Below are 56,016 nucleotides of genomic sequence, written 5' to 3' on the forward strand. Positions count from 1 at the left end.
CCCCTGACGGGGCGCAGACGTCCGCGCCTTTTGCGGCGGGGCATGAGCGCCCCGATAGGGGCGCGGGGAACTGCGCGACCAGCCACGACGCACCCGCAGGCACACCTCGACGCCTACGCCCTTCGAAGGCCCACGCCCCTCGAAAGGCCCACGCCCCTCGAAGGGCCCGGTCCCTTGAAGGGCCCCCTACCTCCACTCCACCGAGACGTCCTGCGTCTCGACCCGCATGCCCAGCGGCACGCGCCACGCGTCCACGCACACCGGCCAGGTCTTCTCCTTCTTCCCGCCGGGAGCGATCGGCACGGGCAGCCGTACGGTCGACTCCACCGTGTCCCAGTCGACACCGAGCGCGCCGATGATGTGCGTACCGAAGGTGACCGTGCCCGAACGAACCGGTGAGCCACCGGCGTTGCGAAAGGTGACCGTCACTCTCTCGCACCAGCGCTTGTCCGCGGGCTCGCGCTCCGGAGCGCCGACGCTGAGCGCGGCGGGCCCGCCCGGTGGCCTGGCGGGGCCAGGCTTCTCCGTGCCCGGGGGCGATGGGGGCGATGGGTGCGATGGGTGCGATGGGCGTGACGGGGACGAGGGGGGCGGCGGACTGCCCGGGTTCCCCGCCGACGGCCCGGCGCCGGAGCCGCCCGGCCCCGCCGGGCCACCGGGCGGCGAACTCCCTTGTGCGGTGGGCGGCTTCCCCTCCCTGCCGCCCTCTCCGCTGCTCTCGGGGGCGCCCTCGTCCGATCCGGGCGGCGCTCCCGCCGAGTCGCCGCGACCGTCCTTGGCGCCGCCTTCGGAGTCCTTCGTACCGCCGTCGGCCCCGTCCAGCGGGATCAGCCTCACGTCGCCGGTCGGGCCCACGGCCTGGTCCGGCGATGAGCCGCCCGCGCCGCCCGCGCCGCCCGCGCCGACCGCCCCGGTCGCCACATAGCCATCACCGCTCTCGCCACCGCACGCGGCAAGGAGTCCGCCGAGGCACATCACGGCCGCCGACGCACCGAGCACGTTCCGAACACCACGTCGCATGGCGGCAGTGTGGCTGACGGGCTGTCAATTAGGAACCCCGTCAGCAACACCGGCCACGCGCCGCGCTGTTGAGGGGCAGTCGGGGCTCAGTCGGTGCGCCGGGGTCAGTCCGAGATGAGGCCGTCGCGCAGCTGCGCCAGCGTCCGCGTGAGCAGCCGCGAGACGTGCATCTGCGAGATGCCGACCTCCTCGCCGATCTGCGACTGCGTCATGTTGGCGAAGAAGCGCAGCATGATGATGCGGCGCTCGCGCGGCGGCAGCTTGGCGAGCAGCGGCTTGAGCGACTCGCGGTACTCGACGCCTTCGAGGGCCGAGTCCTCGTACCCGAGCCGATCCGCGAGGGAGCCCTCGCCGCCGTCGTCCTCGGGGGCCGGGGAGTCGAGCGAGGAGGCGGTATAGGCGTTGCCCACCGCGAGGCCGTCGACGACGTCCTCCTCGGACACCCCGAGTGCCGTGGCGAGTTCGGGCACGGTCGGCGAGCGGTCGAGCCGCTGGGCCAGCTCGTCGCTGGTCTTGGTCAGCGCGAGCCGCAGCTCCTGGAGGCGGCGCGGGACGCGCACCGACCAACTGGTGTCGCGGAAGAAGCGCTTGATCTCCCCGACGACCGTCGGCATGGCGAACGTCGGGAACTCCACACCCCGTTCGCAGTCGAAACGGTCGATCGCCTTGATCAGGCCGATCGTGCCGACCTGGACGATGTCCTCCATCGGTTCGTTGCGGCTGCGGAAGCGGGCCGCCGCGTACCGCACGAGCGGGAGGTTGAGCTCGATGAGCGTGTCGCGTACGTAGACGCGCTCGGGGCTGTCCTGGTCGAGTGCGGCGAGCCGCAGGAACAGGGAGCGGGACAGGGTCCTGGTGTCGATGGCTTCCGGGGCCGTTGAGCTCTGAAGCGCGTCGGGTGCGGAATCGCTCGGGCTCTTGGTGAGCGTGAGCGTGAGCACCTTCGAGCTGCCCTGGTCTGCGGACATGCCACCCCCTTGAGGTCGCGGACGGTCGCGGCGGGCGCTCCCGTCGGAGGAACGCAGCCTCCACCTGAATACCGGAGGTGGGGCTACGGCAAACGCGGTTCCAGCAGAATGTCACATGTCGGCAACACGCTGTAGTTACTTGTCGACAAACAAGGGTGACATCCGTGCAGGAAAGAGGGGGTCTGGGGCTTTTAAGCGAGCGGTCCCGTCGGGAACAGTCCCGACGGCACTCCACTCGATACGGTTACGCCTCGATCCGATTTGCGGACCGAAGTCGTGCGAAGCTCCTGGCCAGGAGTCTCGACACATGCATCTGGGAAACGCCCAATTCGGCGCTGATCTGTGATTGCGTCAGATTGCTGTAGTAGCGGAGCAGCAGGATGCGCTGTTCGCGCTCGGGCAGTTGGACGAGGAGATGGCGTACGAGATCACGGTGCTCGACGCCGTCGAGCGCGGGGTCCTCGTAGCCGAGCCGGTCGAGCAGACCGGGCAGCCCGTCGCCCTCCTGGGCCGCCTCCAGCGACGTCGCGTGGTAGGAGCGGCCGGCCTCGATGCAGGCGAGCACCTCCTCCTCGGTGATGCGCAGCCGCTCGGCGATCTCCGCGGTCGAGGGGGAGCGCCCGAAGGCGGTGGTGAGGTCCTCGGTCGCCCCGGTCACCTGCACCCACAGCTCGTGCAGACGGCGCGGCACGTGGACCGTGCGTACGTTGTCGCGGAAGTACCGCTTGATCTCGCCGACGACGGTCGGCATCGCGAAGGTCGGGAACTGCACCCCTCGGTCCGGGTCGAACCGGTCGATGGCGTTGATGAGCCCGATGGTCCCGACCTGGACGACGTCCTCCATCGGTTCGTTGCGGCTGCGGAAGCGGGCGGCGGCGTACCGCACGAGCGGCAGATTGGCCTCGATGAGGGCGCCGCGCACCCGGCCGTGCTCGAGGCTGCCCGGCTCCAGCTCCTTGAGCTGGCCGAAGAGGACCTGCGTGAGGGCCCGGGTGTCGGCACCGCGGGTGCTTCCGGTCCCGGTGCTCCCGGTGCTCGGCGCGGTCTTCGCGGGTGGAGCCTCAGGCGCAGTACTGGCCGGCACGGTCAACGCCACCCCTTCTCAGTCAAGCCCGGTCGAGCTCGGTCAACTCATCCATCAAAAGCGGTCATAGCATCACAAGACATGTGCACTGTGTGCAAGCACCCGATAACTACGTGTTGAGGGGCAAGTTGAGGCCGGGGACGCGGAACGGCCCCGCACCGTAGCGGTGCGGGGCCGTTGAGGAAGCTGCTCGATCGGGCGGCTCAGAACCCGTCGTCAGAACCCGTCGTCAGAACTCGTTGTCAGGACTCGACGTCAGAACTCGTAGTCGGCGATCACCCACGTGGCGAACTCCCGCCACAGCGCGACGCCCGCCTGATGGGCGGGGTGCTCGATGTACCGCTTCAGCGCATCGGTGTCCTCGACCGCCGAGTTGATGGCGAAGTCGTACGCGATGGGGCGGTCGGTGATGTTCCAGTCGCACTCCCAGAACCTCAGCTCCGGAATCTGTCCGCCGAGGGCGCGGAAGGCCTTGACGCCCTCGACCACGCGCGGCTCGTCGCGCCGCACACCGTCGTTGAGCTTGAAGAGGACCAGATGGCGGATCACGGGCACTCCTTGGAGAGGGCTGGGGCTCGGCGGCCTCGGCGGCTGCGGCGGCCGCTCAGTCCTTGCCTCCGTTGGCCACCCACGTCATGAAGTCGCCGATGCTCTGAGCGGCGCTCGAAACGCCTTCGAACCCTATCTGCACGTAGTCGGCGGCCTTGGCGGGGTCAGTGATGATCACGTAGAGCACGAAGACGACCACTACGAAGAGGCCGAGCTTCTTCCACTGCACTGCCACGATCTGGCCTCCCCTTACCCGCGCCCCGTGTGACCCCTGTGACGGCGGTGAGTCTATCCCGGAGCGCACCCACAGGCTTTAAGGACCAACGGCCCGACGACAGAGGCCCTTTGCCCGCCTCCCTCAGGAACTTCCCAGGCACTTCCAGGAACGACGAAGGGCCCGTCCAGATGGACGGGCCCTTCGTATGCAAGAGCGGTAGCGGTGGGATTTGAACCCACGGAAGGGGGTTACCCTTCACTCGCTTTCGAGGCGAGCTCCTTCGGCCGCTCGGACACGCTACCGAGAAGAACTCTAGCCCAAGATGGGCCGTGGTCAGAAATCCGTTTCGGACGCCACCACCGGAGGCTGCCGCGGAGGCCCGGTTCAGCGGCCCCGGCGGCCCTCGCGGAAGAAACGCGTGAGAAGCCCGGAGGCCTCCTCCGCGAGGACTCCGTGGATGACCTCGGGCCGGTGATTGAGCCGTCGGTCGCGTACGACGTCCCAGAGCGAGCCCACCGCCCCGGCCTTCTCGTCCCGCGCGCCGTAGACGACCCGGTCGACGCGGGACTGCACGATCGCGCCCGCACACATTGTGCAGGGCTCCAGCGTCACGACGAGCGTGCAGCCGGTGAGCCGCCACTGCCCGAGCCCGGCGGCGGCCTCGCGGATGGCGACCACCTCCGCGTGCGCGGTGGGGTCGCCGGTCAGCTCCCGCTCGTTGTGCCCGACCGCGAGCACCGTCGTGCCGTCCGGAGCCAGCACGACGGCACCGACGGGAACATCACCGCCCCTCCCTGCCAGCTCGGCCTCGGCCAGGGCGAGCCGCATGGGCGCCCGCCAGTGGTCGCGTACGGGATCGGGTCGGTGTTCGGGTTCGCGTTCGGGTCCGTTTGCGGTGAGGTGGTCCACACCGGGGAACCTAGCGGACGGTCTCCAGCACCTCCGCCGCGCCGAGGATCTCGGCGATCTCGTTGAGGGCGTCACCGGGCCGGAGGCCCAGCAGGTCCTTCTCCGGCACGCCGAGGTCGGTGAGGATCTCCGTGTCGCCGAGCGGGCCCGTGGGCACCGCGTCGCCGGTCTCGGCGGGCCTCTCGTCCCCGTCGTCGGCGGATTCCTCCGGTTCTGGTTCTCCGTCCTCCGTACCGTCGAGGTCGAGGGCCTCCAGGTCGGCGACCGTGTCGTCGGCGCCCGGATCGCGGCCGAGCATCTCGTCGGTGAGGAGGATCTCCCCGTACGAGCTGCGGGCGGCCGCGGCCGCGTCCGAGACATAGATGCGAGGGTCCTCCTCGCCGTCCACGCGGACGACGCCGAACCACGCTTCTTCCTGTTCGATGAAGACGAGCACTGTGTCGTCGTCGTAGTCGGCCGTGGCTTCACGGGCCAGTTCGGCCAGATCCGCCAGGGTCTCCACATCGTCGAGCTCCGTGTCGCTCGCTTCCCACCCGTCTTCGGTGCGCGCGAGCAGTGCGGCGAAGTACACCGTGACTCTCCCACTGGTCATAGGCAGTGCCGGTTGGCGGTTTGGGGTCCCCCCGGCGAGGTCGGGGAGCGGGGATCGCTGTGCCGAGTCCCGCCCATTCGGAATCGTGGCAGAAACGGGGCCGTCAGGAGAGGTCTTCGGGCCGCTGTGTCCGCGTCGGGTTCGTCCGGGGCCCTCGCGGGGCCCGCCGCACACCGGGCCGGTCACGGCCGGTCACCAGCGGAACGTACGCATGCGCATCTGCTGACGCATCCGTGCCGCCCGGGCGCGGCGCGGCTTGACGCGGTCGCGCAGCTCGATGGCCTCGGTGCGTTCCCGCAGGAACTGGGCGCGGCGCCGGCGGCGCTCGGCGCTGGTCTCGTCTTCCGGATCCGCTTTGCGCTCCGCCATGGGCCACACCACCTCGGTTCGTACGTCCCCACCTTCCCCCGGTCGGCCGTATTGATGCCAGCGCGGGGCGGGGGCCGGGCCCGGTTACTGTTGATGCCATGCGGATCCACGTCGTCGACCACCCGCTGGTGGCGCACAAACTCACCACGCTGCGCGACAAGCGCACCGACTCCCCGACCTTCCGGCGCCTCGCCGACGAGCTGGTCACCCTGCTCGCGTACGAGGCCACCCGGGACGTGCGCACGGAGCAGGTCGACATCAACACCCCGGTGACGAGGACGACGGGCGTCAAGCTGTCGTACCCGCGTCCGCTGGTCGTGCCGATCCTGCGCGCCGGCCTCGGCATGCTCGACGGCATGGTGCGGCTGCTGCCCACCGCCGAGGTGGGCTTCCTCGGCATGATCCGCAACGAGGAGACCCTGGAGGCCTCCACGTACGCGACACGCATGCCCGAGGACCTCTCCGGGCGCCAGGTGTACGTCCTGGACCCGATGCTCGCCACGGGCGGCACGCTCGTCGCGGCGATCCAGGAGCTCATCAAGCGCGGCGCCGACGACGTGACCGCCGTGGTGCTGCTCGCCGCCCCCGAGGGCGTCGAGGTCATGGAGCGCGAGCTCGCCGGCACGCCGGTGACGGTCGTGACGGCGTCGGTCGACGAGCGGCTCAACGAGCAGGGCTACATCGTGCCCGGGCTCGGCGACGCCGGTGACCGGATGTACGGCACGGCGGAGTAGCCGCGGTCAGCAGTTCTTTCCGTCGCCGCCGGAGCGCGTGGGCGTCGGCATGGGTTTGGTGAGTTCCGCCAAGGCCTTGTCGGCGTCCTCTTTTTTGGCCAGATCCTTGAACTGCGTGCCGATGATCAGGTCGACCTCGCCGCCCTCGCGGCCGTCGGTCTTGCGCTCGGCGCCCGCGAGCTGCGTGCCGAGTACGGGGAGCGCGGTGTCGGCGGCCTTCTTGGCGCCGAGCAGTATCCCGGCGCCCTTGACCTTCTTGTCGAACTGCTCCGCCGCGTTGCCGACCTCGCCGATGGCGAAGCCGCGCTTCTTCAGCTCGTCCGCGGTGCTCTTGGCGAGGCCGCTGCGGGGCGTGGCGTTGAAGACGTTGACGGTGATCTGGGCGGGCTTCGGCAGCGGCTTGGCCTTGGGGGCGGCGCTCGTTGTGGGGCCGGCCGTGGCGGCGGGGTCCGGCTTGCTGTCGCAGTCCGGGGTGACCGGTGCCGCGGCCGACGCCTTGTCGCCGCTTCCGGTGAATACGTGGATGAGCTGCAGCGTGCCCCAGGCGATCAGGCCCATGGCCGCGGCGGACGCGATGACCGCGAGCACGATCCTGCGGCGCCCGCCGGTGCGGCGCATCCGCGGATATTTGGCTCCCGTGATGCGGTATTTGCCGCCCATGCCGGGGGGAGTGAGCATGCTCATGGGCGCAGCGTAGTGCGGCGTGGCGGTGCTGCCTACTAGATGATCATCGACCGGGGGACAGTCCAACCCGAAAGGCCCAATGGAGCCGACGCGGTCAGCCCAGTTCGAGTACGCGGGCGTGGAGCACCTGGCGCTGCTGGAGAGCGGCGCGGACGGCGCGGTGCAGCCCGTCCTCCAGGTAGAGGTCGCCCTGCCACTTCACGACGTGCGCGAAGAGGTCGCCGTAGAACGTCGAGTCCTCGGCGAGCAGCGTCTCGAGGTCGAGCTGCCCCTTGGTCGTCACGAGCTGATCGAGGCGGACCGGGCGCGGCGCGACGTCCGCCCACTGCCGGGTGCTTTCCCGGCCGTGGTCGGGGTACGGCCGGCCGTTTCCGATGCGCTTGAAGATCACACGGAAAGCCTACCGGTCAAGACTCTCCGGGCGCAGCCATGGTGACGGAGTGCGGGTCCGGGAAAAGACACCGTAAATCGCGGCAAACCGGGAAGTCTCAAGGCGGGAACAGGCGCGGAAGTGAGCGAAAGCCGGCCGAAGTCGTCCACGCCGGGGAGCGGGAACCGCTCGAACGAGTCAGTGGCGGTGGTCGGGGTGACGGACGGGGCCAGGGCTGGGGCAGGGCTGGGGCAGGGCTGGGACCGGCTGGCCGGGGCCGGCGCTCGGTGGGCTCGGCCTTGGGCTTTGCGGCTTTGGCCGCGGCCTTCAGTTCTTGTGTGCGGGCGCGGACCTTGTGGAGGGACTCCGGGCCCGTGATGTCCGCGACGGATCGGTACGCCTTCGGCGGGCCGTGGTCACCGGCGGCCGCGCGCCAGGAGCGAGTGCTATGGAGTGGGCGTACCGCACGGCTCTGCGCGGTGCCGGCGAAAAGGCCGTGCGAGGGGTGGCGTGCCGCCAGTAGCCTCGCGGTATGTCTACGCCCCGCATTTCCTAGCCAGGACACCGCTCTCACGCCACCCGTGTGTCCATTCGCTATTGCGGAGCGTTACCCCATGATCACCGTACGAGGCATCGATGTACGCGTCGGCGCCGGACTTCTGCTGTCCGGCGCCGACTTCCACATCGCCCCTGGCGACCGCATCGGCCTGGTCGGCCGCAACGGCGCCGGCAAGACCACCCTGATGAAGATCCTCGCGGGCCGGACGGCCCCCGCGGCCGGCACCGTCGCCCGCACCGGCTCCGTCGGCCACCTCGCCCAGGACCCGGGCGCCGCCGACCCGGCCGTCACCGTCACCGACCGCGTCCTCTCCGCCCGCGGCCTGGGCGAGGCGGTCACCGCGCTGCGCACCGCCGAGGCCGCCATGGCGGACGCCGCGAGCCCGGCCGCGCAGGAGCGGGCCATGGCCGCCTACGTCCGCGCGGACGACCGGTTCCAGGCACGCGGCGGTTACGCCGCCGAGGCGGAGGCCGCCCGGGTCGCCGCCGGGCTCGGGCTGCCGGAGCGGACGCTGCGCCGGCCCGTCGGCGAGCTGTCGGGCGGTCAGCGGCGCCGCGTCGAGCTGGCCCGGATCCTCTTCTCGCAGCACGACACGCTGCTTCTCGACGAGCCGACCAACCACCTCGACGCCGACTCGGTCGGCTGGCTGCGCGGTTACCTGTCGTCGTATCCCGGCGGTCTCGTGCTCGTCAGCCACGACACCGGGCTCCTGGCCGACACCGTGAACCGCGTCTTCCACCTCGACCCACGGCGCGCCGCCATCGACGTACACAACACCGGCTGGCACACCTACCTCGCCCAGCGCGCGGCCGACGAGCGGCGGCGTACCCGCGAACGCGCCAACGCCGAGCGCAAGGCCGCCTCGCTGCGCGCCCAGGCCGACAAGATGCGCTCGCACGTCGCGACCGCCACCGCCGCGAAGAACATGGACCGGCGTGCCGGGCGCATGCTCGCCGGGACGGAGCCGGTGCGGCGCGGCGAGAAGGTCGCGCGGATCCGGCTGCCCGAGCCCGCGCCGTGCGGCCGGATGCCGCTCGGCGCGATCGGCCTCACCAAGTCGTACGGGTCCCATCGCGTCCTCACCGGTGTCGATCTGGCCGTCGACCGGGGGAGCAGGCTCGTCGTACTCGGGCTGAACGGGGCCGGGAAGACCACGCTGCTGCGGCTGCTCGCCGGGCGTGAACGGCCTGATGAGGGGCGGGTCGTCGAAGGGCCCGGGCTGCGGCTCGGGTACTTCGCGCAGGAGCACGACACCCTGGAGGGCGCGAAGAGCGTGCGGGAGAACCTCGCGGGCGCCGCCCCGCAGCTGACCGACGGGGAGGTGCGGCGCGTGCTGGGTTCCTTCCTCTTCGGCGGGGACGATGCCGACAAGCCCGCCGCCGTGCTCTCCGGCGGCGAGAAGACCCGGCTCGCGCTGGCCGGGCTCGTCCACTCGGGCGCGAACGTCCTGCTGCTCGACGAGCCCACCAACAACCTCGACCCGGCCTCCAGGGACGAGGTCCTCGGTGCCGTGGGGACGTATCCCGGGGCCATCGTGATGGTCACGCACGACGAGGGCGCGATCGACGCGCTGCGGCCGGACCGGGTGCTGTTGCTTCCGGACGGGGACGAGGATCTGTGGGGACCCGACTATCGGGAGCTGGTCGGGCTGGCCTGAGCGGTTCGTGCGGTTGGTTAGTGTGGCGAGGCATGGCGACCAGTGGTTCGGACGCGTATTCGGACGAGTACGTGGCGGATGCGTATGTGGCGGATGCGTATGTGTCGGACGTGTACGTGTCGGATGCGTACGTGCCGGACGCGTACGTGGATGACGCGTCGGCCCCGTCGGTCGGCCGCGCGGCGCGGGTGATCGCCGCGCGGTGCGAGCCCCGCGTGAACGAGCTCGCGCGGCGCATGACGCGGGACGCCTTCGCGCGGCTGCGTGGTTACGGCGAGCTGCCGTCGGACGTGCGGGACGTCGAGATCGCCGCCACCGCGCGGCACGGGCTGCGGCTCTTCCTCGACCGCGTCGCGGGCACCGGCGAGGCGCCGGGCGATCACGAGTACTTCCGGGTGCGTGCCGCCCAGCGCGCGGACGAGGGCATGCCGCTGCACCTGCTGCTCAGCACGCACTGCCTGGGCACGCAGGTGCTGTGGCGCGCGCTGCGGGACGCCACCCTGCCCGGCGAGGAGGCCGCGCTCGCCGAGCTGAGCGACTACCTCTTCGGCGTGCAGGAGCGTGTCGTGGCCGCCGTCACCGAGACCTATCTCGACGAGCAGGCCGCCATCGTGGCCGAACGCCGGGAGGAGCGGCGGTCGTTGGCGCGGGCGCTGCTGTCGGGGGCCCGGCCCAGGGACGGGGAGGCCGCGGCACCCTACGAAGAGGGTGCGCTCGTCCTGTTTCTGTGGGTGCCCTCGGGAGGGGGCGGGGTGGGGCGGCCCGTCGCCGTGCGGCGGCTCGTGCGGCGGCTGCAGGCCACGCTGGACCGGGCGTTCGGCGTCGCCGTGCTGACGCTCATGGAGGGCGGGGGTGGACACGCACTCGTCCCGGGTGTCGTCGACGTACCCGTGGAACTGATGGCGGGGCTCAGGGAATTCTGCGGTCCCGGGCTGCGTGTCTGTGCCGCGGTGGCCGGTTCCGTCGCGGAGATCCCGCGGGCCGCCCGCACCGGCGAGGAGGTCGTACGGGTCGCCCGTGCCTGCGGCCGCGCGCCCGGACTGCACCGGCTCGACGACGTACTGCTCGAATACCACCTGTCCCGGCCCAGCGCCGGCAGCGACCGGATAGCCGCGCTGCTCGAACCGGTCGCCGACCGGCCCGAACTGATCGAGACCCTCCGCGCCCATCTGGAGCTGCGGCAGGACCGCCGGGCGACCGCGCGCCGACTCAGCCTGCATCCGAACACGGTCGACAACCGGCTCGCCCGCGTCTCGTCCCTGACCGGCCTGGACCTCACCTCGGCACGCGGCGCCGCGCTCGCCCTCGCGGCCCTGCTGCTGCGAGACGTCACCGATGCGGTGCCGGGTGGTGGTCACGCCGGGGGACGCGGGTCATCTCCTCGGTGAGACGCGGGGCATCTCCTCGGTGAGGGGCTCCTCGTCCGCGCCGCTGTGCTTCCATGCTCCGATGAGACGAGACCGTGCCGCTGACGCGGCGGATGGCCACCCCGTTCTGCGGGTACGGGAGCGGGCCGGTGAGCGTGAGCTGGAGGCGTGCGTCGGTGTGCTCGCCCTGGTCCACAAGACCGACGGCTACCCCGTCAACTGGCCTGCCGAGCCCGCCGACTGGCTGGCCGATGCCGGTGCGCTCGGCGCCTGGGTGGCGGAGCTCGACGGGCGGGTCGTCGGGCACGTGGCGCTGTCCCGGAGCACGGCGGGGGACGCGGCTCCCGGGCTGTGGAGCGAGCGCGCGGGCGTGGACGCCGAGGCGACGGCCGTGATCAGCCGCCTCTTCGTGGCGCCGGACGCGCGCGGCCACGGCATCGGCGCGCTGCTGATGGGCCGGGCGGTGCGGGAGGCGCGGGCGCGCGGCCTGCACCCGGTCCTGGACGTGGTCTCCTCCGACGCCTCGGCGGCGGCGCTCTACGAACGTCTGGGCTGGCAGCTGCTGGCCGTCGTGGAGCAGGAGTGGGGGCCGGGGCAGCGGGTCTCCTTGCGGTGCTATGCGGCGCCGCCGGCCAGTGGGGGGATGCCGTGAGCGGTTCTTCGCTGGTGGTGTGATTGGACGTTTTCGGGAAGCACGGCCTCCGGCTCCGCACCGCTCCCGCCGGGCGCCGCTCCCACCCCCACCGCCACCGACGCCGCGGTCCGCAACGCCTCAAGCAGCCCCCGCAGCGCCGGTTGGACCGGTGACGCGGCCCGTACCGCGGCGTGGATCGCTCTGACCGGCTCGGGGCCCCTGACCTCTCGTACGACCACGTCGGGACGGTGCCCCGTGGCCAGGCCCAGTTCGGGGACGAGGCTGACGCCGAGGCCGGCGGCGACGAAACCCTGGGCCGTGGCGTAGTCACCGCTCTCCACCACGAAGTCCGGCGTGAAACCGGCCGCCGCGCAGGCGTCGAGCACCGGGTCCAGGCACGGACCCGGCGTCTCGCCCGCGACCCAGGGCTCCCCGGCGAGGTCCGACAGATCAAGGACCGGCCGCTCGGCCAGCCGATGGCCGCGCGGGAGCACCGCGCGGTACCGGTCGTCCAGCAGATGCACGAACCGGACCCCGTCCACCGCCGCCTGGCCCCGGGGCCTGACCACCAGCGCCAGATCGGCCCGCCGCGCTTTCACCTCCGAGACCGGGTCGTCCGGCTCGAAGAGCTTCAACTCGACCTGTACCCCGGGCTGTTCGCGCCGCAGCGCGGCGAGCGCCGGGGCGACGAGGGGAGCCCCTGCCGTGGCGAAGTACCGCATCGAGACGCGGCCCGTCCGCCCCGCCCGCAGCTCGGCGAGCGCGGTCTCCGCCTCGGCGGCGTGCCGGCCGATGACCGTCGCGTACTCGGTGAGCACGCGCCCCGCGTCCGTGGGGCGCACCCCGCGGCCGTTCCGCTCCAGGAGCGCGATGCCCGCCTCCTTCTCCAGGGCCGCCATCTGCTGGCTGACGGCCGAGGGCGTGTACCCGAGATTCCGGGCCGCCGCGGTGACCGAACCGCTGGTGACCACCGCCCGCAGGATCTGCATGCGCCGCATATCAAGCATGACTCCAGTGTGCAGCACTGTGCAGTGCTGCTTAATTCAGGCTCCAGATCTTTTCGCTTGTCTTACGAGTTGGCTCACTGGACCGTAAGGGGAGGGGCGTACGCCCGTACGCCTGTACGCCTGTACGCCTGTGTCCCGATCAACCCCAGCCAGGAGGCGAACCGTGCTCAGCGGCCCCCGCGCCACCCCCGTCCGCATGGCCGTCCTCGCCCTCCTCTGGGGCTCCGGCTTCCTCTGGATCAAGATGGCCCTCAACGGCGGGCTCGCGCCCCTGCACCTCACGATCATCCGGTGCGCGCTCGGCGCGGCCGTCCTGCTCGTCCTGGCCCGCGCGGCGGGGCAGCGGATGCCGCGCGACCGCAAGATCTGGGGACACCTCGCCGTGGCCGCCTTCTTCTGCAACGCCCTGCCGTTCTTCCTCTTCAGCCTCGGCGAGCAGACCGTCGACTCGGGCGTCGCCGGCGTACTGAACGCCACCACCCCCCTGTGGTCCCTCGCCATCGGCCTGACGCTGCGCACCGAACGCCGGTTCGGCCCGCTCCGCCTCGTCGGCCTGCTGCTCGGCTTCGCGGGTACGCTGCTGATCTTCGCGCCCTGGCAGCGGACGGGGCTCGCGAGCTGGGGGGCGCTCGTGCTGCTCGCCGCGGCGGTCAGTTACGCCGTCGCCTTCGCCTACATGGCCCGCCACCTCATCGCCCGCGACGCGGCGCCGCTCGCCCTCTCCGCCGCCCAGCTGCTCGCGGCGACCGGGCTGACCACGCTCGCCCTGCCCGCCGCACCGGCCGGTTCGTCGTCCCCGACGCTCACCGCGATCGTCGCGGTCGTCATCCTGGGCACGCTCGGCACGGGCATCACCTTCCACCTCAACTCCCGCCTCATCGCGGACGAGGGCCCGACCGCCGCCGCCAGTGTCGGCTATCTGCTGCCGGTGGTCTCGGTCGCGCTCGGCGCGCTCGTACTCGGCGAGGAGATCGGTCCGCGGGTCGTCGTCGGCATGGTGGTGGTGCTCGCGGGGGTGGGGCTGAGCAGGAGCCAAAAAGGGTGGCGGGCAACGGCCGGGGTGGGATCTCTCGGGGCATCCCCGACTTCCTCCGCGTCCTCCCTCTCGCCGGTACGCAGACGCCGTGAACTGTCTGGCCGGTAGGTCCCTGCCGCGTGCCCCCGGGGCAGCCGGGTCCTCCCGCCGCTGCGAGCGCCCCGGCGAGGACGGGCAGCCCCGGCACGGTGACGAGCAGCCCCGCTCCGAGTGCGAACGCGGCCACGGCGACGGCGAAGCTGGCCCGGCGATCTCGGCAGGCGGCGAGATCACCACGTGGCCGACCTCGCGAAAGGTGGCGGCGGCGAAGGGCGCGCGGTGTCAGTGAGGCGCGATGCGGGAGCCGTCGGAGAAGTCGCGAGACCGGTCCGAGAAGTCGCGGGAGCCGTCGGAGAAGTCGCGAGACCGGTCCGAGAAGTCGCGGGAGCCGTCCGAGAGGTCGCGTGAGCCGAAGGAGTAGAGCACCTGCGGCTCCCCCCACTCGACGAACCGCTCCACCACCCGCGCGCCGAGCGCTTCGAGCAGCTGCCGGGAGCGGGAGTTCGCCTCCTGGGTCACCGCGACGACATCGGTGCCGTCGCTCGCGGACGCCAGGACCCGGCCCGCCGCCGCGCCCGCCGCCGCGCCCACCGCCTCGCGTGCGTAACCACGCCCCCAGTGCTCAGGCAGCAGTTGGTACGAGATCTCCGCGCGCCCCTGCCGTGCCGCGGGCTCCACGGTCACCAGGCCGAGCACGACGTCATCCCGCGCGCGTACGACGGTGAAGGCCCCCGGGGCCCCCACGCACCGCCGCTCCCGCTCGCGCACCACGTCCTCGGCCACGGGCCCGCCGAGATGGCGCCGCACCTCGGGATCCGTCCAGAGCCGGGACAGCTGCGGCACGTCGGCGCGCTCGATGGGCCGCAGGACCAGCCGCACGGTCGTGAGGACGGGCGGGACGGGCGGGACGGTCGTGACGTTGGTGACGGTCGTGACGGTGGTGGGCGGTGTCACAGCTCCACCCCTCTCCTCGCGCCCCGCTCCCGCAGCCACGCCGCGACCTCGTCGGCGCCCGCCGCGACCGCGATGTCCAGCGGGGTCATGTCGTCGTACCCGACCCGGTCGAGCGCGGCACCCCGCTCCAGGAGACAGCGGGCGGTGAGCAGTTGGCCGCCGTGGCAGGCGCCCCAGAAGGCCGTGTCCAGGTCGTCACCGGTCGGCGGGCGTGCCGTCAGCCGGGCCCGGACGCGGTCGAGGAGGCCGAGCGTCGCCTCGTCCTGCAAGGTGGTCCGCGCCCCGTGCTCTAGCAGCCGCCGTGCCGCCCGCCACTGGCCGAACCCGCGTGCGTCGGCCAGCGGCGTGCCGCCCCCGATGACCGCGCCGCTCGCCTCGATGTCCGCGCCGGCGGCGATCAGGGCGTCCAGCGCCGCCACGTCGTCGCTGCTGGCCGCCCAGTGCAGGGGCGTCTCCGCGTGGGCGCCGACGAAGTGGGCGTCCGGGTCGGCGCCCGCCGCGACCAGGGCGGCGATGACCTCGGGCCCCGCGGGGAAGTGACCCGGCCAGTCCGTGGCGATGTGCAGCAGGCTGCGCGTCCCCGCGGCCTCGCCGTCCTGCCTGATCCCGGCGGAGGCGAGGCCGGGGTCGGCATCGAGCAGTTCCTGGAGCGCGGGGACGTCACCCGTGCGGATCGCCCCGGTCACCGCGACGGCCAGTGGATCCCGCGCGTCGAGAACTGTCATGCCCGACCTCCTGATCGACTGCCGCCGATTCTGTCAGCGGCCACTGACAACGGGGGTCGGTTACCCGGCCGGGGGAATCACTGTCCCAGGCATCGGCCGAACGGGTGTAAACACCCCCGAAGGCCCATGAAGGCGCCACTAGCATCCGCGGACATGACCTCTACCACTGCCGTAAAGCCAGAACAGCAGGGCTCCCTCCTGGGCACCCTCGTCATCACCCCGTGGGCCAATGGACCCGCGGCCGACTCGGACGGCCCCGTGACGCCATTCCTCCTGGTGTGTTCCCGGGGGGATGGCCGTGACGGGCCGGAAGCGGGCACGGAGGCGCTGCGGGCCGAGCTGGAGAAGGCCGGTCTCTCGACCGGCGGCACGGTGACCGACCTGACGCGTGAGACACGCGGTTCGGTCTCGCTGCTGGTGGAGGCCGGACAAGCGGTGCTCAGCCTGCCCTTCCTGCACGTCCAGTGCCCGGTCTCCCCGCAGTGGCAGCAGGCGGCCCACGAAAGCGGCACGGCCTTCCTGATCTGCGCGACGCGCCCGTGGCCGGAAGTCGTGCAGGGAAAGCCGGTCGGCGCGGAGCAGTTGCGGGCCTTCGTCTCGGACGAGCAAATGGTGAGGACCAGCACCCGGTGCCTCCTGCCGGTGCGCCGGGTGCGCGGCTGACGCGCGTACGCCCCAGTTGCCGGAGTGGCGGCCCGTTCTCGGGCACGCCGCTCCGGCATTGCTTTGACAGGCATTGGCTCTGGGAGTTTCTGGATTCGGGCGGTTCTGAATTCGGGGGGTTCTGGATTCGGGTGGTCCGGGATTCGGAAAAAACTGTGCCCCGGGTCGCGGAGGATATTCCTCCGCGACCCGGGGCGATCGCCGGATTCCACTGAGCCGATACCTGCCTCAGATCCACCAGGTAGTGGTCACCCTCACAGTGCCGCTGACGTACGCGTGGTACCTGGTTGTTCTGGTGCCCGGTGCCGGCCCGGCAGAGACTCAGACGCAGAACCTCAGTTGACGACCGTACCCAGAACCGGCAGCGCGGGAGCCGAGGAGTCGTCCTCGACGTGCGACTTCTGGCGAATCTCGTTGCACTGGAAGGCGCGGGCCTCGTCCAGCACCTCGACCGTGATGACGTCGATGTCCTGAACGGTCGGGCAGATGTCTCGGATGACCTCGATGTTCTGCGAGTAGTGACCGTGGGTCTCCTCATCGGCCATGGCCGGAGTAATAGCCATACCGGTCGCCGCCAGGGTCAGCATGGACCCGGCCAGCACCTTCTTGTTCTTAGAGTTCATTTTTCTGAGCTCTCCTTCCCGGGGGATATAGCACCCGGTCTGGGTGCCGACGCCGGACCCAACCGCCGAGCCGGGCCAGAAGTTGCGCGAGACGGGGGGCTTTCACCCATTTGCATCCTTGCGCTGTCCAAAAGTCTGATCACGCTATGGTCGATAGACGTATTGATGCGGTAACTGGGTGATTGTTGCCCGTCCGGAGAAACGTCACCACGGAACGCAGTGTTAGTGATTTCGCTGGCGCACTCACTGGGAGACGCCCACATATGCAGGAAGGTACACACCATGAGTGTGAAGAAGATTGTCGCCGGCTCGATGCTGACGCTGACCGCTACCGGCGTGGCCGTTACTCCGGCCATGGCCGACGAAGAGGTACACGGTCACTACTCGCAGAACATCCAGGTAATCCGAGACGTCTGCCCGACCGTTCAGGACATCGACGTCATCACGGTCGAGGTGCTGGACGAGGCCCGCGCCTTCCAGTGCAACGAGGTCCGTCAGGGTTCCAAGGTCGATGACAGCTCGTCCGCCCCCGCACTGCCGGTGCTCGGCAAGGTAATCAACAAGTAGTCATTTCTCGCATAGAGGCAGCTGGGCCCCGGGTCGCCGATACAACCGCGCGACTCGGGGCCCATCCATTTTCCGCATCACACTGCGCGGTCGGCTAATACGACACCGGTTCGCCCCGCGGCCGCTATATGTTGCTGCAAAAGGGTGAATGGGTTTTAAGCGTCGGAACCCCGGCATCTGCAAGGCAGTTAGAGGGACTGTCGGCGCTTACTGAAAGCGCCGCAGCTACCCGGACGCCAGGAAGGCACAGAAAAACCATGAACGCCAAGAAGATTCTCGCCGGCTCGATGCTGACGCTGACCGCCACCGGCATGGCCGCCACTCCGGCCATGGCCGACGAAGAGGTGCACGGTCACTACTCGCAGAACGTCGAGATCATCCGCGACGTCTGCCCGACCGTTCAGGACATCGACGTCATCACGGTCGAGGTGCTGGACGAGGCCCGCGCCTTCCAGTGCAACGAAATCCGCCAGAAGTCGCACGTCAAGGACGACTCGGGCTCCCCCGCGCTGCCCATCCTCGGCGCCGTCATCGACTGACGCCGACGCAGTCCGGCGGTAGGCGAGGCCCTGCTACGGACCCGGGGCCGCTGTTCCCACAGCGGCCCCGGCGTTTGGTCTCTCCGCACTGCTTAGTTGTTACGGCTCCTCCGCCGTGGGCGGGTGGGGCCGTCGCTGTTTTGTCGAGCGGCTCGGCACATAGATAACGGCTCTTCACGGACTGTTTTCCAACCGTCCGTGAAGAGCCGTAAAGACCGCGGTTACTCAGCGGTTGGAGCCGCGGAACCCGCCGTAGTGGCCTTCACCGCTGAAGATTCCGGCGCCGCTGGAGCTCTTGACGACGTCGAACTTGCCACCACCCCATACGGCGGCATACGGGCGCTTGTCATTCTCCATGCCGCGGTCGTCGGCAGAGGCCGAGCTCGTGCCGACTGTCATGGCGGCTGCGACGATGGCAGCGCACGTAATAGCCTTCTTGATCATCTTCACCCTCTGGTCGAATGTCCGTGCTGCCCCGGGTGTGGGGAAGCATTTGCGGCAATTCTTCCCAGTTCACCGGACTTTCGAGCCCCGAGACAGCCGGGCCCACACCTTCGAGAGTGGACATTGGGTCATTTGGACGCGGCACGGCCGGAATACGTCCGACCGAATGGTGCAACCACGGGTCACGAAACTCCAGAAATTACGACTCATCGCTCCTCGTACGTTTAGACGCGTCCTCTAGACGCGTCCTCCCGCCCTCTCCGCGGCCGGTGCGACATCAGGTCCCGCGTGCCACATGCCTCGTCCGTCCCCCCGATCGGGAGAGGGCACGCGCCCCGAGCGGCACCGGCGGGGAACTGGAGCAGCCGGGCGGGCGGGGACGCGGCCGCCTCGCCCTCGACGTACCGGTGCCCAGCATCGCGACGCGCGCCTCCGGACGGTCCCTCCGCTTCGTCAGTCGGCATCTCGTTCTGGACGCGACGCACAGAGGCCTGCGCACCGCCGTGCAAGCGCGGCTGCCCGCTTGGCTGCGCGGAGAGGGGAGCGGACGATGGCGGGAGCTGGGCGACCTGGCCCTCCTCCTGCAACGGGCCGACCAGACCGACGAAACCCTCTCCGAGCACGCGGGCGGCAGGTGACGCGACCAGGCTGAGCCCACACAACGACGAAGGTCCCGACCGCTGAGCGGTCGGGACCTTCGTCTGCCCTTGCGGGCGGGTGCGGAGGATACGAGATTCGAACTCGTGAGGGGTTGCCCCCAACGCGCTTTCCAAATGTTCGTCTGGGGGTTCAGGGTGATTCATCGGCGTCCTGACCTGCACCGGAAGGAGCGGTGGGATGCCCGGTGGACGGTGCTGAACAGGGATGAACGAGACCAGAACTGAGACCAATCAGGGCACGGCTGCCAAGGCCACTCCGTCGCACGGGCGCCTCTGGCCAGCCCCGCTGCAGCTTTGTGCGCCCCGAGTCGGCATTACACAGGACCGGCTGGCCGTTGCTGCGGGCTGCTGGATCACCCTTCCTGGAGCCGGATCGCCATCACGGTTCCGTCGGGGCGGATGGACACAGCGTTCCACTGTCCTGATGTGCTGCGGTCCGGCCACTGCCCTCGCATGGCGTGTACCTCGCTTCGGTATTCGTTGACGCGCCCGTGGCGGAGGTGCGTGTAGAGACTCTTTTTGAGTCCGGAAAACGCCTCTACTCGGATGCCATTGAGGCGGTAGATGTGATCGGTACCGACGAAGTCGATGCCGTGGATGCGGTGTTCCTCATCTCGCAGCTTGGCCGTTTTGGCGTGGACGTCGTGCTGGAAGTGGCGTCGTCCCTGGTCCTTCGTCAGGTACTGAGCGGTGGGTATGCCGCCCCCGGTGAAGGCCGTGAGGGTGGCTGCTTCCGTCCGCGCCAGCACGATGCTGAACCAGTCAAAGTCGTCGGGCAGTACCTGGTACCCGGGGACGGTTGTCTTCCCGCTGTCCGTGGGCCGCACGACATCGGACGGATAGTTCTCCTGTTCCAGGGCGAGGTTCAGGTCGGCTGCTGATGCTTCTCCGGAGGGGCGGAGGACGGTCGTACCCGGCCCCTCCAGGATGTGCAGGGCGAGGCTCTCCTTCTTGGGGATCTCTGTCCCGATGAGCAGGTACGGGACGGTGCCGTAGGGCCCGATATGCACGGACTCCACGTGAGCGCTGGCCGTGCTGAGTTGCTTGTGCACCTGCTGAACGCTGCTGTGGGTGCCCTTGGAGGAGACGAGGAGAACCTTGGACGGCTGCCCCGGTTGCCAGGCTTCGACGAAGAAGTGGGGCCGTCGCTGCAGCGGTTCGGGGCGCGTGCCGGTGCCGGAGTCGGTGCCGCGGAGAGCCCAGCCGGCCTTCAGCGCAACATCCGCCGGGATCACGGAGACCGAGTGATCGGGGTAGCGGGACCTGACCACGTTCTCGGCCAACAGTGAGGCGAAGCCGGTGCCGATTTCTCCGGACTGGGTCGCCTTGTAGAAGCGAAGAAGATCACGCCCTTCGGACGACAGCTGCAGGTAACGGCCGTGGTTGGCTTCCAGGGCCTGGCTGTAGCGCAGACTTCCCCAGTGTTCGGCCAGTCCTCGTCCCGCGCCTTGGCGGGCCGACGCGGCACCGAAGCCGATGGCGTGGATGACCTGCCAGGGCGTGAGTGTCAGTGTTCGCGGCGCTGTCCGGACGGCTCGGTAGTCGGTGCGCCGGCGAAGGGGGCCCCGCCCCTTTTCTGACCGCTTCTCGTCCTCGTCCTCAGCGGCCTCGGAGACCTGGGCGGCGAGTTCGGTGGATGAGCGGACCTGGACGTGGGAGGTGGTGCTCAGCTCGTGGAGGATCTCGGCGACGGCTTTGGAATGGTCCTCGTTCACTGGCAGCCCTTCCATCGATGTGATGTGGCGTGAGCCGGAGGACTGTAGGACGCATCAGGGGAGCACAATCAAGTGCGCACGAGGGGCGCAGGCCGGTATTCGGCCAGAGGCCCGTCGAGGAGCGCTCGGACAGCGCCATGTAGGGCCCCGTGTTGAGACCCCCGGGCCCTGGCACGCGGCAGTTCGAGGTTCCACTCTTCGGCACACCGCCGCGTGGGCTATGGGCACGGTGCGACAGCCCGTCCTTCCACGCGCCAACTGGCATCACGAGGGTGCTTGGGCGAACGCGACCCAGCGGGCGGGGCAGGCGTGGGCGGTCTGGACTCGCTGGGGAGAGGAGAGAACGGACCGGGAATGTCAGACTGGTCGTCTACTGTCACCCTCTGATCAGCCACCAACTAGCGTTCCAGGGCGGGGACGTGTCCGAGAGGTGCGACATGGGTGTTCAGTACGAGGCGCGGTTGCGCGACATGTTGGCTGACCGCTTGTCTCTCCTGGAGCCGAGCCTTCAGCTGATCGAAACGGAATTCCCGCTACCCAATGCTCACGGAACGCGCGGGCGGATAGACATCCTGGCCCGAGATGGCCACGGATCTTGGGTGGTGATCGAACTGAAGCGATCCGACTCGACCTCGGGTCGAGCCCTCCATGAGGTCACGAAGTACGCCGAGCTGTTGCAGCGAGAGATGGGGCTCCGCAAAGACCGCATTCGCGCGATGATTGTCTCCACCACGTGGCGCGAGCTTCGCGTACCGGTCAGCAACATGGCGCGCGACTGGGCTCACGATCTGCGCGGGTACCAACTCACGTTGGACGACGACGGTGTCCCGGTGTGTGCAGACCGCGTGGAGTTCCTCGAAGCAGCGATCCCCCCACAGGTGACCCCGCATCACTTCATCTACCTGTACAACTCCCCGGAGGATAGAGAGCGGGGCTGGTGCGAGGTTCTGGCTAGAGCTGCAGAGGCAGGAGCTGATGATCTTCTGGCAGCGGATTTCCAGCGCATCTCGAAGAGAGACAGCGTGGTCGCACCGTACGGCCTGTACTTTGCGATCGGGCGTCTGGATCCGGACCGAGCACCGGCATGGCTCGACGACGGCGAGGCAGATTCACCCGAGGAAACCGGGGGGTACCCCCTGGAGTATGCGGCTCTTTGTCACGTCACCAGCAACGTTTTCGCAGCTGGCTATGACACAGCCCGCCCGGGCTTGCTTCGGAAGCTGGCAGAGGACCCGCATTGGGAGATCGAGGGCTACCGGACGGCAGGTGAATTCGCCAAGCGCACTTCGCTGGACGAGAGGGATCTTCTCCGGGACCTGAACGGTGACGACGAGGGGATCGGTCAGGTCCTCTACACAGGATCCGCGCGAACCACGGACCGTGGAAGATGGCCTGCTTTCCGGGAGGAGAGCAGAACGTGCATGGCGAGGAATCCTGATTGGGCGAGGCTCGTGGAGCGGTGGCTGGACGACGTCTCGGCCGATGGCGTGGAACGCGATGTCATGCTTCATGTGTACAACCCGTGTGACCTGATCACATCGTTGGTGCACGGATGGCCCGACAAGCTCTCAACACTCGTTCCGATGACCTTTGGGACGGCATTGGCTACTCCGGACGGAGACCACCGCACGATCCGTGGCTCCCTCTACTGGGACGGTTTTGCCTACCCCGACATGGCCGACCGGGTGCGCCTGGTCTATCGCGATGCCATGCACTGGCAGACTCATCGCCTCATGGATGAGACCTGGGTCGCCGATCTTGATCTCCTGAGAATGCTCGGACTTCGCTACGTACTTATCGAGCAGATCGGAGGAAACCCGCTCCTTGTGTCAGAGGCGAGTGAACTTCGACTCCACTTCGTTCAGGACGAGGTCCTCCGTACTCTGCCGATTCCCTGTGAGGGGGCACAGCTCCGCGACGCGGGTTGGAACGGCGCCTACTCGCTCGATACGTTCCTGGAAACGTACGAGGACCAGATCGACACGTTGGTTGAGACCTATCGAACCGGGTTTCATTTCGGGGCCTGAGGCTCCTCGGCCATCGGGTTCTGCCTGCAGGAGGGTCAGGACACGGGCCGTACGACTGCTGGTCCTGTGAGGAGCCACGTGCGCGGAAACGGTCTGGTTCGGCAGTACGGACCACGGCGGGGCTGGCGAAAGGATGATGGTTGTCGAGGTCATGTCCCGGCCTTCCTGCTGCGCTCTACTTCTCGAAGAGGTGGGGGCGCCATCCTTGGATTTCCTCGTCGAAGTTTCCGTTGTGTACGCCTTGCAGAGCGGCCGTGTAGCCGATATCGATGGCCTCGTTGATCAGCTGCTGCAGTTCCGTCGGCAAGTGCAAGAGTTGATGTCCGGCTTCCGAGCAGAGGTTGGCCGCAGCATGGCCGGCGGCCTGGGCGTGCTCGCCGGGAACTGTTGCGGCATACATGTCCGAGATGGTTTGGGCAGCGTTGTTGATCTCTTCCTGCGGCGCCGAAGCCATGGCGGTCAGTCACCGCGTGGTGACGGCGATGGGGAACGTCGTCCTCGTACTCCGCTTTTACCGACTGCGCTTCGGAGGCGAGGTCGGGGTGATCCGTGATCCGTCGGCATCGGCCGCACCTTGGAGGACGTCCTCCCAGTCGGTGTGCCGGAGCCAGTCCTTGCCCATGAGGTGGGCGGTCCACCACACGAGGTCTGCCCAACTGCGGCAGCGGTGCACCTCGACGGCGTACGCGTTCGCGTGGGGCTTGGGGTCGCACGCCGTGTGGTGCACTCGCCATCTGGCCGCGTCGGGGTACGACATCAGGCTTGCTGCGTCGTAGGAGCGAACCCCCAGGCCCTCCTGCTTCGTTTCGAGGAGTTCCCAGGCCATGACGTTGGTGGAGCACTGGTCGACTTCGGCCATGTCGACCCAGAAGCTGCCCTCGCCGTCGGCTACGGCTTGTGTGCAGGCGTCGCAGATGGCGGCCAATTCATGTGCCACGGTGGGTCCTTGGGGAGAGTCGCTTCCTACGGGGCTGCCTCTGAGGATGGCTTCTCGCGCCGCTGGTGGCCAGAGGGCCTGCTGGCACGCGAGGTAGCTCGTGCGACCTCAGGGGTTGAGGAGGAGGGCCGCAGTGCGGAACGAGTTGCGTACGGCCGTCAGCGGCTCGCGGTCGCGTGTGTAGAAGAGCTTGTTGGTCAGGAGGACTGCCCAGCGGCCTTGGGCAGGGGAGATCCACATGCCGGTGCCGGTGAAGCCGTAGTGGACCCAGATGTCATCGACGGGAGTGGTGCCGGGGGCGGGGTGCCAGAAGAGGCCGCGGGCCGGTGAGAGCGTGCCGGTCTGGAGCGTCAACGATTCTGCCGTCCAGGCCGAGCCGAATGCTGCGAACCCGGGGCGCGACGAGGCACCCAGCATGTGACGCAGGAACGTGGCGAGGTCGTCGAGAACGGTGAAGACGCCGGCGATGCCGCACACGCCCTTCAGGAGGCGGGCGGAGAAGTCATGGGCGGTGCCCTTGAGGTGGGTGCCGGTGTCCTGGTCGAGTTCTGTCGGTGCGCAGCGGGCGGCGAGGTCGGTGGGGAGGGGGCCGAAGCGGGTGGAGGTCATGCCAAGGGGGCGCCAGGTTCGCTCGGTGGCGAGCTGGTCGAGGCGTTGGCCGGAGAGGTGTTCGGCGAGGTAGCCGAGGACGAGGGCGGCTCGGTCGGTGTACTCGACGGCTTCGCCGGGCTGGCGATGGAGGGGTTCGTGCAGGACGCCGTCGCGGATGTCCTGGGGGTCGGTGCCGTAGAGGTTCTTGAGCTGGGCTCGGAGGGGGAGGCCGGCGGTGTGGGTCAGGAGGTGGTGGGCGGTGGTGGTGCCCAGGGGGTGGCCCGCGACTTCTGGCCAGTAGGTGCCCAGAGGGGCGGTGAGGTCGAGTTTGCCGTCTTCCCACAGGGCGCCGATGGAAGACCACACGGCGAGGATCTTGGTGAGGCTGGCGGCGTCGAAGACGGTGTCCGGCTGCATGGAGGCGTGGGGCTCGTTGGGGTCGAGGGCCCCGGTGGCGCCCTGCGCCTGGATGCCGGCGGCGTCGCCCACGGCCCACACGGCGCCGGGGTAGACCTTGTTGCGGACGCCTTCGGCCAGGAGCTGTTCGATGTGGTCGGTGCTGCTGTGCTTCATGGTCTCCCTGTTCGCCGTGGGCATCCCGCCGGTCAGCGTAGTGACGCAGGCGGTGTGGATCGGGCAGTGGCGCGTGGATGTCGGCGGGCGGTGGGGGGGGGCTCGGTTCAGGTGAGCTGGTGGCCGAGATCGGTGAGGGATTGGGCTGTCGCCGAGAGCGGGTAGCGGGCGGCGTTCGCGTATCCCGCTTGTCGTAGGGCGGGGAGGAGGCCGGGGCTGGTGCGCAGGCGGTTCACATCGCGGGCTAGGGCGGTGGGGTGGGTGAAGTCGGTGGCTATGGCGGAGGCGGCGAGGGTTTCGTTGAGGCCCGGTACGGGTTGGTGGAGGACGGGGAGGCCGCAGGCTTGGGCCTCCAGGGCGACCAGGCCCATGGCTTCCAGGGTGGTGGAGGGCATGACGAGTGCGTCGTGTTCGGCGAATGCTCTCCACAGCTGGGGGCGACGGAGCCAGCCGAGGTAGCGGGCTCGTACGCCGGTTCGTTGCAGCAGGGGGGCCAAGGCCCGGAACTGAGCACTGGGCGCGGCGATGCTCAGCTCGACACCTTGTATCGGGGCCAGGCCCTGGAGCAGGGCCTCGACTCCCTTCTCCGCGGTCAGCCTTCCGGCGTACAGGAGCCGCAGGTGGCTGGTGACGGTCCGGGTAGGCCGGGGTGGCGGGGTCGTGAGCAGGTGGTCGGGGATGCCCCAGGGAATGTGAGTGATCTTGCGGCGGTCGGTCTGCGGGGCGAGATTCAGGAGGCGGTCGGCCATCGCGTTGGTGGGGACGACGATGGCGTCGGCGGCCCTCGCTGTTTCGCGCAGGACCTGGAGCTGGTCGCGGTGGGACTCGGCGAAGAGCAGGTCGGTGCCGTGGGCCAGGGCGATCCTCGGGTGGGCGGGGAGGGCTCGGAGCAGGGCGGCCGTGGCGCCGAAGGTGAGGTGCTGGAGGTGCAGGACGTCGACCTGGGACGGGTCTATCGCGGTGGCGAGGGACCTGCGGAGGGCGGTGACGTATCGGCCGAAGGCGGGGCCGTCCAGGCACTTTCCCTGTACGGACAGCAGGTTCAGGCCGGACGGGAGGTGGGGCCGGGGTCCTGGTGGCGCGAGCATGAAGGCTCGTGCGGGGATGAGCGGGGTGTCGCCGGTGTAGAGGTCGAGGAAGAGCTCGACGCTGCCGCCGGGGCTCCCGGCGGGCAGGTCCAGGGCGGTGGCGACGACCTGGCTCATGGTCGGCCTCCCGGCAGTTCCTCGTACAGGCGGGAGGTCTCGATCCCTTGGCTGGCCCGGTACTTGAGGCCGCACTGCTGGTAGCTCGCCGGAGTGCCGAAGGCGCGGAAGAAGGTCAGCTTCCCGAAGGTCATGAGGGGATAGACGCGGACGGGGCGTGCGGCCCGGATCTCCAGGGTCCAGCGGATGGCGTGGCCCTGGTGGCCGAGCGGTGCGGAGACGTGGACCCAGATGCCGAGGGCGCCGGTCGTGCGGTTGCCGTTGAGGAACTGTGCGTACGTCTCGGAGCCGGTTCTCTCGTGGGTGACGCCGAGGTACAGGGCGCCGGGGCGGAGCACGAGCCCCGTTTCGGGGATTGGGACTTCGGTGGTGGTCGTACGGGCCGCGGCGTCGAGGTGGCCTCCGCAGACGCGCAGGGTCTGGCCGAGTCGCCAGTCGTAGGCGTTGGGGGAGAACCGGGTGGGGTCGTACGGATCGATGGTGATCTCGCCTGCGGCGTGGGCGGCGGCGATGGCTGGGCCGGTGAGGATCACTGGGTCGCCACCTGGAGGGGAGGCGGAGTGAGGTCGCGCCAGTAGGCGGAGGGGCGTGGGCCTGCGGCGCCCTGGTATTTGCCTGTGTAGAGCGCGACGGGGCCGGCCGCGACGAAGAACATGATCTGGCCGATCTTCATGCCGGTGTAGATGCGCAGCGGACGGACCGGCGAGAGCATCAGCGTCCACTGCCCGTGGAAGCCCAGGTCGCCGATCGGCGCGGTGATTTCGACGAAGAGCCCGAGCCGCCCGACGGAGGAGCGGCCGAACAGTAAGGGGACGAAGGTGTCGGATCCGACCTCTTCGAGGGTGTGTCCGAGGTAGAGCTCGCTGGGCTGGAGGACGTGGCCGTGGGGGCCGATCTCGATCTCGTGGGTGGGATTCGGGGCGTGGGCGTCGATCACGGGCGCGGTGTACGTGAGGAGGGTCGGTCCGAGGCAGACGTTGTAGCTGTTGGGGTTCACCTGGGCCGGGGCGAAAGGAGTGATGCGCAGTCGGCCGTCCGCGACGGCTGAGGTGATCTCGGGGCCGGTCAGGATCATTGCCGTACTCCTCCGGTGAGGACGTGCTGGACGGCTTGGCCGAGAGGGAAGGCGGCCTGGTGGGTGTGTCCGCCGAGGAAGGTGATGGCCAGGTAGTCGGTGGTCAGGACAGTGCAGGGGTGGGTGGGGAAGGGAGCCGGCGCGGTCACCAAGGGACCCGTGGCGTAGGCCAGTTCAGCAAGATCGGGGCCGTCTCCCAGGTGGACGTGGACGAGGTGATTGCCGAAGGGTTCGATGGTCAGCAGGTCGCCTCGGGTGAGGGTTTCGCCGAGCGGGGTGGTGCGGAGGGCCGTCTCGTTCAGGACGATGGCTTCCGCGCCGAGGCCGGTGTGCAGGCGGGAGGCGATCTCCTGAAGCAGGGCTCGACGGTCGAGAAGACGGTTCGTGTACGGGGCGGAGAGGGTGCCCAGCGGTTCGGCGAGCTGCTGTCGGTAGGTCTCTATCTCCTCGTGGAGGGAACTCAGTTCGGCGGGCGGCCGGGGTGCCGTTGAGGGGAAGGTCTCCGTACGGGCGGCCCAGCCCGCGCCCACCGGTTCGGCGAAGGCGTGGCCGACGGCCAGTTCGGGGCCCTTGAGGACGAGGGTGTCGCCGACGTGCTCGGGGCCGTACCTCTCACTGTGGCAGTGGCCGGAGAAGATCACGTCGAGGAAGGGGCAGGCAGCGGCGATCTTCAGGTCCTCGTCGAAGCCCGTGTGGCTGAGCAGGACCCATGAGTCGGCTTCGTGGTGGTGGGCGAGCATGAGCTCGCGCAGGGCCTGGACGGGGTCGGTCACGCGGTGGCCGACGCGGTGCGCGTACGGGATGGCGTTGAAGGCTTGGACTCCGATGATCCCCGTGACGGCGACGCGCCGACCGCAGACTTCGGCGAGGTGGAGGCGGCGGAACAGGGCGTCGCCGGTCGTGTCGTCCACGGCGTTCGCGCACACCGTGAGGCGGTGCAGGTCGGGGTCGAAGTGGTGGGCCCAGCCGTGGTTTCCGGGGGCGATTACGTCGTACAGCGTGGTCAGGAGCTGGCGCTCGATGCTGCCGTTGCCCAGCTGGTAGTAGCCGCTGCCCTCGAAGAAATCGCCGCAGTCGACGACGAGCGAGGTGGGGCGGGCGGCGTGCAGGTGGGTGAGCAGGGGCAGTGCGTCGGCGAGGGAGGAGTGGACGTCGGTGGTGGCGACGATGCGCTGGAGTTCGCGGGTCATGGCGTGACCTCGCAGATGTCGGCGCCGAGCGCGCGCAGCTTGGTGGGGAGGTCGGCGTGGCCGCGGCGGAGCTGGTCGAGGCCGCCGAGGGTGGTGACGCCGCCCGCGGTGAGGCCGGCGACGAGGAGCGCGGAGCCGGTGCGGATGTCGGTTGCTTCCACGCCTGCGCCGGTCAGGCGTTGCGGGCCGGTGAGTCGGCATTGGGTGGGGGAGAGCTCGTGGATGTCGGCGCCGAGGCGGGCGAGCTGGGGGAGCAGGTTGTTGTGGCGGCCGGGGTTGATGCTGTCGGCGAAGAGGTGGGTGCCCGGCATGTTCAGGGCCAGGGCCATAAGCGGGGGTTCGAAGTCGGCGTCCAGGCCGCCGGGGGAGAGAGACGCGACGGCGCGGAGCGGGCGCTGGGTGGGGTGGTAGTTCTCGGCGTGGACGGTGAGGGTGGTGCCGTGGGCGGTGACAGGGATGCCGAGCCAGCGGAGGGCGGCGGTCATCGGTGCGATGTCCGTGCTCCGTACGCCTTCGATGAGGGCGTTTCCGCCGGTGGAGGCGACGGCGCAGGCCAGGGTGGCCGCTTCGACCTTGTCGCCGGGCACGGTCCAGGAGTGGGTGTCCTGGGAGGGGTACGAGGGCGGGGTCAGCGTGAGGAGGCGTTCGGCGGCGCGGGTCTCCCAGCAGGCTTCCCGGAGGGCGTCCAGGACGCTGAGGACCTCCGGGGAGAGGTTCGGCCGACCCAGGCGCAGGGGGCGGTGTGCGACGACCGCGCGGAGGAGGGCGGCGATGGTGGTGCCGCGGGAGCGGAACGGGAGCGTCAGCGACACCGTGCCCGCAGGAGTGCGTCCGGCCGTGACGGTGTAACCGTGGTCGTCGACCGTGGTCCGGTCGCCGAACGCCTCGTACACCTTGAAGTGCTGTTCCATGCCGCGCCCGCCGATCTGGCAGCCGCCGGGCCAGGGAAGAGCCGCCCGGCCGTGAGCTGCGAGCAGGGCGGGGACGAGGTAGTACGAGGCGCGGATACGGGCGGCGGTCGCGTGCATGTCGGGAGAGGGGCGGGTGCTCTCACCCGGTGTGGCCACGACCGTGCTCGGCTCGGCCACCGGATGTGCGACCCGGTGGCCGGTGTGCTGTAGGAGCGTGAGCATCGTCCGGACGTCCGCGTTGGCGGGGACGTTGGACAGTTGGACGGGCTGGCGCAGGGCGGCTGCCGCTGCCAGCAGCGGTAGGGCTGCGTTCTTGGAGCCGTCGACGGTCACGGTGCCGGTGAGCGGCGGGCCGGGGCGGACGGCGATCACGTCAGAGGCTTCGGAGGTGAGGGCGGGGAGTTGGGCGGTGGTCACGGTCAGCTCCTTGGGAGGGGAACGCGTAAGGACGTGGAGGCGGTCGGCCGTACGGGCAGGGAGATCTCGGCCCAGCAGCACTTGCCGGATGCGGTCGCCTCGACGTCGTGCCGGGCCGCGAGGGTGGCCACGAGGAACAGACCCCGGCCGTGCTCGCTGTCGGAGTCGGGCAGCTCCATGTGGGGCAGGGCCGAGCTGGTGTCGGTGACCTCGATTCGTACGGTGTCGTTGCTGGTCACGCGAGCGGTCACCGAGATGGGGCCGGGGCCGGCGTGCTGGACGGAGTTCGCGAGCAGCTCGGTCGCGACGAGGCCGACGGTGCCGAGGAGATCGCCCTCGTCCTTGCCGGACGTGTCGGCCTGAAGCCCCCAGCCGCGTATCCCGGCGAGAAGCCGGTGCCGTGCGTCGGTGACGGCGCGAGCCGTGCTGGGTACGGAGAAGCTGAGGTGTCGCTGTTCCACGGGGTTGCCTCCCGGACGGGTACGGCTTCCACGTAACCCGTGGCAGGAGCGGCCGGACCAGGGCCGGTGCCCGTGCGGCATCACTTATGCACGACCTGCATGCGCACCAAGTGCGGCTCAATTAGCCTCGGTTGAGCAGGCAGGATCGGCGACGGCGGAAGGGGCCGTGGCACAGATGGCCGATGCGTACGACGTACAAGGCGAAGCGAGACGGATCGGCGAAGAGATCCGTCGGGCCCGCGTGCTCGCGAAACGTACTCAGGCGGGCGTCGCCGCCGCGCTGGGCTACCACCAGTCGAAGCTGAGCCGCCTCGAACAGGGCCGCGGAACCGCCGACTCCCAGGTGGTGCGCGCGGTCGCCCAGGAGCTGGGCATCCCGCTCGCCGCCCTCGGCCTCGCCGCCTTACCGGACGCCACCGCCACCACCAGCGACCCCGAATCCGAGGACATGCACCGCCGTACCTTCCTGGCCGCGAGCGTCGCCGCTCTTGCGACCCCCACCCCGCCGATGCTCGGCCACCACACGCTCGTACAGGCACTTCTGCCCGGCCCAACGCCCTCTCCAGGGAAGGGTGGTGACGCTCTCGACGTACTCGCCGCCCGAATCTCCGCAGTCCGCCGCCTCTTCTCCACCTGCGACTACGCCGAGCTGCAACAGGTCCTCCCCGACCTGATCCTCGACCTCCGGCAAGCGGCCCCCGCCTCCACCGAGGCCACCGCCCTGCTCGCCACCGCGTACCAGACCGCCGTCAGCCTGCTCCTCAAACTCGGCGACCACGGCCACGCCTGGCTCGCCGTGGGCCGCGCCATGGCCGAGGCCGAACGCTGCGGCGACCCGATCATCCTGGCCTCCAGCGTCCGCGTACACGCCCACCTCCTGGCCCGCGAACGGCACACCAGCCAGGCCGTCACCCTCGTCCGCCACACCGCCGACCAGCTCACCGGCGCGTACGACCAACGCTCCCCGCGCTACCTGGCGGCCCTTGGCCTGCTCCTCCTGCGCGGCGTCACCGCGGCCAGCAGCGGCGGCGACCGCTCCGCCACCAAGGACTTCCTGACCGAGGCCCACGACGTCGCCCGCTACGTCTCCCTCGACCGCCCCGACGCCTGGGCCAACTTCAGCCCCACCAACGTCTCCCTCCACGCAGTCAGCGCCGCCAACGCCCTCGGCGACGCGGGCATCGCCCTGGAAACCGCAGGCCCCCTCATGCGCCGCCACATCCCCGCCCCCGAGCGCCGCACAGCCCTGTGGATCGAAACCGCCCGCGCCTACAGTCAGCAGGGCCGCCTCGCCGACGGTTACCAGGCCCTCCGCATCGCCGAAAGCTGCGCGGCACAAGACATCCGCCGCCCGGCCGTACGCGAACTCGTCGCCGACATGGCCGCCCGCGACCGCCACCGCACCCTGCCCGAACTCCACCACTTCAGCCGCCAACTGGGAGTCCCCGCGTGACCGACCACCACCCCACCGATGAGCCGAAGAAGCCCTTCCTGTACGTCGTGGTCTGCGCCGCCGGAGTCGCCCCCGACGTCCACCGCCTGATCACCGCCGCACACCAGCAGGGCTGGGACGTCGGCGTGGTCGCCACACCCCAAGGGCTCGGCTTTCTCGACACCGACGCGATCGAGGCCCAGACCGGCTACCCGATCCGGTCCGCCTGGCGCTCGCCCAGCGACCCGCGCCCGCTGCCGCCCGCCGATGCCATCGCCGTCGCGCCAGCCACCTTCAACACCATCAACAAGTGGGCCGCAGGAATTTCCGACACGCTCGCCGTCGGCATCCTCTGCGAGGCGTACGGCTTCGGCATCCCGACCGCGGTCCTCCCGTACCTGAACTCGGCGCAGGCTGCCCATCCCGCGTACGGGGAAAACCTGAAGCGGCTGCGAGAGATGGGCGTGCTGATCGGGTCGTACGAGCCTCATAAGCCGAAGGCGGGCGGAGGCGCGGAGAACTACCGGTGGGAGGAAGCGCTGGAGCTGCTCACGCCCAGGCTGTCCGCGAGGGGCTGACTACCGATATCCAACTTGTGGGAACCCAGCTTCCGCGCGTCTCAGCGGACTGAATTCGCACATGCCGAAGCCGGGCCTCCCATCGGGAGGCCCGGCTTCGTGCTGTTCCTGGCACCACCTGGCCCGTTACTGACTGATAGTGAGCCGGGGCTTCGTGCTGCCCTGTTCTTGGGCCCTATCCCGGTGCGGGCGGAAGCTGGCGTGGGACTGCTTGTTCGCCGTTTTCAGTGGGGTGATGTGGCGTCCAAGCTCGGAACGTGATGCTGGAGGACGCCGTGCCGTGCGCTCAGTCTTCGCGCGGGGCGTACTTGTCGGAGTTCGCGCCGATCGTGAAGCCCAATCGGTCGTACTCCATCAGGTCCTCGTGGGTCATGAAGGGGACGAGAGCTTCGTGGTGAGAGGCGGCGTACTTCATCAGGAGTTCGAGCATCTCGCGCACGGCTGCTTCCACGTTGACTTCGGGGTCGTGAACGTGGATGCCGGCGGCTTGAAACCCTTCGGTGGTGGCGTCACGGAGCAGGGCGTGTTCCTCCTCGGTGAAGAGACGTCCGTCGAGGTGGCGATAGACGAGGGAATCAGCGGGCCGGTTGAAATCCGTGTCGAACAGCAGGGCCATGACGTGGGGACGGGGGGAGGGTGTGGGCATGCGTGTGCGTTGCTCCTTGTAGGGGTGCGGGTACGTATCAATGGTCTTGAGAATTCCTGCTTTCCGAAATCAGGGACCGTCGGCTATATTCCGCCGTTTCCCCAGGTCAACGGCGTCGGCTGGAGCGGTTTGAGGGTTGGGTGCCCGGCGGCGTGACCGAGGTGTACAGGCCGCCTGCAGGCGGTGTGGCCTGGGGTTTTGCGGGTGTGGTGGGCGGGTGGGCGTGGTGGCGTATCCGCCAGACGAGGACCTCGCTGATCGAGGTGGCGGTGTCGAGTTCTCGCCGTCGGGTGGCTTCGGTGAGCAGGGCGGCCGGGTCGTGGCCCGCCTTCTGGGCGTCGGCGAGGGTGGCGGCCAGGGCGTGCCAGCCGGGCTCGGTGAGGATCTGCTCGGCCAGATCCGGCAGCGCGCGGCGGACGAGAGCGGTCTGCCGCTGCTGCACCGTGACGGCCAGGCGGAGGCCGCGCTGGTGGATCACCGCCAGGGGCTGGACGGCAGCGGCTTGGTAGGCGGCGCGCAGGTGCTTGGCTGCCTGGTGGGCGGCTTCGGCCTGCTGGGTGTGGTGGCGGGTGCGGTGCCAGTGCTGGGCGGCGATGACGGCCAGGAGGAGGGCGTCGAGGAGGATCGCGAAGAGGGCTCCGTCCTGGGGCGGGGGTTCGCGCAGGATCGCTTTGATGGCCCTGCGGGTGGCCTGGGCCTGCTGATGCTGGGCGCGGATGCGGGAGCGGCTGGTTCGCTCGAAGGCCGTTGCTGCGTGGGTCAGTTGGTACCTGTAGTGGGTGGGGGCGATGAGGGGGAGGGCGTCGAGGGCTTCGGCGAGCACGGTGACGTGGGCCTGCCCCACAGCGTCGTTGGCCTCGTCGAGGACGTCGGGGAGTTGGCCGGCCGCGTCGGTGACCTGCTGCCACGCTGAACGCCGGCGGCCGGAAGGGCGGCTCACAGGGGCGGTGGCTGTGAGGCGTTCGCTGATCTTGGGGTAGGACAGGTCGGGGGCGAGGGTGGAGCCGGAGAACCACACCGGCTCTCCGGCGGCGTTGGTGTCGTCGGAGAGGGCGACCTTGTATCCGCGGATGTCGCCGGAGGGGAAGCGCTGGATGTCCACCAGCACCCCCGCCCCTTCGAGGACGGCGAAGAACTCCTCGGTGCTGGTGGCCGCCGTCACCGCCGTACGCACGGTGGTCCGCAGACGCTCGCGTGCGGTCTTGGCGTGCCCGGTGCGGTGGGCCTTCTCCTGCTCGGCACGGGTGGGCTTCTTGGCGGCGGTCCGGTCGCCGCGCGGGACCTGGCGCAGCCCGTATTCCTTCTCGATGGCGGTGAGTTCGTCGGCGGCGTGCAGGTAGTCGTCCCAGTTGGGGGGTGGGCGGAGGTCTCCTCGGACTTTGGTGGCGACGATGTGGATGTGGTCGGTGGCGTGGCGGACGGCGACCCAGCGGCAGGCGTCGGGGTCACCGGTGGGGGCGATGCCGGTGGCGTTGAGTACGCGGCGGGCGATGGTGGCCCACTGGTCGTCGGTGAGGGTCGGGTCTTGGGGTGCGGTCCGGATCGAGCAGTGCCACACGTGGTTCCTGGGGGCCTTGTCGCCGGCCTGCTTCACGCGGAGGTCGAGGGCGGTGGCGAGCTGGGCGAGTGTGGCGTCGGGGTCGCGGCCGGGGTCGGGGGCGAAGCCGTCCCAGGACGCGGCGAGGTGCGGGTCGGTGTGCTTGGTGTGGCGGCCGGGGCCGTACAGGTAGTTCAGGACGCCGCGCGTCTTGCTGCCGGGCTTGACGATCTTGGCTATCAATCAGGCCGCCCGGTGCTGTGTGGCGGCCACATCGGCGGCGGTGTCGACCGCGGCGACAGTCTGCTTCACCAGGGCCAGGGTCCGTCCTGTCTCGGCGAGCACGGCGGTGTCCACAGGGTGTGTGGTGCCGTCGGCGTTGAGGCGGTGGGCGATTTGGTTCACGTTCGTTCCGATGCGCGCCAACTGGGTGCGCAGGGATGCGAGTTCGTCGATCAGGTCGTCCGTGGCGGAGCGCTGGTCGGGGAGCGTGAAGTCGCCGTCCAAGTGGGCCATGACGATCGCGCCGACGAGGTGGGCGCCGGCCAGGCCCAGCCGACGGGCCTCGGCGAGGATCGCGGCTTTCTCGTCGGGGCTGTAGCGGACGTCGACACGCTCTTTGCGCTGTACGTCCTGGCGGGCGCGACGGCGGGCGACGCGGTACAGCGCGGCCTCGTCGGCAGCACGCACGACCGCAGGTTCTTCCCCTGGTGCGCCCTCGCTCCAGGGGACCTCCGCCACCCCCGGGGCGGAGGCTGCGTTGGACCGGCCCTTGGACGGTCCAACGTCATACCTTGCTCCGCCTGGGGCGAGGACGGAGGCCATCTCCGACTGGGCGGTGATGAGTTCGGGGTCCGGATCGTGCATGTATCGGGTCTCCGTGAGGTGCTGGGTGTTTGTCTGTACGTGTCTCCGAGACCTCGGTGCCCGGCTGCACGGCAGCCGCAGGACGAGGGCGGAGTGGTGTCTTGCAGAGTCAGGCGGCGCTGGCGTGGGACGCGGCTTCGTCACGTCCGTCGGGCAGCCCGCCCTCCAGGCCGTCGTTCGCGGTGGGCTCGGCCTGGCCCTTCCGCTCGGCTTGCAGCCGGTCGCGCAGGTTGCGGGCTCGGAGCTGGCCGATTCGTAGTTCGCTGCGCAGACGCTCGGCGGACAGCTGGTCATCGCTCCAGTCGGCGGTCAGGAGTCGGGCTTCGGCGAGGACTTGGTCATCCGTACGGGCTCGGCTGGCGGTCGACTTGGCAGCGGCGGGGACCCGACCGGTTGCCCGGCGCGGGGCGGCTCCGGTCGACTTCGCCACAGCGGCCGACCGGTGCGGTCGGGGAGAGGTAGCAGATTCGGCCTCCTCGGTCGGCCTCGGCACGGGTGCCTTGGCGATCCCCGCAGGGGCCGACTCGGAGGTCCGTGCGGGAGTTGATGTGGGCCGGTCAGGCATCGACTGCGGGACTTGCTCGTCGGCCGACTGGTCAACTTGTTGGCTGACCGACTGGCCAGAGCCCCCTTCGAGGGAGCCAGTCGACCGAGGGGTGTGGTGCAGAACCTTCGCCACGAGGTCCGACCCGAAGTAGATCGACCCGACTGGGAGCGAGGTCGCCAGCAGCACCAGGGCCCAGTTCGCGGGGTCCCAGTCGGCCAGTCGACCCCACCGGATCGACTCGGTATGCAGAGCCGGTACGAGGCCGTGCACGTAGTTCAGCAGGAGGCTGGCGATCGTGTAGGTCGCCAGGACCCGCAGCGCGAACTTCCGATCGGTGCCGGTCAGCACGAGGGTGGCGACCAGTGCGAGGGCCATCAGCCCGTCGACCACGATCGGGTAGAGCAGGGCGGCGGTGGAGTCGGCGCCGATGGCGCGGGCCACGTCGGACAGCGCGTTCCACGAGACCCGGAAGGCCATGAGGACGACGGCCACCAAGCCGAGGACGAGGGCGATGCGCCCCCGGCGGTTCATACGACGGCTCCCCACGGGTATGGGGGCTCGGCGAGCATCGCCAGGACCGCTACTTGGTTCAGGGGCTTCGTCCGCGACGGCCGAGACGAGCGGTGCGACGCCTGCACGGATGTCGTGTGTGGCTGCCGGGTCGCTTGGGGCAGGGGACTGCAAGGGGGCGGCCTCCAGGGCGGGGAGATGATCTCTTACGACGAGAGCGGGCGGCGATCACGGAGGGGGCGTACACGCAGGCCCCCTTCTAGAGAGGGGCCTGCGCGTGATCGCCTGGGCGCGTGTACGGCGTGCACGCCTACGTGATCGCTCTACCTGCGGTTTTGCGATGAGCGTGTGCGCTACGAGCGCTTCGCGGCGGCGCGCGGGCGCAGAGCCCGCGTGTACGGTCGCGTGATCGCGCCATGCGGTCCGGTGAAGCTCAGCCGATGGCGGCGAGGTGTCGGGCGGTGGCGTAATAGCGCGCCTGCTGCCCGCCTCCTGCTCCACCCGCGATCCCGTCCGCCTTGGTCGCCAGGCCGCGCTCGACGAGGCGGGCCAGGTGACGGCGGGCCTTCTCCACGTCGGCGCGTTCGGGGTCGCCTCCGCCGATGAGGACGGCGGCCAGGTCGCGGGCGGTCAGCCCGTTCGGGGCGTTACGGATGAGGACGGCGGGGTCCCTGGCGGGGTCGACCGTGGTGGTGCCACGTACATGGTCGTGCGTGACGTCCAAGGGGCCGACTTCGCCGGTGGGGGTCTTGAGATGGTGCAGGGTGACCGCAGGGTCACCGGCCCGGCCGCTGATGAACAGCACGCTGCCCGCACCGGCGGTGATCCAGGTGGAGCCGTAGACCTGATCCAGACTCGGGCGCTGGCCGCGCGGAGCGTCGGCAGCGGTCTTGCGCTGGTGGTGCAGCTCCAGGACCTCCACGCCGCTGCGCAGGGCGCGATTGCGGGCGTTGTTGAAGGAGACGGCGAGGCTGTCGTCGACCATTGTGCTGACCGCGTCCTTGAGGCTGTCGATCACGATGGTGTCGGCCTGGTGAGCGGCGGCGAGATCGGCGAGGAGATCGGGTTCCTTGTCGAGGGTGGCGGGCAGAGGCCCCTGCCAGACGACGAGCTGGTCGCGCAGGATCGCCTCGTCGGCGGCGAAGACCCGGCGGGCCATCGCCTTGGCGATCTGCTTGGGCCGGTCCATGGCCAGGTACAGCACCCTCCTGCTCGGTGCGACCGGCATCTCAAGGACGGTCTCCTGGAGGCCGAGACGGGCGAAGATCACCTGGTGGGCCAGGGTGGTCTTGCCGACGCCCGGTGCGCCGACGATCATCAGGCTCTCGCCGGGGGCCCACAGTGTCTTCTCTCGGGTTCCCCACAGGGGTTCGGCGTCCGCTCCCGACTCTTTGACGAAGCGCCACCCGTCCACGGCGAAGCGGGACAGACGGCCCTGGCCCGACGCGAGTGCTCGCTCGCGTTCGGCACGTACCTCGGTCTCCACCTCGCTCCGAATGGCCTCGGGGTCTGCACCCGGCTCCTGGGCCCGCTGGAGGGTGTGGACGGCCGATGCGATCAAGCGCCGCAGGTCGGCCTTCTTGCGGATGATCTCCGCGTGGTGATCCGCGCTGCCGGTGCCGTAGAGCACGTCGGCGAGCTGGAACACGTACGCGCGGCCACCGACACGCTCCAGGTCGCCCTGCGCTTGGAGCACCTCGGTGAGGGCGATCGGGTCCGTCGGCTTGTCCTCGCGGTGCTGGTCGAGCAGCGCCCGCCAGACCGTTTCGTGCGCGGGCCGGTAGAAGGCTTCATCCCCGAGGATCGGGCGGACCGCGTCGATGACGTCGGCCTTGTGCATGCAGGCGCCGAGCACGGCGCGTTCGGCCTCCACATTGAAAGGGGGCTCTGCTGCCCCGGGGGCGTCTTCGTCGTGGAATGGCATACGGGCAGGCGGGGTCGTACGCTGGGACATAGAACTCCTCACCCGGCAGGCCACATGGGGCGGCAACCCCGGCCGGGCCGGTCGAATCGTTAGGTATGGCGGTTGTGGGGCTTCTGCTTGGTCCCCGGCGTTCGCAGCGCCGGGGGCTTCTTCATGTCCACCCCCGTCCGGGAGCAGTACAAGCCTACCAGCAATAATTCAAAGGGGAATGCCTTGCAATGCAGATCGGGTTGGTGTTAGCTGTTCATCATCGGCCGCGGCTGTGCAGCCGTGGCCCAGAGTGAGAGGAGGTGGAAACGATGAGCGGCGAAGACGGTGCGGCCCGCGCCGGAACCGACCGGCCGGAGCCGGAGAACCACGTGGCCGAACGCATCCGCATGGAGCGTGAGGCGCGTGACTGGAGCACGGCGAGACTCGCCGAGGAGATGACCAAGGCCGGCCACCCGATCAACCAGTCCGCGATCTGGCGCATCGAGAGCGGCAAGCCCCGCCGCAGGGTCAACCTCGACGAGGCGCTCGGCTTCTGCAAGGTCTTCGACCTGCCCCTCGACGACCTGACCAGCCCTCCCGGCCAGCTGATGAACCCGCTGGTGAGACGGCTTGTCGCCGAGTACGTCGAGAACTGGAAGGAGTGGCGCGCCCTGGCCAAGAGAAAAGACCGGATCATGGCCGAGCTCGACGATTACTCCAAGGCCCACCCCGAGCATGAGGACATGGTCAAGGTCATGCTCATACACGAGCTTGAGGTCGCCTCCGGAGACGACTTCCGACGCCACCGCGGCTCGACCCACCGGCTTCAGAGCTGGCTCGGTCCCGACCGGATGGCCATCTCGGATGAGACCGACGAGCCCCCTGCCTCGTAACCGCTCCGCACGGTCATCTCGGCGCTGCGAACGCCGACGACCCCTGTTCAGCTGCTTGTAGTCCCACAACCGCCATACCCAAATCGATCGACCGGCACCGCTGCCCGGGTTGCCGCCCGCGCCCGCCGGTCAAGGAGCTTCCTTGCCCCAGAGCACGTCCCTGCCCCTTGCCCAGATTGCCCAGCTCCTCGACGTCTCCGAGGACTCCCTCCGCGCGCTCATAGCCGCGCGGGGTGGCCGCCAGGGTGACGGCACCCTCGTCGGCCTCACGGTCGCCGAGGCCGCCCGCCGCATGGGCGTCGGCCGCACCACGCTGTACAAGTTCATCTTCTCCGGCGAGATCCCCTCTGCGAAGGTCGGACGGTTGCGCCGTGTCCCGGTCGAGGCGGTGAACGAGTTCCTCCAACGCCGCCTCAGCCGGGAAGACTTCGGCACTGCGGCTTGAGGGGGGCGTACATGACCATTCCCAAGAACTCCCGCCAGCCCAACGGTGCTTCGACCGTCTACCTCGGCAAGGACGGCCGCTGGCACGGCCGCGTCACCGTAGGCGTCAAGGACGACGGCAGCCCGGACCGCCGCCACGTCAGCCGTAAAACGCGCGCCGAAGTCACCAAGGTCGTACGTGATCTGGAACGGCAGCGCGACACCACCGGCGTCCGCAAGGTTGGCCAGACCTGGACGGTCGAGACCTGGCTGACCCACTGGGTCGAGAACATCGCCGCACCCAGCGTGGGTGAGAACACCATCGACGGCTACCGCGTCGCGGTCTACCACCACCTCATACCCGGACTCGGCGCACACCGCCTGGCGAAGCTGGAGCCGGAGCACTTGGAGCGCCTGTACCAGAGGATGCAGGCGAACGGCAGCGCGGCCGGCACGGTCCACCAAGCGCACCGCACGCTCAAGACGGCGCTCAATCAGGCTGTCCGCCGCCGCCACCTCGTCACCAACCCGGCTTCGATCGCCAAGGCACCCAAGCTCGAAGAGGAGGAAGTCGAGCCGTACACCCTGGAGGAGGTCCAGAGCCTCCTTGCCGAAGCGAACAAGCAGCGGAACACCGCGCGCTGGGTTATCGCGCTTGCACTGGGTCTGCGCCAGGGCGAGGTCTTGGGCCTCAAGTGGGAGGACGTCGACTTCGCGACAGGCGTCATGCTCGTCCGCCGGGGTCGACTGCGGCCCCGCTACAAGCACGGCTGCGGAGACAAGTGCGGACGCAAGCCTGGGTACTGCCCGCAGAAGATCAACACTCGGCGCGAAACTAAGGACACCAAGACTCGCGCGGGCAAGCGCTCGATCGGGGTGCCGGAAGAGCTGCTGCGGCTACTGACTCAGCACAAGGAGGAACAGAGCCGAGAGCGCGTGCTCGCCCGAGACCTGTGGGAGGAGAAGGGCTACGTCTTCACGTCGCCGATCGGTGAACCCCTTAACTCCAACACGGACTTCCACCGGTGGAAGGGCCTGTTGAAGGCAGCGGGTGTCCGTGACGGGCGTCTCCACGATGCCCGCCACACTGCCGCGACCGCTCTGCTTGTCCTCGGCGTCCCGGACACGGTGGTCGACCGCATCATGGGCTGGGAGCCCGGTAAGTCCGCGCGCATGAGGCGCCGGTATCAGCACGTTACGGGGCAGGTGCTGCAGCGGACGGCGGCGCAGGTCGGAGGGCTGCTCTGGGGGCCGGTGCCGACACCGCAGGTGGTCAGTCTGGCCCCTCGGGGCTCTGCCACACCCATCAGTGGCGATGCCCAGCCAGAGTCGACGGTGTACGTCGCGCGCCTCGGGGAACGCCTTGTCCCGTTCCGGCACCATGAGCACGCGGAAGCGGTGGCTGACCAGTGGGGCGCCGACCACCGAGACCAGCAGGCGGGAGTCGAGGAGTGGGATCGGGAGAAGTGGGAGCACAAGGGCCCTGGCGGTCTTCGAGCTATTCGCGATGCCATGCCGGACCGACGGATCGTCCACCATGCCCATGCTGTGTTCCTGCCGGGCGGCGAATCCCTCAACATCGGCCGTGATGGCCAATGGTCGGTAATGGCCTGGGAGTTCGAGCCTGACCTCTACACCGACCTGCCGGTGCGCTGGCACACCACTCGTCGCCCCGGCCAGGAGGTCGAGGCTCAGGTCCGTGGCACGGACCAGGACGCTGTCACCGCTGCGTTCGGCGAGGCTCGTGCACAGGCTGTGGACCGTGCGAGGAACCCGGGAAGGTACGGAGACCTCGGCGCCCGCTAGACCCCCGCCGTATGCGGGCCATGGAATGGATCGTAGTTCGATCGGCGCAACGAGGCCCGGCAACCACCACAGGTTGCCGGGCCTCGTTGCATTCGTCAGTCGACGAGGTAGTGGGCCTCGATGTAGGCGACGGTCGAGCCGTACGGCTCTCCCACCGGCTTCAACGTGTACCGGCGGAAGACCGCAGCGGTGGCACGGCGGACGCCTCGGTTGCGCGCGTCGGCGTTGTCCCATGATTGGGCGAGGGTGCGGGTGACTACCTGGTCAATCTCCTCGGCCAGATTCCGTTCCGTGACCGTCAGTCCGGATGGTGCGTGGTCCTGAATGATCCGCGACAGGATGCCCACGTGGTCGTCGTCGAGCACGACGGCTTCGTCCGGGTGCTTCTCGGCGTGCACGATGGCGCGGGCGACACGGAGCGCTTCAGCCAGGAAGTCCAGGGCATCCTGGGCGTTCTGAATGATCCGGTCCCGTAGCTGCCTGATCCGCTCCGCGAGAGCAGTGAACTTCGCGGATCCCGGTTCGACGCCCTTCTCCAGTGCGGCCTTGATCGCGTCCAAGATCTCCGCCGCAGATGGCGGCTTCTTGTCCTCGCCCTTGTCGGGCTTAGGACGGACGAGAGCCAGCAGCTCCTTCAGGATGGTGATGCCCTGGGAATCGAGGACGAGAGCCTCCTCCTGGGAGGCGGCCACGGAGAAGGAGTGAACGTGGGCGTTGATTATCTCCAGAACCATTGGCCCCAGCTCGTTCAGCCGCTCCTTCCTCTCCTCGTCGGAGGACTTTTTGAACAAGGTGGTGTAGGCGGATCCGAACAGACCAAAGCCTTGCTGGTACTTGACGATCCGCTTGTCGGTGTTGATGAGCGGGAACAGGCGGGCCAGGAGGCGGTAGTCCTTGCTGAAGCCCTTTGCGGCGTCAGGGGCGGCGTCCAGGAAGCGGTTGATGAGTCGTACGGACTCATATCCGTGGACCGTGAGGTCCAGACCGTCCACGTCTGTCAGGAGATCTTCGATGCGGGCGAAGGTGGTGCGGAACTCGGCGACCAAGTCCGTCAGGTCGGTGACGAATCCTCCGCCCTTGCCGACACCTTTCGCGGTCGGATCGACGACTGCCCGCTGGACTTCCTCGGCCAGGCCGACGTAGTCCACGACCACGCCGGTGGTCTTCACGAACCCGGTCGGAGACACCCAGGTGCGGTTCGGCCGGGTGATCGTCTGGAACAAGTTGTGAGCCTTAAGCGGCTTGTCCAGATAGAGAACGCCCTCATTGGGTGCGTCGAACCCGGTCATCAGCTTGGCTGTGACGACCAGGAAGCACAGCGGGTCGTCCGGGGAGAGGAACCGTCGCTTCTGGTCCTCCTCGTCGGTCTCCGAGAGCCGGTACGGCCGCATGGCGGGATCTTCGTCCTTGGCGTCCGAGACGGAGATGTTCACCTCCGCGGTGATCCGGTCGTGCTTCCCAACCTCGGCGAGTACCTGTGACGCCTCGAAGCCGGCCAGCAGCTCATTGATCTTGTTCGTGTACGCCACGGCCAGATCACGGTTGTAGGCGACGACCTGGGCCTTGAGACCGTTGCGGTACGTGCCGGCCAGGTAGTGATCCACGATGTCTTGGCAGACCGTGTGTATGCGGTGAGGGTTAGCGAAGACCGAGGTGAGGCGCCCGAATTTGCGAGACAGCGTTTCGCGGTCAGGGTCGTCGAGGTCGAATTCGTCGGCGAACTGGTCGAACTCTGCCTGCAGCGACTCGTCGTTCATTTCGAACGTGACCATGTGCGGGTCAAGCATGACCGGGACGGTCGCCTCGTCGAGCAGGGAACGGGATACCGAGTACCGGTGCAGCACCCTGTCCGGGTCGTTCTCCTCGCCGAAGAGGGCGAAGGTGTCGGTGGAGAGGTTCTTGACGGGGGTGCCGGTCATGCCGAAGAACTTCGCGTTCGGCAGCGCTGCGCGCATCTGCCCGGCCAGGGACTTCGAATCGGAGGACTGGGTACGGTGCGCCTCGTCAACCAGCACGATGATGTTGCGGCGGGCTGACAGGCTCTTGCCGGCGTCGGCGAACTTATGGACGGTGGTGGAAATGACACCGCGCACGTCGTCAGCCAGCAAGGCACGCAACTCGGCGCTGGTGGTGGGCTGATGGAAGTAGGCGTCCCCCATCGCTGACGTATAAACCCTGGAGGTCTGCCGGACGAGTTGGGTGCGGTCCGAGAGCAGAATGATCGTGGGGGACTCGGTACGAGTGTCAGCCAACAACAGGGAGGCGGCGAACACCATCAGTAGGGTCTTCCCGCTGCCTTGGTGGTGCCAGACGAGCCCCTTCTGCCCGTCGGCTACGACTCGTTGGTAGATCAGATGGGCAGCTTCCATCTGCGGGTACCGAGGCAGGTACTTCTTGTCTGCCCCGCCCCCAGAGGTATCGAAGAGGGCGAAATTGGCGAGCATGTCGAGGATTGTGGCGGGGTTAAGCAGCAGCTCGACGGAGCGATGCACGTCAGCTTGCCCGGACAGGTGCTCGTCGTCGTCCGTGGATCGGAACGGCTGCCACAGATTCAGGGGCGCGCCGGCGGCGCCGAACCGCATCTTCAGTCCGTCGGAGGCGACAGCGAAGACGTTGGGGGTGAAGAACCACGGGTACTCGGTGGCGTACACGTCGTTGATCTCGCGGGCGGCGTCAGTCCACCCGGACTTCGAGGTCGGTGACTTCACCTCCACAACAACGAGCGGTAGGCCATTGACCCAGTAGACGAGGTCAAACCGGCGAGGGGTTCTGCCGGGGACGGTAATGGTCACCTCGTCTGACACGACCAACGTGTTGGTGGTCGGCTGCTCGAAGTCGATTACCTTCAGGGTGTGCCACACGCCGCTGGAGTCTCGGAACTCCTTGTGTCCGCGCAGTAGGTGGAGCACCTGTTCGTTGGCCCGTACCAGTCCACCGTCGACGGCGTTGACCGTAGCGACAATCTCCTCGACCACCGCATCCACGTCATACCCATCGATCACACCAGGGTTGAGCCGGACGACGGCATCCCGCAGATGGTCGGCTACCACCGTCTGTGTCGTCTCACGCGGCAGCGATCTGCCCGCTGTGAAGCCCCAGCCCATCGGGAGAGACCATTGGATCATCAAGTTTTGGAACTCACGCTCCCGAATGCCCTTTGCCACGGCTTAGACCTCCAACTCGACGGACTCGATGTTGATCGTGCCATCTAGCAGACTGCTAAGCAGCGACGGACGAACCTCGCGCAGACGGCTAGCTTCGGTACGGGTTGCGGCCTGGGTTGCCCGTACACAGTCGATAGCAACCAGTGCCTGCTCCTGATCGGCGAGCGAGTCGGGCATCGGGATGGTCTGGGTCAGTACCAGCCCCTTGCTTAGATTTGGCTGTGACGAACCGACCGCACGATGGCGAAGTTCGTCAGTCTTTGATCTGACTGCGTGGAGCAGGAACCGCGGCAGGACCACACTCTCGTTCGGGACAAGGGCGAGTACCGCCTGGTTCGTGGAGATGGACGCTTCCACGAATCCTGCTCGGCCCTTGGTATCGCCTTGGCCGTACATCGCTACGACGGTGGCGCCTGGTGGCACCATCTTCGCGCTGCTGCCTTGCAGTCCCGCCTCAGTGATGAACTCTGATGCCGTGACGATACTGTCGCTCTCGACCTCGCCCGACTTAAGCCACGGGATGGTGCCTCCGTAGAACTCGGGCTTGCTTCGCAGGGGGGTTCCTCCAGCGAAAGCCCGGGATACCACTTCGCTGATTTTGACTTCACCGAAGCGCACGCCGAGTGAGAGGAGGAATCCTTGATACACGCCCTCCATTGCCTCGGCCTCGGTGTCGAGTGCGGTGATCTGGTCGTCCACCGCATCGATGATCTCGACGATCCGTTCCTGCGCTGACAGCGGCGGGAGGACAATCGGGATTGCACTGAACGCCTTGAAAGGCAAACTGCGCCTACGGTTTACGCTGCCCTGCGCATTGTTGACGTATTCGGCCAACATTCGAGGGCTACGGACCAACAGTTCTGCGTACTCCGGCAGTGCCACACCTTCCCCCCGCCACCTGAGTGTGGTGTACATGGGGCTAATGACTCCGGCCTCGCCCAGGTTATTCCGAGCGATAGACCCTTCGTCGATGTGGATGGTGGAGTATGCCCACTCCCCTGGATCGACGGTCTTGTAGCCATCGAGCTTCTCCGACGCGATTCGCTTGTCGAAGTAGTCAATGGCACGGATGAACCCATGGTGTTTGGATAGACTCATCACAGTTGGCTCGTCTGTGTGTACCCCGAGCTTGGAATTATCCGCCGAGAAGAGTCGCCCGAGGGTGACCTGTTGCCAACTATTCGTCGCAGTAGACTCTTCTGCAGCTGTCTCCGGCTTGGAGTTGTCCACCGGGGAGAGCGGTTCGAATGTGATCTGCTGCCAATCACTCATCGAATCCGCCGATTCCGGCGGCAGCAAGCACCGTCACCATCTTCTCTTCGGCGCGGCGTCGTTCGGCGCGGGCGACATTGTAGGTGTCGATGAGGGTTCCGAGGTCTTCGGCCTCGCCAGCAACTCGCTTGATGTAACGGCCGATGTTCAGGTCGTATCCGTTCTCAACGATCTCCGTCAAGGAAACGAAACGCGCGGTCAAGCGGCCGTCTCCGTCGGGTTCGGCTAGGCTGCCGTCGGCGTCAAAGCTTGAGTGGTACGCCGTAACTACGTCGGCAATGTCTGCCTCGCCGAGCACATTGCGCTTCTTGGCATGAGAAAACCGCTTGGAGGCGTCGATGAAGAGCACGCCACCCTGCCGTTCAGGAATCTTGGTGCCGGGGGAGCGGAAGATCAAGACGCAGGTTGGGATGCCGGTGTTGTAGAAGAGGTTGGCCGGAAGTCCGATCACGGCCTCGAGGAGGTCCTCGTTCAGGACGCGCTGACGGATGGCTGCTTCCTGGCCTCCACGGAAGAGGACACCATGAGGCAAGACGATGCCTGCACGGCCCTTCTTTGGGGCCATGCTGGCCACCATGTGCTGGACGAACGCCCAGTCTGCCGATGACTGTGGGGCAACCCCTCCGATGGCACGCGGATCGTTGGTCCAGGGCTTCCACTTCAGGCTGTAGGGCGGATTGGCGACGATCATGTCGAATTGCTTGACAGACCCGTCTGACTTCTTGAAGCGCGGATCCCTCAGGGTGTCGCCGACCTCTACCTTGAACTCGGTCAGATTGTGCATGAAGAGATTCATGCGGGCCACACCCGCAGTGTCTGTTACGGCCTCTTGCCCATTCAGGCTGAGCGTGTAACCACGACCGCCGCGGGCTTTCAGCAGGTTAGCGGAGGCGATGAGCATGCCGCCTGATCCGCAGGTTGGGTCGTACACCGACTCGTGATTGCTGGGGTCGAGTAGCTCGACGATCAGCTCGACGACCTCGCGCGGCGTGAAGAACTGGCCAGCACGGGTACCGGACCCGTCCGAGAACCGCTTGAGCAGGTACTCGTACGCTCCCCCGAGCACGTCGTGGGACATATTGCCCTCGTGCATCTTGGGGGCGCGGTCCATCGTCCGCATGACCGACGCCAGAACCTCCCCCGGCAGCGCCGCTTCGGACGTCCAGGTCATGGAGCCGAACAGACGGGAGAACTTGTCAGGGTTGGCCGACTCGATGGCCTGGAGGGAAGCGCGAACCCGCTGGCCGAGTCCGTGCTGGGCGACGGTGGCGAGGATGGATGACCAAGAGGCACGACTCTCGGCGACGGTCCCAGGGAAGATGAAGGGGATCTTGAACGTCTGGTAGTTGCTGTACTCGACCTCGTCGGCTTCCTCGGCTGTGAGGCCGAGAGTCTCGTTCTCCTTGAGGAAGATCTGGTGCGTGTGCTCCCAGGTATCTGACAGGTACTTCCAGAACATCAGAGGGAAGATCACCGAGGAGTACTGCGCTTCGGGCATCGCCACGCGCAGCTCGTCGGCGGCGTTCCACAACCGGCTCTCGATCTCCTGCTGGGTCACTGCCATCAGTTGGGGGTGTCCTTGCTCGTGTCCGGGTGTCGATCTCAGGGCCGTGGAGCCTTCGCGCGGCATCCTATTTCGTCCCTCTGACAGTGAGGCTGTGGTCGAGCTCTTCTGCTGGCCGGATTCAGGGAGCCGGCTGGGGCTGGAGGCCGTGCGCGTTCACTTGGTGTCCTACGCGGACGTCTAGGAACCGGTGCGGCAGAGCTCGGATGGAGCCTGTCCGTAGCCGGTCACGACTGTCCGCCCAGTTCAACTGAGACCAGAACTGAGACCACGCAACGACGAAGGCCCCGACCGGAAACCGGTCGGGGCCTTCGTCTGCCCTGATGGGCGAGTGCGGAGGATACGAGATTCGAACTCGTGAGGGGTTGCCCCCAACACGCTTTCCAAGCGTGCGCCCTAGGCCACTAGGCGAATCCTCCGCCGCAAACAATACAAGACGTTGGGGAGTGCTCGCGAACACGATCCCGGTGGTGGCTCTCCGGGGGCGGGAGGGTGGCTCCCGGCGTCGCTCGCGGCCCCGGGGATCCGCTAGGGTGGGGCTCAGCCCCTCACGTGGCGCTATCTGACTGAACTCCCCCAGGGCCGGAAGGCAGCAAGGGTAGGTCGGCTCTGGCGGGTGCGTGGGGGGCGCTTTGCGTTGGGGCGGTCCGGGTTGTCAGTGGTCGCCTATAACCTCGTATGCGTGTCGTCTCTCGCGTTGTACCGCCGTTATCGCCCGGAGTCGTTCGCCGAGGTCATCGGGCAGGAGCATGTGACAGACCCGCTGCAGCAGGCGCTGCGGAACAACCGGGTCAATCACGCGTACCTGTTCAGTGGCCCGCGCGGCTGCGGCAAGACGACGAGCGCGCGCATCCTGGCTCGCTGTCTCAACTGTGAGCAGGGTCCCACTCCCACGCCCTGCGGCGAGTGCCAGTCCTGCCGCGACCTGGCGAGGAACGGCCCGGGATCGATCGACGTCATCGAGATCGACGCCGCGTCGCACGGTGGCGTGGACGACGCCCGTGACCTGCGCGAGAAGGCCTTCTTCGGCCCCGCGTCGAGCCGGTACAAGATCTACATCATCGACGAGGCCCACATGGTCACATCGGCGGGGTTCAACGCCCTGCTGAAGGTGGTCGAGGAGCCCCCGGAGCACCTCAAGTTCATCTTCGCGACGACCGAGCCCGAGAAGGTCATCGGCACGATCCGGTCGCGTACGCACCACTATCCGTTCCGCCTCGTGCCCCCCGGCACCCTTCGTGAGTACCTGGCGGAGGTCTGCGGCCGCGAGGAGATGGCCGTCGAGGAAGGCGTGCTGCCGCTGGTCGTGCGCGCCGGCGCCGGATCGGTGCGTGACTCGATGTCCGTCATGGACCAGCTGCTCGCCAGTGCGGCCGAGGCGGGTGTGACGTACGCCATGGCGACGTCCCTGCTCGGGTACACGGACGGTTCGCTGCTGGACTCCGTGATCGAGGCCTTCGCCTCCGGGGACGGGGCGGCGGCGTTCGAGGTCGTGGACCGCGTCATCGAGGGCGGCAACGACCCGCGGCGCTTCGTCGCCGACCTCCTGGAGCGGCTGCGCGACTTGGTGATCCTCGCGGCCGTGCCGGACGCCGCCGAGAAGGGGCTCATCGACGCCCCAGCCGACGTCGTCGAGCGGATGCAGGCGCAGGCCGGCGTCTTCGGAGGCGCCGAGCTCAGCCGCGCCGCCGACATCGTCAACGAGGGCCTGACCGAAATGCGCGGCGCCACCTCGCCGCGGCTCCAGCTGGAACTGATCTGCGCGCGCGTGCTGCTCCCCGCGGCGTACGACGACGAGCGCTCCGTCATGGCCCGCCTCGACCGCCTGGAGCGCGGCGGGAACTTCGTCCCGGGCGGCCAGGGCCCCGGCCCCGCGATGGCCTACGCCCCCGGGCCGGAGGCCCATGCGGGCGGCACCGCGCCGGTCCCGCAGATGCCTCCGGCCTCTCTCTCTCAGGTGTCTGCGGTGCCTCCGGGGGGCGGGCCCGCCGCCGTGCGTGCGGCTGTACGGGGGGCGGGGGCGCCGCAGGGTGGCCCCGGCCCGGTGCCGGAAGGGGCCGCACCGGCCGCAGCTGCGGCGCCGACCCCTCAGGCAGCGCCCCCCGCCGCTTCGCCTGCCGCTCCTGCGGATGAGCGGCGGCCCGGTGGCTGGCCGACGACTTCGGCCCCCGGCAGCGGCCCGGCGGCCCCACCCGCGACTCCCCCTCCCGCTTCCACTCCTGCTCCTGCCTCTGAGGCAGCGTCGCGTCCGGGCGGCTGGCCCACCGCGGCGCCCACGGGCAGCGGAGCCCCCGCCTCGGCCCCGGCCGCGCAGACTTCCGCCCCGGCGGCTGCACCGGCCCCGGCGCCCATGGCCCCCCAGGCGGCCCCCGTCGGCGGGCCCGACCCGCGCAGCCTCTGGCCGAACATCCTCGAGGCGGTGAAGAACCGCCGCCGCTTCACCTGGATCCTGCTCAGCCAGAACGCCCAGGTGGCGGGCTTCGACGGCACGACGCTCCAGATCGGCTTCGTCAACGCGGGGGCGAGGGACAACTTCGCCAGCAGCGGCAGCGAGGACGTGCTGCGGCAGGCGCTGTCCGAGCAGTTCGGCGTGCAGTGGAAGGTCGAGGCGATCGTCGACCCGTCCGGCGGCTCCGCGCCCCCGCCGGCCGCGGCCAACTTCGGCGGCACCGCCCCGCGCCCCCCGACCCCGCCGCAGCAGCCCACCCCGCCCCCGGCCGCCCCGACCCCGCCCCCACCGGACCCGACCCCGCCCCGCCGCTCGGCCCCCGCCCCGGAACACGTCTCCCCCGAGGACGACGTCCCCGAGGACGACGACCCGGACCTGGTCGAATCGGCCCTCTCCGGCCACGACCTGATCGTCAGAGAACTGGGCGCGACGGTGGTCGACGAGTACCCGAACGATTAACTGGGCTGGTCCCGCCCGGGGATTGCCGGGCGCACGGGCCTCGGCGGGCGCGCCCTGATCGTCCGAGAACTGGGCGGGAAGGCAGCGGCTGGCGAGTACCCGATCGACTAGCCCGGGGCGGCAGCCCGGGACGGCCCCTTGAATCGCCGGGCAAACGGGTGGGTGGGAGATGTCCGCCGCGGAGCTGCGGTTCGGGGCGGGGGCGGCGCACCGGGGCAGGCGGCTCAGCCCAGGCCGACTGGAGAAACGTACAAGAGGCTCCGGAGCCAGACCTGGTGGCCCGTACAAACCCATCCCGCCCCGCGGGCTAGGCTGACCACCGTGAAGGTCCTCGTCATCGGCAGTGGTGCCCGCGAACACGCCCTGTGCCGCTCTCTGTCCCTCGACCCCGACGTTTCCGAGCTGCACTGCGCCCCCGGCAACGCCGGCACCGCAGAAGTGGCGGAGACGCACCAGGTCGACGCCCTCGACGGCGCCGCCGTGGCGTCCCTCGCCCAGCGGCTGGGCGCCGGGCTCGTCGTCGTGGGTCCGGAGGCCCCGCTCGTCGCCGGTGTCGCCGACGCCGTACGCGCCGCGGGCATCCCCTGCTTCGGCCCGTCCCAGGAGGCCGCCCGGCTGGAGGGTTCCAAGGCGTTCGCCAAGGACGTCATGGCGGGCGCGAGCGTGCCGACCGCCCGGTCGTACGTCTGTACGACCGCGGAGGAGGTCGACGAGGCGCTCGACGCCTTCGGAGCGCCGTACGTCGTCAAGGACGACGGGCTCGCCGCCGGCAAGGGCGTCGTCGTCACCGACGACATCGAGGCGGCCCGCGAGCACGCCCTCGCCTGCGACCGCGTGGTCATCGAGGAGTTTCTGGACGGCCCCGAGGTTTCCCTCTTCGCGATCACCGACGGCGAGACGGTCGTGCCGCTGCGGCCCGCCCAGGACTTCAAGCGCGCGTTCGACGGCGACGAGGGCCCGAACACGGGCGGCATGGGCGCGTACTCGCCCCTCCCGTGGGCCGACCCGAAGCTGGTCGACGACGTCATGCAGAGCGTGCTCCAGCCGACCGTCGACGAGCTGCGCCGCCGCGGCACCCCGTTCACCGGACTCCTGTACGCGGGCCTCGCGATCACCGGTCGCGGCGTACGCGTCATCGAGTTCAACGCCCGTTTCGGCGACCCCGAGACCCAGGTGGTCCTGGCCCGCCTGAAGACCCCGCTCGCCGGGCTCCTCCTCGCCGCGGCGACCGGCAACCTCGCCGACCTGCCCCCGCTGCGCTGGAGCGACGAGGCCGCGGTGACCGTGGTCGTCGCCTCGCACAACTACCCCGGTACGCCTCGCACGGGTGACCCCATCGAGGGGCTCGACGAGGTCGCGGCGAAGGATGCGCCTCACGCGTACGTTCTGCACGCCGGGACCAGGCAGGACGGCGACGCCGTCGTCAGCGCGGGCGGCCGTGTGCTGTCCGTGACGGCCACCGGCGCCGACCTCACCGAGGCCCGCGAACGCGCGTACGCCGCGTTGACCCGCATCCGCCTCGACGGCGCGCAGCACCGCACGGACATCGCGGCGAAGGCGGCCGCGGAGGCGTGACCAGGATCGCTCGTACGTGCCTCGCTCGTACGTGCCTCGCTCGTACGTGCCTCGCTCGTACGTGCCTCGCTCGTGCGTGACTTTTAGCCGACTTCAGACGCCCCCCCCTCACATCTCCGCTCATACCACCCCTCATTTCCCCTCAGGCCCCGGATCTGACACTGGATCCGGGGCCTTTTCGGCAGCCACCTTTAGCCAAAGCCATTCCATCGAGTGACCGCTGCCCCATCCGGCTGACGACGACCGGGACCCCAACTAGGGTGCGGCGCAGGTGTTCAGGACGTCCAGAGCCAAACAGACCACCGGCATTGCGCTGTCAGCGGCGGGTGCCACAGTGGGGGAGTGAGCAACACCAACGCCATTGATGAGCGCCGTCGGCCCCGGCCGGCGGCCGAGCAGTAGGCAGCAGGGGGTGCCATCGGTCGTGTCAGGTACGGGTGTGGAGGTCGGCGCGCAGGCCGCGCGCTCCCGGGCCCTCGCCGTGCTGCGTCTGCGCAGCCGGGCGCTGGCCGTCGCCCTGCTGCCCGCGGCCGCCGCCGTCGTGCTGCTCGCGGGCAGGGTCACGGGGCATATCGGCGGTGGGAGTTGGGACGTCGTGCGCTGGATCGTGACGGCGCTCGCCCTGCTGGTGCTGCTCGCCGCGGCGGGCGTCGCGCTGGTCGTCGCCCGGGCCAGGCCCGCCCTGAGCCCGACGGTCCCGATCGCCGAGGAGTCCGCCCCTGATCTGTACCGCCTGGTCCGTGATCTCGCCGACCGTCTGGACGTGCCCGCGCCCTCGGCGATAGCGCTCACTCCCGACTGCGACAGCTGGCTGGAGGACCGCACCCATCCGGCGCACGGGCCGCCCGCGCGGGCCCGGGGCACCTCCGGGGCCCGAGGCGCCTCGGGGGCCACGAGTGGCGAGGCCCCCGACGGCGTGCGTGACGCCTCCGCCTCAGCCCCGGAGCGCCCGCCCTCCACCGCGCCCGTACTCGTGATCGGCTCCCCGTTCCTGTGGTGGATGCGGGTCGGCGAGCTGCGCGCGGTGCTCGCCCCTGTCGTGGCGGGCACGGGGCCCTCCGCGCACCCCGACATAGCGGCCGCCCGGCGCTTCGTGCGCGGGCTCGACGCCGCGGTCGCGGTCGCCTCGGCCCCCGGTCGCGGCCCCGTGACCCGTACGGTGCTCGGCGGCGTCGGCTGGATCGCCCGGCTGCTCCTGCGCAACTGCCGGGTGCACGCCGCCGAGATGGAGCGGGGCGTCGCCGCGGCCGCCGCCGAGCGCGCCCAGACCGTCGACTACGGGGTGCGGATCGTCGCCCAGGAGCAGGTCGGCCTGGCGTACGCCGGCTGGGACCGGCTGCTCACCCGGGTCGCGCTGCCCGCCTGGCGCATGGGCCGCTGGCCCTCCCGGCTCGACGCGGGCGTGGTCTCCGCGCTCACGGAACTGTCCCGCAGGGACCGCCTGGCGGAGGGCTTCGCCTCGCGCCTGGGGGAGCGTCCCGCCTGTGACCTCCTGGAGGAGCCCGGTTCGGTGGACGAGGCGGCGTCGCTGCTCGCCGCCCGCCTCTTCCACGGCGGCCCCGCCGAGCAGAGTCCGGACTGGGCGCCGGTGGCCTGGCAGGAGTATCCGGACGAGGTCGTGGACCGCAAGTGGCGCATGGACGCGGCCCGCCTGCACCGTGTCCTGGACTCCCTGGACACCGACCACTCAGCCGACCCGACGGCCCCTGACCCCGAGGGCGCGACCCTGGCCCGAGTCCTGGACCACCTGACGAGCCACTCCGTGGCGTACGAGGCCTCAACACCCCCGGAAGCGGAAGCGGAAGCGGAAGCGGTAGCGCACGCCGCCGGCTCCTACGACGCCGCTGGCGCCCGTACGGCTGGTGCCTACGACGCCGCTGGCCCCGCTGCTGACACGCCGTGTGCCGCTGACCCGCGTGCCGCTGACGCGCGGGACTCCGACGCCCGTGACACGGACGGCCGCGACCTCGAAGGCCACCGTGCCGCTGGCGCCCGCGATGCCGCCGCCCATGACGCAGCTGCGTACGACGGTGGGGAGCGTGAAACCGACGGCCGCGACCTTGAAGGCCACCGTGCCGCTGCTGCCCGCGATGCCGCCGCCCATGACGCAGCTGCGTACGACGCTGGCGAGCGTGAAACCGACGGCCGCGACCCGGACGGCCACCGCGCTGCCGCTGCTCCAGATGCGGGCGCCCATGACGCCGCCGCGGACGATCCCGGCGCCTGGGACACCGACGGCCGCGACCTCGAAGGCCACTGCGCCGCTGCTGCCCGCGACGCCGCCGCCCATGACGCCGTCGCGGACGACCCCGGCGCCCGTGACGTCTACGGTCGCCACCCTGAAGGCCACCGTGCCGCCGCCGTCCATGACGCTGCCGCCCATGACGCTACTGCCCGCGACGCCGACGCCCATGAAGCCGCTGCCCGCGACGCCGACGCCCATGAAGCCGCTGTCCGCGACTCCGAAGCCCACGGCATGGCCCCCCACGGCATGGCCCCCCACGGCATGGCCCCCGTCGGCATGGCCCCCCACGGCGTCGACGCCGACATTGACCCCGATGACGCCGATGACGCCGATGACCCCGACCCCGACGACCCCGACCCCCACGACGAAGGCCCCAGCGGCATCCTCGCCGCCGGTCTCAGTGCCGAGCTGGCGCGGGAGGAGGCCGCGGCGCCGCCCCGTCCGGCTCCTGCGGGGCAGGGGCCTGACGAGGCGTTGTGGGACGACGGCGCGCTGCCGCTGTTCCCGCTCCAGCCGCCGCGTACCGGCCGCGAACTGCTCGCGGACCACGTCACGGCGATGGTGTGCTGCGCGGCTGTCGACACGGCCGGAGCCGTGCCCGGCCTCGACTGGCTCGACGGTCCGGCCCTGCTGGTCGACGGCGAGCGGGCGGCGGATCTCGCGCCGCGGGTCCTGCGTCTCGTCGAGCACGGCGACCCGTCCGCCCTGCGCGAGTGGCTCACCCGCCTGGGCGTCCGCCAGGAGAAGCCGGTCCGCCTGGTCTGACCCCGGTCCTGAATCCCCGCATCCGGGGTCCGGCGTCCGAGGCCCAACGCCGGACATCCGAATCCGACATCCGACATCTGACGCCCGGCACCGGTGCCCCACCAAACGGCCCCGCCCACCCGGAACTCCCCTCCCGCTCCCGTCAATTAACGACGAACGGTGACGGAGCGCGTGCGTAATGTGATGTGCTGGGAGCGGTCGCCGAGCCGTACGTACCGTCGGTGCCGCAGGCTCAGGGGAGCGTGGGAGGGGAAGACATGGGGCAGGAGCCGATCCGCCGCTGGGAATCGGGCGCGCTGGCGCACGCCGTGTCGGACCCCTTCGGTCAGGGCCCGCTGCCCTGGCTTCGAGGATCCGAGCACTACTTCGACGGCACCGGAAAAGTCGTGCCCTGGTACGTCGACCACGCCCCGGCCCCGGGCGCGAACATCCCGGCGCCCCGCACCGGCGGCCCCAAGACCGCCGATGACGTGCGCCGCCAGATCAAGGGCTTCACCTCCACCGGCGCCGCCGCCCCGGGCGAGGCGATCGACTTCCACGTCACGGTCGACCCGCCCCAGCAGTTCAGCGTCGACATCTACCGCATCGGGCACTACGGAGGGGACGGCGCCAGGAAGATCACGACCAGTCCCCGTCTGTCCGGCATCGTCCAGCCGCCCCCGCTCACCGCGGACCGCACGGTCTCCTGTCACCACTGGTGGCTCTCCTGGCGCCTGCAGATCCCGAGCTACTGGAGCATCGGGGCGTACGTGGCGGTGCTCACCACCGACGACGGATACCGTTCGCACGTGCCCTTCACGGTCCGCGACAACCACCCCGCCGACCTCCTGCTCCTCCTGCCGGACGTGACGTGGCAGGCGTACAACCTCTACCCGGAGGACGGCCGCACGGGCGCCAGCCTCTACCACGCGTGGGACGAGCAGGGCCGCCTCCTCGGCGAGAGCGAGGCGGCCGTGACGGTCTCCTTCGACCGCCCGTACGCGGGCGCGGGTCTGCCCCTGCACGTGGGCCACGCCTACGACTTCATCCGCTGGGCCGAGCGGTACGGCTACGACCTGGCGTACGCCGACGCCCGCGACCTGCACGCCGGCCGCGTCGACCCGAGCCGCTACCGGGGCCTGGTCTTCCCGGGCCACGACGAGTACTGGTCACCGGCCATGCGCCGCACCACGGAGCTGGCCCGCGACGGCGGCACCTCCCTCGTCTTCCTCTCCGCCAACACCATGTACTGGCAGGTGGAGCTGGGCCCCTCCCCGTCCGGCGTCCCGGACCGCCTGCTGACCTGCCGCAAGCGCCACGGCCCCGGCAGGCCCGCCCTC

52 protein-coding genes, 2 tRNA genes, 1 other RNA gene and 1 pseudogene (1 of these 56 only partly in view) are annotated in these 56,016 nt (G+C 69.4%); 20 read left to right on the top strand and 36 right to left on the bottom strand.

What is annotated here, in order from left to right; all coding sequences use genetic code 11:
* Positions 1-186: 186 nt before the first annotated feature.
* From ACWDVB_RS20885 to ACWDVB_RS20925, 9 genes are all read right to left on the bottom strand, one after another.
* Positions 187-1,020, bottom strand: coding sequence for a hypothetical protein (locus ACWDVB_RS20885; RefSeq protein ID WP_451516169.1), 834 nt, complete (start codon positions 1,018-1,020; stop codon positions 187-189).
* 104 nt (positions 1,021-1,124) lie between these two features.
* Positions 1,125-1,988, bottom strand: a complete 864-nt coding sequence (locus ACWDVB_RS20890; protein ID WP_451516170.1) for an RNA polymerase sigma factor SigF — start codon at positions 1,986-1,988, stop codon at positions 1,125-1,127.
* A gap of 244 nt (positions 1,989-2,232) precedes the next feature.
* Positions 2,233-3,084 carry an RNA polymerase sigma factor SigF gene (locus ACWDVB_RS20895; protein ID WP_451516171.1) on the bottom strand — a complete coding sequence of 284 codons (852 nt, stop codon included), beginning with the start codon at positions 3,082-3,084 and terminating at the stop codon, positions 2,233-2,235.
* 243 nt (positions 3,085-3,327) lie between these two features.
* Positions 3,328-3,621, bottom strand: a complete 294-nt coding sequence (locus ACWDVB_RS20900; protein ID WP_451516172.1) for a Dabb family protein — start codon at positions 3,619-3,621, stop codon at positions 3,328-3,330.
* A gap of 55 nt (positions 3,622-3,676) precedes the next feature.
* Entirely contained in the window at positions 3,677-3,856 is a 180-nt protein-coding gene (locus tag ACWDVB_RS20905; RefSeq protein WP_055553710.1) for a hypothetical protein, read from the bottom strand.
* Positions 3,857-4,052: 196 nt separating this feature from the next.
* Positions 4,053-4,140 (bottom strand) — tRNA-Ser (locus ACWDVB_RS20910).
* Between the two features lie 82 nt (positions 4,141-4,222).
* A complete protein-coding gene (tadA, locus tag ACWDVB_RS20915) occupies positions 4,223-4,666 on the bottom strand; it encodes a tRNA adenosine(34) deaminase TadA (RefSeq protein ID WP_451516279.1) in 444 nt (147 codons plus the stop codon).
* Between the two features lie 91 nt (positions 4,667-4,757).
* Entirely contained in the window at positions 4,758-5,339 is a 582-nt protein-coding gene (locus ACWDVB_RS20920) for a tRNA adenosine deaminase-associated protein (protein WP_451516173.1), read from the bottom strand.
* A gap of 192 nt (positions 5,340-5,531) precedes the next feature.
* Positions 5,532-5,708 carry a hypothetical protein gene (locus ACWDVB_RS20925; protein ID WP_451516174.1) on the bottom strand — a complete coding sequence of 59 codons (177 nt, stop codon included), beginning with the start codon at positions 5,706-5,708 and terminating at the stop codon, positions 5,532-5,534.
* A 98-nt stretch (positions 5,709-5,806) separates the two neighbouring features.
* Between ACWDVB_RS20925 and upp the strand changes: the two genes are divergently transcribed.
* Positions 5,807-6,442 (top strand): uracil phosphoribosyltransferase, encoded by a 636-nt coding sequence (gene upp / locus ACWDVB_RS20930; protein WP_451516175.1) that lies wholly within the window; start codon positions 5,807-5,809, stop codon positions 6,440-6,442.
* Between the two features lie 6 nt (positions 6,443-6,448).
* On the opposite strand, the gene ACWDVB_RS20935 is transcribed toward upp, so the two are convergent.
* The 3 genes and pseudogenes from ACWDVB_RS20935 to ACWDVB_RS20945 form a co-directional block, all read right to left on the bottom strand.
* Positions 6,449-7,126, bottom strand: a complete 678-nt coding sequence (locus ACWDVB_RS20935; protein WP_451516176.1) for a LytR C-terminal domain-containing protein — start codon at positions 7,124-7,126, stop codon at positions 6,449-6,451.
* 94 nt (positions 7,127-7,220) lie between these two features.
* Complete coding sequence (locus ACWDVB_RS20940) at positions 7,221-7,517, bottom strand: type II toxin-antitoxin system VapB family antitoxin (protein ID WP_003955420.1); 297 nt, start codon at positions 7,515-7,517, stop codon at positions 7,221-7,223.
* Between the two features lie 283 nt (positions 7,518-7,800).
* Positions 7,801-7,932: pseudogene (locus ACWDVB_RS20945) on the bottom strand (HhH-GPD-type base excision DNA repair protein); the annotation flags it as partial.
* Positions 7,933-8,110: 178 nt separating this feature from the next.
* Between ACWDVB_RS20945 and ACWDVB_RS20950 the strand changes: the two are divergent.
* From ACWDVB_RS20950 to ACWDVB_RS20960, 3 genes are all read left to right on the top strand, one after another.
* The gene (locus ACWDVB_RS20950) at positions 8,111-9,712 is read left to right on the top strand and encodes an ABC-F family ATP-binding cassette domain-containing protein (RefSeq protein WP_451516177.1); all 1,602 of its coding nucleotides are present in this window, start codon (positions 8,111-8,113) and stop codon (positions 9,710-9,712) included.
* A 32-nt stretch (positions 9,713-9,744) separates the two neighbouring features.
* Entirely contained in the window at positions 9,745-11,100 is a 1,356-nt protein-coding gene (locus tag ACWDVB_RS20955; protein ID WP_451516178.1) for a PucR family transcriptional regulator, read from the top strand.
* Between the two features lie 61 nt (positions 11,101-11,161).
* Positions 11,162-11,731: a GNAT family N-acetyltransferase gene (locus tag ACWDVB_RS20960; protein ID WP_451516179.1), complete on the top strand. Its 570-nt coding sequence runs from the start codon at positions 11,162-11,164 to the stop codon at positions 11,729-11,731.
* Here ACWDVB_RS20960 and ACWDVB_RS20965 read toward each other — a convergent pair.
* Complete coding sequence (locus ACWDVB_RS20965; RefSeq protein ID WP_451516180.1) at positions 11,695-12,720, bottom strand: LysR family transcriptional regulator; 1,026 nt, start codon at positions 12,718-12,720, stop codon at positions 11,695-11,697. The genes ACWDVB_RS20960 and ACWDVB_RS20965 overlap by 37 nt on opposite strands.
* Before the next feature lie 196 nt (positions 12,721-12,916).
* Here ACWDVB_RS20965 and ACWDVB_RS20970 point away from each other — a divergent pair, with 196 nt between their 5' ends.
* Entirely contained in the window at positions 12,917-13,864 is a 948-nt protein-coding gene (locus ACWDVB_RS20970) for a DMT family transporter (RefSeq protein WP_451516280.1), read from the top strand.
* A 213-nt stretch (positions 13,865-14,077) separates the two neighbouring features.
* On the opposite strand, the gene ACWDVB_RS20975 is transcribed toward ACWDVB_RS20970, so the two are convergent.
* On the bottom strand, positions 14,078-14,749 hold the full coding sequence (locus tag ACWDVB_RS20975) for a GNAT family N-acetyltransferase (RefSeq protein ID WP_451516181.1): 672 nt from the start codon (positions 14,747-14,749) through the stop codon (positions 14,078-14,080).
* Positions 14,746-15,474 (bottom strand): ankyrin repeat domain-containing protein, encoded by a 729-nt coding sequence (locus tag ACWDVB_RS20980; RefSeq protein WP_451516182.1) that lies wholly within the window; start codon positions 15,472-15,474, stop codon positions 14,746-14,748. The genes ACWDVB_RS20975 and ACWDVB_RS20980 overlap by 4 nt, the downstream gene beginning before the upstream one ends.
* 153 nt (positions 15,475-15,627) lie before the next feature.
* On the opposite strand from ACWDVB_RS20980, the gene ACWDVB_RS20985 reads away from it, so the two are divergent.
* Positions 15,628-16,137, top strand: a complete 510-nt coding sequence (locus ACWDVB_RS20985; RefSeq protein ID WP_451516183.1) for a DUF5949 family protein — start codon at positions 15,628-15,630, stop codon at positions 16,135-16,137.
* A 335-nt stretch (positions 16,138-16,472) separates the two neighbouring features.
* On the opposite strand, the gene ACWDVB_RS20990 is transcribed toward ACWDVB_RS20985, so the two are convergent.
* Positions 16,473-16,760: a hypothetical protein gene (locus ACWDVB_RS20990; RefSeq protein WP_451516184.1), complete on the bottom strand. Its 288-nt coding sequence runs from the start codon at positions 16,758-16,760 to the stop codon at positions 16,473-16,475.
* Between the two features lie 282 nt (positions 16,761-17,042).
* Here ACWDVB_RS20990 and ACWDVB_RS20995 point away from each other — a divergent pair, with 282 nt between their 5' ends.
* Both ACWDVB_RS20995 and ACWDVB_RS21000 read left to right on the top strand, forming a co-directional pair.
* Complete coding sequence (locus tag ACWDVB_RS20995) at positions 17,043-17,327, top strand: hypothetical protein (RefSeq protein ID WP_451516185.1); 285 nt, start codon at positions 17,043-17,045, stop codon at positions 17,325-17,327.
* Positions 17,328-17,584: 257 nt separating this feature from the next.
* Complete coding sequence (locus ACWDVB_RS21000; RefSeq protein ID WP_451516186.1) at positions 17,585-17,866, top strand: hypothetical protein; 282 nt, start codon at positions 17,585-17,587, stop codon at positions 17,864-17,866.
* A gap of 225 nt (positions 17,867-18,091) precedes the next feature.
* Here the strand turns inward: ACWDVB_RS21000 and ACWDVB_RS21005 are convergent, their stop codons facing one another.
* A complete protein-coding gene (locus ACWDVB_RS21005) occupies positions 18,092-18,310 on the bottom strand; it encodes a hypothetical protein (protein WP_451516187.1) in 219 nt (72 codons plus the stop codon).
* A 407-nt stretch (positions 18,311-18,717) separates the two neighbouring features.
* On the opposite strand from ACWDVB_RS21005, the gene ACWDVB_RS21010 reads away from it, so the two are divergent.
* Positions 18,718-18,948 carry a hypothetical protein gene (locus ACWDVB_RS21010; protein WP_451516188.1) on the top strand — a complete coding sequence of 77 codons (231 nt, stop codon included), beginning with the start codon at positions 18,718-18,720 and terminating at the stop codon, positions 18,946-18,948.
* Positions 18,949-19,322: 374 nt separating this feature from the next.
* On the opposite strand, the gene ACWDVB_RS21015 is transcribed toward ACWDVB_RS21010, so the two are convergent.
* Positions 19,323-20,684: a hypothetical protein gene (locus ACWDVB_RS21015; protein WP_451516189.1), complete on the bottom strand. Its 1,362-nt coding sequence runs from the start codon at positions 20,682-20,684 to the stop codon at positions 19,323-19,325.
* Between the two features lie 437 nt (positions 20,685-21,121).
* Between ACWDVB_RS21015 and ACWDVB_RS21020 the strand changes: the two genes are divergently transcribed.
* Positions 21,122-22,711, top strand: a complete 1,590-nt coding sequence (locus ACWDVB_RS21020; protein ID WP_401755434.1) for an endonuclease NucS domain-containing protein — start codon at positions 21,122-21,124, stop codon at positions 22,709-22,711.
* 175 nt (positions 22,712-22,886) lie between these two features.
* Here ACWDVB_RS21020 and ACWDVB_RS21025 read toward each other — a convergent pair whose 3' ends face one another.
* From ACWDVB_RS21025 to ACWDVB_RS21065, 9 genes are all read right to left on the bottom strand, one after another.
* Entirely contained in the window at positions 22,887-23,165 is a 279-nt protein-coding gene (locus ACWDVB_RS21025) for a hypothetical protein (protein WP_451516190.1), read from the bottom strand.
* A gap of 57 nt (positions 23,166-23,222) precedes the next feature.
* The gene (locus ACWDVB_RS21030; protein ID WP_451516191.1) at positions 23,223-23,648 is read right to left on the bottom strand and encodes a hypothetical protein; all 426 of its coding nucleotides are present in this window, start codon (positions 23,646-23,648) and stop codon (positions 23,223-23,225) included.
* A gap of 108 nt (positions 23,649-23,756) precedes the next feature.
* Positions 23,757-24,812 carry a serine hydrolase domain-containing protein gene (locus ACWDVB_RS21035; RefSeq protein WP_451516192.1) on the bottom strand — a complete coding sequence of 352 codons (1,056 nt, stop codon included), beginning with the start codon at positions 24,810-24,812 and terminating at the stop codon, positions 23,757-23,759.
* A gap of 107 nt (positions 24,813-24,919) precedes the next feature.
* Positions 24,920-26,017 (bottom strand): glycosyltransferase family 4 protein, encoded by a 1,098-nt coding sequence (locus ACWDVB_RS21040; protein ID WP_451516193.1) that lies wholly within the window; start codon positions 26,015-26,017, stop codon positions 24,920-24,922.
* Positions 26,014-26,550 carry a dCTP deaminase gene (locus ACWDVB_RS21045; protein ID WP_451516194.1) on the bottom strand — a complete coding sequence of 179 codons (537 nt, stop codon included), beginning with the start codon at positions 26,548-26,550 and terminating at the stop codon, positions 26,014-26,016. Before ACWDVB_RS21045 ends, ACWDVB_RS21040 begins: the two co-directional genes overlap by 4 nt.
* Entirely contained in the window at positions 26,547-27,092 is a 546-nt protein-coding gene (gene dcd, locus ACWDVB_RS21050; protein ID WP_451516195.1) for a dCTP deaminase, read from the bottom strand. Before dcd ends, ACWDVB_RS21045 begins: the two co-directional genes overlap by 4 nt.
* Positions 27,089-28,282, bottom strand: a complete 1,194-nt coding sequence (locus tag ACWDVB_RS21055) for a metallophosphoesterase (RefSeq protein ID WP_451516196.1) — start codon at positions 28,280-28,282, stop codon at positions 27,089-27,091. Before ACWDVB_RS21055 ends, dcd begins: the two co-directional genes overlap by 4 nt.
* A complete protein-coding gene (locus ACWDVB_RS21060) occupies positions 28,279-29,610 on the bottom strand; it encodes a UDP-N-acetylglucosamine 1-carboxyvinyltransferase (RefSeq protein WP_451516197.1) in 1,332 nt (443 codons plus the stop codon). The genes ACWDVB_RS21055 and ACWDVB_RS21060 overlap by 4 nt, the downstream gene beginning before the upstream one ends.
* Positions 29,611-29,612: 2 nt before the next feature.
* Positions 29,613-30,071, bottom strand: coding sequence for an ATP-binding protein (locus tag ACWDVB_RS21065; RefSeq protein WP_451516198.1), 459 nt, complete (start codon positions 30,069-30,071; stop codon positions 29,613-29,615).
* Positions 30,072-30,246: 175 nt separating this feature from the next.
* On the opposite strand from ACWDVB_RS21065, the gene ACWDVB_RS21070 reads away from it, so the two are divergent.
* Positions 30,247-31,524 (top strand): helix-turn-helix domain-containing protein, encoded by a 1,278-nt coding sequence (locus ACWDVB_RS21070; RefSeq protein WP_451516199.1) that lies wholly within the window; start codon positions 30,247-30,249, stop codon positions 31,522-31,524.
* Positions 31,521-32,081 (top strand): flavoprotein, encoded by a 561-nt coding sequence (locus tag ACWDVB_RS21075; RefSeq protein ID WP_451516200.1) that lies wholly within the window; start codon positions 31,521-31,523, stop codon positions 32,079-32,081. The genes ACWDVB_RS21070 and ACWDVB_RS21075 overlap by 4 nt, the downstream gene beginning before the upstream one ends.
* Positions 32,082-32,367: 286 nt before the next feature.
* Here the strand turns inward: ACWDVB_RS21075 and ACWDVB_RS21080 are convergent, their stop codons facing one another.
* From ACWDVB_RS21080 to ACWDVB_RS21100, 5 genes are all read right to left on the bottom strand, one after another.
* On the bottom strand, positions 32,368-32,727 hold the full coding sequence (locus tag ACWDVB_RS21080; protein ID WP_451516201.1) for a hypothetical protein: 360 nt from the start codon (positions 32,725-32,727) through the stop codon (positions 32,368-32,370).
* Between the two features lie 106 nt (positions 32,728-32,833).
* The gene (locus ACWDVB_RS21085; protein WP_451516202.1) at positions 32,834-34,507 is read right to left on the bottom strand and encodes a relaxase/mobilization nuclease domain-containing protein; all 1,674 of its coding nucleotides are present in this window, start codon (positions 34,505-34,507) and stop codon (positions 32,834-32,836) included.
* A complete protein-coding gene (mobC, locus tag ACWDVB_RS21090) occupies positions 34,508-34,954 on the bottom strand; it encodes a plasmid mobilization relaxosome protein MobC (RefSeq protein WP_451516203.1) in 447 nt (148 codons plus the stop codon).
* A 286-nt stretch (positions 34,955-35,240) separates the two neighbouring features.
* The gene (locus ACWDVB_RS21095; protein WP_451516204.1) at positions 35,241-36,209 is read right to left on the bottom strand and encodes a DUF2637 domain-containing protein; all 969 of its coding nucleotides are present in this window, start codon (positions 36,207-36,209) and stop codon (positions 35,241-35,243) included.
* Between the two features lie 412 nt (positions 36,210-36,621).
* Entirely contained in the window at positions 36,622-38,142 is a 1,521-nt protein-coding gene (locus tag ACWDVB_RS21100; protein WP_451516205.1) for a DnaB-like helicase N-terminal domain-containing protein, read from the bottom strand.
* Positions 38,143-38,411: 269 nt separating this feature from the next.
* On the opposite strand from ACWDVB_RS21100, the gene ACWDVB_RS21105 reads away from it, so the two are divergent.
* The 3 genes from ACWDVB_RS21105 to ACWDVB_RS21115 all read left to right on the top strand — a co-directional run bounded on the left by ACWDVB_RS21105 (position 38,412) and on the right by ACWDVB_RS21115 (position 41,204).
* Positions 38,412-38,975 carry a helix-turn-helix transcriptional regulator gene (locus tag ACWDVB_RS21105; RefSeq protein ID WP_451516206.1) on the top strand — a complete coding sequence of 188 codons (564 nt, stop codon included), beginning with the start codon at positions 38,412-38,414 and terminating at the stop codon, positions 38,973-38,975.
* A 142-nt stretch (positions 38,976-39,117) separates the two neighbouring features.
* On the top strand, positions 39,118-39,420 hold the full coding sequence (locus tag ACWDVB_RS21110) for an excisionase family DNA-binding protein (protein ID WP_451516207.1): 303 nt from the start codon (positions 39,118-39,120) through the stop codon (positions 39,418-39,420).
* An 11-nt stretch (positions 39,421-39,431) separates the two neighbouring features.
* A complete protein-coding gene (locus ACWDVB_RS21115; protein ID WP_451516208.1) occupies positions 39,432-41,204 on the top strand; it encodes a tyrosine-type recombinase/integrase in 1,773 nt (590 codons plus the stop codon).
* Positions 41,205-41,299: 95 nt separating this feature from the next.
* Here ACWDVB_RS21115 and ACWDVB_RS21120 read toward each other — a convergent pair whose 3' ends face one another.
* The 4 genes from ACWDVB_RS21120 to ACWDVB_RS21135 all read right to left on the bottom strand — a co-directional run bounded on the left by ACWDVB_RS21120 (position 41,300) and on the right by ACWDVB_RS21135 (position 47,623).
* Positions 41,300-44,368 carry a type I restriction endonuclease subunit R gene (locus ACWDVB_RS21120; RefSeq protein WP_451516209.1) on the bottom strand — a complete coding sequence of 1,023 codons (3,069 nt, stop codon included), beginning with the start codon at positions 44,366-44,368 and terminating at the stop codon, positions 41,300-41,302.
* A 3-nt stretch (positions 44,369-44,371) separates the two neighbouring features.
* Positions 44,372-45,667: a restriction endonuclease subunit S gene (locus tag ACWDVB_RS21125; RefSeq protein ID WP_451516210.1), complete on the bottom strand. Its 1,296-nt coding sequence runs from the start codon at positions 45,665-45,667 to the stop codon at positions 44,372-44,374.
* Entirely contained in the window at positions 45,633-47,204 is a 1,572-nt protein-coding gene (locus ACWDVB_RS21130) for an N-6 DNA methylase (RefSeq protein WP_451516211.1), read from the bottom strand. Before ACWDVB_RS21130 ends, ACWDVB_RS21125 begins: the two co-directional genes overlap by 35 nt.
* 334 nt (positions 47,205-47,538) lie before the next feature.
* Positions 47,539-47,623: transfer RNA gene (locus ACWDVB_RS21135), tRNA-Ser, on the bottom strand.
* Between the two features lie 120 nt (positions 47,624-47,743).
* Between ACWDVB_RS21135 and ffs the strand changes: the two genes are divergently transcribed.
* The 5 genes from ffs to ACWDVB_RS21160 form a co-directional block, all read left to right on the top strand.
* Positions 47,744-47,842, top strand: an RNA gene (ffs, locus tag ACWDVB_RS21140) — signal recognition particle sRNA small type.
* A gap of 44 nt (positions 47,843-47,886) precedes the next feature.
* Entirely contained in the window at positions 47,887-50,112 is a 2,226-nt protein-coding gene (locus tag ACWDVB_RS21145; RefSeq protein ID WP_451516212.1) for a DNA polymerase III subunit gamma and tau, read from the top strand.
* Positions 50,113-50,433: 321 nt separating this feature from the next.
* Positions 50,434-51,687: a phosphoribosylamine--glycine ligase gene (purD, locus tag ACWDVB_RS21150; protein WP_451516213.1), complete on the top strand. Its 1,254-nt coding sequence runs from the start codon at positions 50,434-50,436 to the stop codon at positions 51,685-51,687.
* 424 nt (positions 51,688-52,111) lie between these two features.
* Complete coding sequence (locus ACWDVB_RS21155; RefSeq protein WP_451516214.1) at positions 52,112-54,697, top strand: hypothetical protein; 2,586 nt, start codon at positions 52,112-52,114, stop codon at positions 54,695-54,697.
* A 257-nt stretch (positions 54,698-54,954) separates the two neighbouring features.
* Positions 54,955-56,016 carry the 5' portion of a N,N-dimethylformamidase beta subunit family domain-containing protein gene (locus ACWDVB_RS21160; protein ID WP_451516215.1) on the top strand. It continues 426 nt past the right edge of the window, so only the first 1,062 of its 1,488 coding nucleotides appear in the window; it begins with the start codon at positions 54,955-54,957; the stop codon falls past the right edge of the window.

It is taken from the genome of Streptomyces sp. NPDC003379, from assembly GCF_053589195.1.

Bases quoted from the DNA above. Each gene is read 5' to 3' on its own strand.
- ACWDVB_RS21105 (WP_451516206.1), top strand. From the start codon at position 38,412: ATGAGCGGCGAAGACGGTGCGGCCCGCGCCGGAACCGACCGGCCGGAG.
- ACWDVB_RS21130 (WP_451516211.1), bottom strand. From the start codon at position 47,204: ATGGCAGTGACCCAGCAGGAGATCGAGAGCCGGTTGTGGAACGCCGCC.
- ACWDVB_RS21080 (WP_451516201.1), bottom strand. From the start codon at position 32,727: ATGCCCACACCCTCCCCCCGTCCCCACGTCATGGCCCTGCTGTTCGAC.
- ACWDVB_RS21055 (WP_451516196.1), bottom strand. From the start codon at position 28,282: ATGACCCGCGAACTCCAGCGCATCGTCGCCACCACCGACGTCCACTCC.
- ACWDVB_RS21025 (WP_451516190.1), bottom strand. From the start codon at position 23,165: ATGGCTTCGGCGCCGCAGGAAGAGATCAACAACGCTGCCCAAACCATC.
- ACWDVB_RS20990 (WP_451516184.1), bottom strand. From the start codon at position 16,760: ATGAACTCTAAGAACAAGAAGGTGCTGGCCGGGTCCATGCTGACCCTG.
- tadA (WP_451516279.1), bottom strand. From the start codon at position 4,666: ATGCGGCTCGCCCTGGCCGAGGCCGAGCTGGCAGGGAGGGGCGGTGAT.
- ACWDVB_RS20955 (WP_451516178.1), top strand. From the start codon at position 9,745: ATGGCGACCAGTGGTTCGGACGCGTATTCGGACGAGTACGTGGCGGAT.
- ACWDVB_RS20985 (WP_451516183.1), top strand. From the start codon at position 15,628: ATGACCTCTACCACTGCCGTAAAGCCAGAACAGCAGGGCTCCCTCCTG.
- ACWDVB_RS21070 (WP_451516199.1), top strand. From the start codon at position 30,247: ATGGCCGATGCGTACGACGTACAAGGCGAAGCGAGACGGATCGGCGAA.
- ACWDVB_RS21005 (WP_451516187.1), bottom strand. From the start codon at position 18,310: ATGATCAAGAAGGCTATTACGTGCGCTGCCATCGTCGCAGCCGCCATG.
- ACWDVB_RS20995 (WP_451516185.1), top strand. From the start codon at position 17,043: ATGAGTGTGAAGAAGATTGTCGCCGGCTCGATGCTGACGCTGACCGCT.
- ACWDVB_RS21115 (WP_451516208.1), top strand. From the start codon at position 39,432: ATGACCATTCCCAAGAACTCCCGCCAGCCCAACGGTGCTTCGACCGTC.
- upp (WP_451516175.1), top strand. From the start codon at position 5,807: ATGCGGATCCACGTCGTCGACCACCCGCTGGTGGCGCACAAACTCACC.
- ACWDVB_RS20885 (WP_451516169.1), bottom strand. From the start codon at position 1,020: ATGCGACGTGGTGTTCGGAACGTGCTCGGTGCGTCGGCGGCCGTGATG.
- ACWDVB_RS20950 (WP_451516177.1), top strand. From the start codon at position 8,111: ATGATCACCGTACGAGGCATCGATGTACGCGTCGGCGCCGGACTTCTG.
- ACWDVB_RS20970 (WP_451516280.1), top strand. From the start codon at position 12,917: ATGGCCGTCCTCGCCCTCCTCTGGGGCTCCGGCTTCCTCTGGATCAAG.
- ACWDVB_RS20890 (WP_451516170.1), bottom strand. From the start codon at position 1,988: ATGTCCGCAGACCAGGGCAGCTCGAAGGTGCTCACGCTCACGCTCACC.
- ACWDVB_RS21000 (WP_451516186.1), top strand. From the start codon at position 17,585: ATGAACGCCAAGAAGATTCTCGCCGGCTCGATGCTGACGCTGACCGCC.
- dcd (WP_451516195.1), bottom strand. From the start codon at position 27,092: ATGATCCTGACCGGCCCCGAGATCACCTCAGCCGTCGCGGACGGCCGA.
- ACWDVB_RS20960 (WP_451516179.1), top strand. From the start codon at position 11,162: ATGAGACGAGACCGTGCCGCTGACGCGGCGGATGGCCACCCCGTTCTG.
- ACWDVB_RS21095 (WP_451516204.1), bottom strand. From the start codon at position 36,209: ATGAACCGCCGGGGGCGCATCGCCCTCGTCCTCGGCTTGGTGGCCGTC.
- ACWDVB_RS20935 (WP_451516176.1), bottom strand. From the start codon at position 7,126: ATGAGCATGCTCACTCCCCCCGGCATGGGCGGCAAATACCGCATCACG.
- ACWDVB_RS21040 (WP_451516193.1), bottom strand. From the start codon at position 26,017: ATGAGCCAGGTCGTCGCCACCGCCCTGGACCTGCCCGCCGGGAGCCCC.
- ACWDVB_RS21100 (WP_451516205.1), bottom strand. From the start codon at position 38,142: ATGTCCCAGCGTACGACCCCGCCTGCCCGTATGCCATTCCACGACGAA.
- ACWDVB_RS20920 (WP_451516173.1), bottom strand. From the start codon at position 5,339: ATGACCAGTGGGAGAGTCACGGTGTACTTCGCCGCACTGCTCGCGCGC.
- ACWDVB_RS21035 (WP_451516192.1), bottom strand. From the start codon at position 24,812: ATGAAGCACAGCAGCACCGACCACATCGAACAGCTCCTGGCCGAAGGC.
- ACWDVB_RS20965 (WP_451516180.1), bottom strand. From the start codon at position 12,720: ATGCTTGATATGCGGCGCATGCAGATCCTGCGGGCGGTGGTCACCAGC.
- ACWDVB_RS20925 (WP_451516174.1), bottom strand. From the start codon at position 5,708: ATGGCGGAGCGCAAAGCGGATCCGGAAGACGAGACCAGCGCCGAGCGC.
- ACWDVB_RS20980 (WP_451516182.1), bottom strand. From the start codon at position 15,474: ATGACAGTTCTCGACGCGCGGGATCCACTGGCCGTCGCGGTGACCGGG.
- ACWDVB_RS21020 (WP_401755434.1), top strand. From the start codon at position 21,122: ATGGGTGTTCAGTACGAGGCGCGGTTGCGCGACATGTTGGCTGACCGC.